The sequence below is a fragment of the Bifidobacterium sp. genome, from assembly GCF_051876855.1.
Classification (GTDB): domain Bacteria; phylum Actinomycetota; class Actinomycetes; order Actinomycetales; family Bifidobacteriaceae; genus Bifidobacterium.
On record NZ_JBJEIH010000038.1, the window covers coordinates 53,593 to 102,979 of the forward strand.

The window sequence follows — 49,387 nt, forward strand, 5'->3', positions numbered from 1 at the left end:
CTTTCATGCAATGCCCGGTCATGGGCGTGCTGGCCATCATTTTATGGACCCGATTGCGCCCGCCGATGTCGCCGATGTGTCCGGCCGGTTGCGGAGAAAGCGCTCAATGGCGGAATACCGCCGAAAATCGCAAGCCAACTTACGGTGACGTTTGTGAAGGGCTACAAAAAGATCGCCGATTCTTTGTCGTCCATGCCCCCGTCGGCCGCAAGCCTCGCGGCATAGGTTGGAACGTATGGTCAATAATGTCAGCAAACTTCTGGTGGCGAACCGCGGCGAAATTGCGCTGCGCGTCGTGCGCACCGCCCGCGAGATGGGCATCCGCACGGTCGCCGTGTACGCCGAACAGGATCGCGACGAACAGTATGTGGATATGGCGGACGAAGCCTACCTGCTGCCCGGCGACACCTACCGCGACACGTATCTCAACGAGGACCTGCTGATCGGCATTCTGCACAGGAGCGGTGCCGACGCGGTACACCCCGGTTACGGGTTCCTTTCCGAGGTGCCGTCATTCGCGACCAAGGTCCGCGAGGCCGGTGCCGTCTGGGTGGGCCCAGACCCCAAGGCCCTGGTCGATCTGGGTGACAAAATCACCGCCCGCCGGGTCGCGGCCCGCGCGAAGGTCCCGCCCGTCCCCGGTATTTCCGAGCCGGTCAAGGATATGCGCGAGCTGCTTGATTTCGCACAGACGCACGGCTATCCGATCATGATGAAGCGCACGGACGGCGGTGGCGGCCGCGGCATCACCATCGTGCACAATGACGACGAGCTGCGCAGCTTCTACTTAAGCCATGACGCGCTCCAGGGCGGGGATCTGGACGAGTATTTCGTCGAACGGTTCATCGACAAGGCACGGCATGTGGAAACCCAGTGCGGACGTGACAGCCACGGCGATTTCGTCGTATATTCGACGCGCGACTGCTCGGTGCAGCGGCGCAACCAGAAACTCATCGAGGAGGCCCCGGCCCCCTTCATGCCGCCGAAAGCGATTGAAGCGTTGGAACGCTACTCGCGCGGCCTGTTCGAGGCGGTGGATTACGTGGGTCTCGGCACCTGCGAATTCATGCTCACCGAACAGGGCAAGGTGTACTTCCTGGAAGTCAACCCGCGTCTGCAAGTCGAGCATACGGTCAGCGAGCAGGTGTGCGGGCTTGATTTGGTGCGTGAACAATTGACGATTGCCGCCGGCGGGCACCTGACTCGACCGGAGAGCATCCGCGGCCACAGCTTCGAGCTGCGCATCACCTGCGAGGACCCGGCGACGAACCTGACACCGAGCTCCGGTACGCTCACCGGGTTGCAATGGCCGGCCGGACCGGGGATCCGCGTGGATTCCGGGGTTAAGGCGGGAGACACGATCTCGCCGAAGTTCGATTCCCTGATGGGCAAGCTCGTCGTCACCGCGCAGGACCGCGCGACTGCGGTCGCCCGCGTGCGTCGCGCCCTTGGCGAGCTGCGTATCGAAGGCGTACCGTCGCCGGCGAGCCTGTTCGAGCAGATTTTCAACGATCCTGAATTCACCGCCGAACAGCATCCGTTCAGTGTGTCCACCAAATGGCTGGAACGTAAGTATCTCAACCGCGAACCCGCAGCCGCAGGCGCCGGACAGCCCGCATCCGTGGCCGGAGGAGCCGGAGAGAAGACCGCTGCCAGCGATTCCTTCGTCATCGAAGTCAATGACAAGCGCGTCAAACTCACTGTCCCCCAGACGATTGTCGACGGGTTGACGGGTGCCGCCCGCGCACGGTCCGCGCGGCGCGCCACCCAGCCGTTGCGCGGTCAGGGATTGCATGATATCGGCAAGCCGAAGGTGGATGACGGGGCGAAAAGCGGCATCATCTCCTCGCCGATGCAGGCGATTGTCACTCGCGTCAACGTAGCGGAAGGCCAGAGTGTCTCCAAGGGCGACCTGTTGGTCGTGCTCGAATCCATGAAGATGGAGAACTACGTGTACGCGCCGGTCAACGGTACGGTCAAGAAGATCTGCGTCGGCCCGGCGGATGGCGTCGAAGGCGGGCAGACGCTTGTCGAGCTTGATATCCACGCCGCCGAAGGGGTGTCGGCGGCATCCGGGACATCGACAGACAAGGACGCGGAAGGAGACCGGCAATGAGCAGCACACTAACCGCAGCGCAGACAACCACGGCACCGGCGGACTCCACTACACTTGCGGACTCCACAGCACATGACACGACCCAGCCGATCCGCCCCGCCGTGGGACGGGCCGCCGAACTCGCGCGCGCCGCCGAGGAGCACGCCCGCGAGCGCCAGCATGCCAAAGGCAAAGGCACGGCCCGCGAACGCCTCGATCTGCTGTTCGACGCCGACAGCTTCCAGGAGATCGGCCGTTTCGTCGGCGGCGACATCAACAAGGGAGTGGCCGGCTCGGCCGTCATCACTGGTTTCGGCAAAGTGTACGGGCGCACGGTCGCCGTGTATGCGCAGGACTTCTCGGTGCGAGGCGGCACGCTCGGCGTGGCTGAAGGCGAGAAAATCTGCCACCTCATGGATATGGCGATCAGCCTCAAAGTGCCGATTGTCGCGCTGATTGACTCCGGCGGCGCGCGTATCCAGGAGGGTGTCGCGGCGCTCAGCCAATACGGGCGGATCTTCAAGAAGACCTGCGAAGCGAGCGGTTTTGTCCCGCAGATTTCCATCATCCTCGGCCCGTGCGCGGGCGGTGCCGTCTACTGCCCGGCGTTGACCGACCTGATCATCATGACGCGTGAGAACTCTGACATGTTCGTCACCGGGCCGAACGTCGTCAAGGCATCCACCGGCGAGACGATCAGCATGGCGGATCTGGGCGGCGGCTATGTGCACAACGTGGTCTCCGGCGTCGCGCATTATCTCGGCGAAGACGAGGCCGACGCGATTGACTACGCGCGCACGGTGCTCGCATACCTGCCGTCGAACTGCCAGTGTGAGCCGCCGGTATTCGCCTACGCGTCCACACACGCCGACCAGGCGGCAGCCTCGCGAGTCGCCTCCATCGTGCCGGACAACGACCGTCAGCCCTACGACATGCTCGATGTCATCCACGGTATCGTCGATTATGGCGAATTCGTTCAGGTGCAGGAACTGTACGCGAAATCCGCGGTCGTCGGCTTCGCCTGCATCGAAGGCCACCCGGTCGGCGTGGTTGCCAACCAGCCGAACGTGCTCGCCGGCATCCTCGACGTGGAATCCTCCGAGAAAGTCGCGCGCTTCGTGCGCCTGTGCGACGCGTTCAACCTGCCGGTCATCACCCTCGTGGACACCCCCGGATACAAGCCGGGCAGCGACCAGGAGCATGCGGGCATCATCCGCCGCGGCGCGAAAGTGATTTACGCGTATGCGAACGCGCAGGTGCCGATGGTGACGGTGATCCTGCGCAAAGCCTTCGGCGGCGCTTACATCGTCATGGGCTCCAAGGCGATTGGCGCGGACGTCAACCTCGCCTGGCCGTCCAGCCAGATCGCGGTGCTCGGCGCTCAAGGCGCGGTCAACATCATTCATCGCAAGGATCTGCAGAAAGCCAAGGAACGCGGGCAGGACGTGGAGGCGCTGCGTGCGAAGTACGTGGCCGACTATGAGGCTACGACCGTCAACGCGAACCTTGCGATGGAAACCGGGCAGATCGACGCGATGATCGACCCCGAGCAGACCAGGGACGCAATCGCCGGAGCCCTGCGCACGCTCGCCGGCAAGCGCCGCCACCGGCCGGTCGACAAGCATCATGGCAACCAGCCGATGTAAGCGCTTCCGGCAACGCTTCCGACAGCACTTCCGACAATGTCAACCACACCAATCAACAACACACGAATCGAATGGAAACCAGCAAAGGAACAATGATGACCAGTACCACACCTTTCTTGTCAAGGCTTGCTAACGAGCCCCACGCCGTGGTGTTCGGCGGGCAATCCACCCCGTGGACCGCGGCGCTCGCCGATGCGATGGACGACCCGACTCTGGCCGCGGACCTGCGCGCCCAGGTGCTCGCCGCCGACCGCCTGCTGACCCCGGTGGCCGCCGACCTGCTCGCCGTGACCGGACACCCGACCGACATCTTCGGATTCAAGCCGTCCGGTGCTTCGCTCGGAGCCGCAGCGGATGCGTCCGTAAGCGTCGAAGGCATTGCGCTCACCCAGCTCGCAGCGATTATCGACGCCGTGCATCTGGGGTACAACCCCGCTTCGAAGCCGGTGGCGTTGCTCGGCCATTCGCAGGGCATCATCGGCGTGCATATGGCCCGCGAACTGCAGCGTGCCGGCTCGCTCGAAGCCGCGCAGGAGCCGATCGACGAAATCCTCGCCGTGGCCCGGTTGATCGGCGTCGCCGGCACCCGTCAGGCGCGGCTGCTCGGCCTGCACGCCAAACTCGAAGGCGCAACCCCGATGTTGTCGGTCAAGGGCGCCAACCGTGAGCAGACCGAAACCCTGATCGCGCGTATCCCCGCCACCCGCGGGCCGATCTCCATCGCCGTCGAAAACGCCCCCGACCATCAGGTTCTGTCTGGCTATCCGGAGGATTTGGCGCTCTTCGCGCTCGCCGCGGGCAAGGAACACCGCAAGCAGGCGCGTCTGCGCGAGCAGAAGGTGCGCGGCGGCTCGGTGTTCGATCCGACGCTCGAATACCTTGACGTGACGCTGCCGTTCCATTCCCCGCTTATGGCCGATGCTGTTGACCAGACGGTCGCGTGGGCACAGGCGTGCGGCTTCGATGGGCTGCGCGCCCGCGAACTCGCCGAGGAAGTGCTTATCAACCATGTGGATTGGACCGGCCGCGTGCACAAGCTGCTTGAGTCCACGGATCCGTCCGCATTGTGGATTGTTGATATGGGCCCGGGCACCACGGCCGGCAAGCTGGTCGCCGCGCTCGCCCAAGGCAGCGGTGCCGGTGTGGTTGAGGCGGCAAGCACCGCCGACCGTGCCGCGCTGTCCACGCTGACGGGCGACCCCGAACGCCTGCAGAATTGGAAGGCGTACCGTCCGCGCGTCATCCACACGCCCGCCGGTGACCGGATCGCCACGAAATTCAGCGACCTGACCGGCAAGCCGCCGATCCTGCTGGCCGGCATGACCCCGACCACTGTGGACCCGCAGATCGTCGCGGCGGCCGCGAACGCCGGATACTGGGCCGAACTCGCCGGCGGCGGCCAGGTGACCGCCGAGGTGCTCGACCGGCATCTGGCCGAGCTTGAGGACGAACTCGAGGAAGGCCGCACGGTCGAATTCAATGCGATGTTCATGGACCGCTACCTGTGGAATCTCCAGTTCGGCACGCAGCGTCTGGTGCCGAAGAAGCGCGCGTCCGGTGCCCCGATCGACGGCGTGGTCGTCTCCGCCGGCATCCCGGAGTTCGACGAAGCCAGGCAGCTCATCGCCTCCCTGCGCGCCGACGGCCTGCCGTACGTGGCGTTCAAGCCGGGCACGGTCGACCAGATCCGCCAGGTGGTGCGTATCGCCAAGGCGGTCGCCCCGGTCACCATCATCGCCGAAGTCGAAGGCGGGTCCGCCGGCGGCCACCATTCCTGGGAATCGCTCGACGACCTGCTGCTCAACACCTATGCCGACGTGCGCGGCTGCGAGAACCTCGTGCTGGTCGCCGGCGGCGGAATCGGCACGCCGCAACGCGCTGCGGACTACATCTCCGGCCAATGGTCCCGCGCTTACGGGGAGCCCGATATGCCGGTGGACGGCGTGCTTGTCGGCACCGCCGTCATGACCGCCAAGGAGGCGCACACCAGCCCGCAAGTCAAGCGCATGCTCGTCGAAACCCCTGGCATCACGCTCGAACAGGGCGGCGACGACCCGTTCGCCCCGCGCGGCGAACGCTGGGTGCCGTCCGGCAAGGTGGTCGGCGGGGTGAGCTCCGGCTTGAGCCATCTGCACGCCGATATCTACGAATTGGAGAATTCCTCCGCCCGTTGCGGCCGTCTGCTGGTCGAGATGATGAAGCACCCCGAGCAGATCGAGCCTCGCCGCGCCGAAATCATCGACGCGCTCGACAAGACCGCGAAACCGTATTTCGGTGACGTTGCCTCGATGACCTACCGCCAGTGGGCGCAGCGTTTCGCCGACCTGTCCTTCCCGTGGGCCGACCCGACCTATGCGGACCGCTACCTGCACCTGTTGCAGCGCATCGAGGCCCGCGTGCGTGACCAGGAATCCGGCGAATTCACGCCGTTGTTCTCGGTACGCGCCGACGTGGAATCCGACCCGCAGCAGGCGCTGAACCGGCTGGGGGAGCGCTACCCGCAGATTGACACGCTTGAGGTCGAGCCGACCGACGCCGCATGGTTCATCACCTTGGTCAACGAATACCCCAAGCCGATGCCGTTCGTCCCGGTGATCGACAACGACCTGCTGCGTTGGTGGGGACGCGACCAGCTGTGGCAGTCGGAGGATCCGCGCTACAGCGCAGACGCCGTGCGTATCATCCCCGGTCCGATTTCGGTGGCCGGCATCACGACCATCGACGAACCGGTGGCCGATATTCTCGGCCGCTTCGAACACGCCGCGCTGGAACGCACCCAAGCCCAGGCCGCGCAGGCGGACGAACCGGCTGCGGACGCGCTCGGCACGCTCGCCGGGGCCACCGACGTGCAGGCCTATGTGCGCAGCTGCCCGAATATCTCCTGGATCGGCCATGTGACCAGCAATCCCGCGTACGGCACGGCTGCGGACGACGCGAACTACCGCATCGAACAGGTCGGTACGGATGGCGACAAGACCCTGCTCGACCTCGACATCCACCTCGACACCTTCTGGGACAAGGATCCCGACGGCGGGCTCGGCAAGCATGCGGTGCGAGACATCGTGATTCCGCTCATCGTGGGCGGCGCAGATTGCGGCCGTCTGCCGGTCGTTGACCGCGATCGCCTGCCCGAGCACGTGTACGCGATGCTCGCCGCGGTCGCCGGCATCGGCAATACCGCAATCACCGGCGATCGGCTCGTCGCGATGCCTGAAATCACGCCATCGGATGACACTGAGCGCTACCCCTTCGGTCTGGCGCATGCGCAGTACACGCTGTCCGCGAATCTCGGCGTCGACCATGAGGCTGCGACCGCCGGAATCCTGCCGGGGGATCTCAACGCCTCGCGTATCGCCCCCGACGCGCTGGTCGGACCGGCGTGGCCGGCGATTTACGCGGCACTCGGCTCGGTGAGTGTCGACGGCTATCCGGTCATCGAGGGCCTGCTCAACGCAGTCCATCTCGACCATCTCATCGAACTGCAAGTGCCCGAACACGAGCTGCTGCGCCACACAGGCGAGCAGGTCAGCCTGACCAGCTGGGCGGACCCGTACGCCGAATCCGCCTCCGGCCGCGTGGTTACCATCCATGTGACACATACCGCCGCCGACGGCACGGTGCTTGCACATGAGACCGAGCGCTTCGCGATCCGCGGCCGCGCCTACAGCGATGATCTGCCCGTCGAAGCCCACGATTACGGCGAATATCTCACCTATCGGGACAATCCGTCCCACAGCCCGAACGAGGATGACGCCAAAGAACAGGCCGGCGAACTCACCGAGTCGACTCCGCGTCGTCTGCTGCGCCGCGTCACCGTCCGCGCCCCGCACGAGATGACCGCTTTCGCCCGTACTTCCGGCGATTTCAACCCGATTCACACCTCCGTGCGCGGCGCCGCGATCAGCGGCCTCGACGCCCCGCTCGTGCATGGCATGTGGCTGTCCGCCACTGCCCAGCATGTGGTGCAGGCGGCAGACGACAAGGGCATGCACTACGAGATTGCCGGCTGGACCTACAACATGTACGGCATGGTCCAACTGGACGACCAAGTGGAGATCACCGTCGAACGCGTCGGCCATATCCGCCATGGCGGCCTGCTGCTCGAGGTCACCTGCCGCATCGACGGCCAGCTCGTCTCGCGCGGCACTGCCGCAACCCGCCCGCCGGTGTCCGCCTTCGTCTACCCGGGCCAGGGCATCCAGAAGCAGGGCATGGTTCTGGACGAACGCGCGAAATCCCCGGCCGCCCGCAAGGTGTGGGAGCGCGCCGACGCCTTGACCCGCAGCAAGCTCGGATTCTCAATCCTCGCCGTCGTGCGTGACAACCCGAAGGAGCTCACCGCCAACGGCGTCACTTACCGGCACCCCGACGGGCTGCTTAACCTCACCCAGTTCACGCAGGTCGCGCTCGCCACGGTCGCGTTCGCCCAGACCGCACGCCTGCGCGAAGCCGGCTGCGACCTGTGGCCGTCCTACTTTGCCGGCCATTCGCTCGGCGAGTACAACGCGCTGAGCTCCTTTGCCGGCATCATTCCGCTGGAGACCGTGCTCGAGCTCGTGTTCCACCGCGGCTCCACCATGCACCATCTCATCGAGCGCGACGAACAGGGGCGCTCCAACTACCGGATGGGCGCGCTGCGGCCGAATCAGTTCGGCGTTGGCGATGACGGCGTCGAAGAGTACGTCGAGAGCATCGCCAAGCAGTCCGGCGAGTTCCTGCAGATTGTCAACTACAACCTCGCCGGCCAGCAGTACGCGATTGCCGGTACCATAGCCGGACTCAAGGCTTTGAAGGCGGATGCCGCCCGCCGTGTGGCGGAATATGGCGGCAAGCCGGCTTTCATGCTCGTGCCCGGCATTGACGTGCCATTCCATTCGAGGCTGCTGCGCAAGGGCGTGCCCGAATTCCGCGACAAGCTGGACGCGCTGCTTCCGCAGTACATCGACTACCAGCGTCTGGTCGGCCGGTACATCCCGAATCTTGTGGCCGTGCCGTTCGAGATGACGCGTGATTTCGCGCGCAAGATTCTCGACGTCGTGCCGTCCGAGCGCATCAAGGCCGCGCTCGACGACCCGAAGGTGTGGGATTCTTACGCCGCCGACGAGCAGAAGCTCGGCAGGCTGCTGCTCACCGAGCTGCTGTCCTGGCAGTTCGCAAGTCCGGTGCGTTGGATTGAGACGCAGGACCTCATGTTCCGCGCTACTGCGCATGACGGGCTCGGCGTTGAGGAATACGTCGAGGTCGGTCTGGGCAATGCCCCGACGCTCGCGAACCTCGGCACGAAGACCCTGCGCCTGCCGCAGTACACCGGCCGCCATGTGACCGTGTACAACGTGGGACGCGACGAGGGCCGCATCTACATGACCGATACCGATCCGCTGGTCGAGACCGATACTGAGGAAGATAGCGCCGCTTCGGTGGCTGCTCCGGCGGCCCAGGCTGCGGCTCCTGCCGCTCCGGTAGCGCAAACCGCTGCCGCCGTTCCCGCTGCCGTTGCGCCCGCCCCGGCTCCTGCGGCCCCTGCCGCCGCATCCGGCGAACGCCCGGCTGATCTGCCATTCCACGCCTCCGACGCAATCGCCGCGCTGCTTGCCTACGCTGGCAAGATCCGCCCCGACCAGATCGGTGACAACGACACGACTGACACGCTCACCAACGGCGTCTCCTCGCGCCGCAACCAGCTGCTTATGGATATCAGCTCCGAACTCGGCGTGGCAAGCGTCGATGGCGCCGCCGAAGCGCCGGTCTCCGCGCTGAGCAAGCTGGTTGACAAGGTCGCCCCAAATTACAAGCCCTTCGGCCAGGTCTTCGGCGATATCGTGCGCGACCGCATCCGCCATCTGTTCGGTGCGGCCGGCATCAAGCAGGCCCAGGTCGAACAGCGGGTGACCAATACGTGGCAGCTCGGCGAAGGCTGGGCGTCCCATGTGCTCGTCGCGCTCGTGCTCGGCACGCGTGATGGGGCGTCCTCGCGCGGCGGGGATCTGGCGACGCTCGGTACCGACGCCGCCCAGAACCAAGCCGCTGCCAACGCGCTTATCGATGCCGCCGTCCAGCAGGTGGCCGCAACCCGCAATATCACGGTCGCGCTGCCGTCCGCTTCCGGTGCCGCCTCGGGTGCGGTGGTCGATTCCGCCGCGCTTGACGCCTTCGCCCAGCAGGTAACCGGTTCCACCGGCGTGCTCGCCTCCGCCGCCCGCTACGTGCTCGACCGGCTCGGCCTGAATACCCCGGCCGCCCAGCCTGACGGCGACGACGATGAGGCGGTTGTCCAAACCGTCGCCGCGGAACTCGGCGCCGATTGGCCCAAGCAGGTCGAACCGCGCTTCGACGCCCGCAAGGCCATCGAATTCGACGACCGCTGGGCTTCAGCCCGTGAGGACCTCGCCCGCCTGTATTACAACGACGACCGGTCGGTCGCGGAGCTGGACTTCACCGGCGCCGGCGACGCGGTCTGCAAGCAGGCCAAGTGGTTCGCCTCCAAGGCCGAGCAGGAGGATCGCCGCGACCTCGCCGCGATCTTCGACACCATTGCCACTCAGGCGCTCGCCGATCCGAAGGCCGACCCTGCAGCATCCCGCTTCGCCGGCGATATCGCCGTCGTCACGGGCGTCGCCCCGCGCTCCATTGCCGCCCAAGTCGTGTGCGGCCTGCTGGCCGGAGGCGCGACCGTCGTCGCCACCTCGCACAGCTTCAAGCCGTCCGTCAAGCAGTGGGCGAAGCAGGCGTACCGCACGCATGCGGCCGCGGGAGCCCGTCTGTGGCTTGTCCCCGCGAACCTGTCCAGCTACCGTGATGTCGATGCGTTGGTCGATTGGGTCGGCCATGAGCAGAAGAAGACTTCCGGCGCTACGACCACGGTGATCAAGCCCGCATACGAGCCCACGCTGTTCTTCCCGTTCGCCGCCCCGCCGGTCCATGGCACCATGTCCGACTCCGGCGAACTGTTCGAATCGCAGGCGCGCCTGATGCTGTGGGGCGTGGAGCGTGCAATCACCGGATTTGCGGCAATCGGCTCGGACACCGACGTGCAGCACCGGCTCCACGTGATTCTGCCCGGCTCTCCGAACCGCGGTATTTTCGGCGGCGACGGCGCTTACGGCGAAGTCAAGAGCGCCTTCGACGCGATTGTCAATCGTGCGCACGCCGAACGCGTATGGTCCGGCCGTGTCACCTTCGCCCATCCGAAGATCGGTTGGGTGCGGGGAACCGGCCTGATGGGCGGCAACGACCCGCTCGTCGAGGTGGTCGAACGCCACGGGCTGAAGACCTACTCGACCGCGCAAATCGCCGTCAAACTGCTCGACCTGTCCACGAAGGAAGCCCGCGAACAGGCCAAGACCGCGCCGCTGGACGTGGACCTGACCGGCGGCCTGGGCAGTGAGCCGATCGATATCAGCGCCCTGCGCCGCGAAGCCATGGAAGACGCCAAACGCGCCGAATCCGAAGGCTCTGACATCGCAGCCACGACGAAGGCCGCCCCCGAAGCCACCATCAAGGCTCTGCCGACGCCGCGCGTGCCCCGCCAGCCCGACATCGACTTGAAGGACTGGACCAACGTCACCGCGCGTCCTGAAGATGAAATCGTCATCGTCTCGATCGGCGAACTCGGCCCGTGGGGCTCCGGACGTACCCGCGCCCAAGCGGAGCTCGGCATCCACGCCGACGGCAGCGTCGACCTGTCCGCAGGCGCCGTGCTCGAGCTCGCGTGGAATATGGGCCTGCTCACGTGGCAAGACAGCCCGAAAGCCGGCTGGTACGACACTGACGGCAACCTGGTTCCCGAGGAAGATATCGCTGAGCGGTACCATGACGAAGTCGTGGCGCGAAGCGGCATCAGGCCTTTCGAGGACGGCATGGGCTCCAACTATCTGCGTGACGGCGAAACCGGCGGCAACGACGAGGAGGAGGCTGAGATCTTCCTCGATCACGATGTCGAATTCTCCGTGCCCACCGAGGACATGGCCCGCGAATACGTCAAGCTTGACGAAGCGCACACCAGCATCCGCGAGGACACCGAAGCCGGAGAATGGGTGGTCACCCGCCATGCCGGCTCGATGATCCGCGTGCCTCGCCGCGCGGCGATGACCCGCACGGTCGGCGGCCAGTTCCCGAAGGGCTTCGACCCGCTCAAGTGGGGCATCCCCGCTTCGATGGTCGGCGCGGTCGACCCGATTGCCCTGTGGAACATCGTCACCGCGGTGGACGCCTACCTGTCCGCGGGCTTCACGCCGACGGAGATCCTGCAGGCCGTGCACCCCTCCATGGTCGCGGACACACAAGGCACTGGCTTCGGCGGCATGCAATCGATGCGCAAGCTGTACCTTGATCGTTTCCTCAACCATGAGATTCCGACCGACATCCTTCAGGAGGCGCTGCCCAACGTGGTCGCCGCCCATGTGATGCAGTCGTACATCGGCGGATACGGCAATATCATCCAGCCGGTCTCCGCTTGTGCGACCGCCGCGGTCTCCGTCGAAGAGGGCGCCGACAAGATCGCCCTCGGCAAGGCAGATTTCGTGGTCGCCGGCGCAATCGACGACATCGGCGTCGAATCCGTCATCGGTTTCGGCAACATGAACGCCACCGCAAACGCCCAGGAAATGTACGCCAAGGGCATCGACGCGCGCTTCTTCTCCCGTGCGAACGACCGTCGTCGCGGCGGCTTCGTCGAATCGCAGGGCGGCGGCACGATTCTGCTGACGCGCGGCGATATCGCGTTGAAGCTCGGCCTGCCGGTCGCTGGCGTCGTCGGATTCATCCACTCCTATGCGGATGGCGCGCACACCTCAATCCCGGCTCCGGGTCTTGGCGCACTTGCCGCCGGCATGGGTGGCCGCGATTCCAAGCTCGTGCATGATTTGGCGCGGCTTGGCGTCACCCCGGACGATATCGCCGTGGTCTCCAAGCACGACACGTCCACGAACGCGAACGACCCGAACGAATCCGAGCTGCACAACACAATCGCGCACGCCATCGGCCGCACCGAAGGCAACCCGCTGCTCGTCATCTCCCAGAAGAGCCTGACGGGTCACGCAAAGGGCGGGGCCTGCGTGTTCCAGATCAACGGCCTGACCCAGCTGTTCCGCACGGGTGTCGTCCCGGCGAACGCTGCGCTCGACTGCGTCGATCCGAAGCTCAAGCGTGACGATTTCATGGTCTGGCCGACCAGCCCGATCAAGGTCGGTCCGGTCAAGGCGGGATTGGCGACATCCCTCGGCTTCGGCCATGTCGGCGGTTTCGTTGCGATTGTCAGCCCCGGCGCCTTCGAGGCCGCGGTCGCGCACACCGCAGGCGATGAGGCGCTCCAAGCGTGGCGCAAGCGCGCGAACAGCCGTCTGGCCGCCGGCCACCGTCGTCTGGAAGAAGGCATGATGGGCCATGCCGCGCTCTACGAGCCCATCGACGAGCGTCACTTCCACAAGGACGGTCACGGCTATGACGCGCATGAAGTCGAGAAGGCCATGCTGCTCGATCCGAACGCCCGACTCGGGGCCGACGGATACTACGAGGCCTGACCTGTGCACGACGCCGGATTGTCTGGACTGTCTGGATTGTCTAGATGGTTCGGATTGTCCTGACAGTCCGGCCTGCCCGGCGCGTTGATTCCTGCTGCGTCCGCCGACACTGAGCGATTCCTCAGCGTCGGCGGACGCAGCACGCGTTTTATCCCCATGAAACGGTCAGCCGTGGCTGAGATGATGGCAACACGATGATGACGACAGCGCACGGCAGTTTCGCGTGTGCGGGACGCAGTAGGAAAGGGAACACATGAGCGACCAGAGCGATGATGCAGACAAAACTTTCGCGAACCGGCCGGAACATGTCGCACCGACCGGCCAGCAGCCGCCGATGACGCAGCCGCCAGTGACGCAGCCGCAGCAGACCGCGCGGCAGGAATATCGGCAGGGGAATCAACAATCCGCATATTCACAAGAGGAATATCAGTCCGCTGCCCAGTCCTCCCACCAGCCCGATGGGCAGCCGGCCGATTGTCCGTCCGAGCCATACCAGCCGTATCAGCAGGTCCCGCAGGCACAGCAGTATCAGCAGTATCAGCCGTATCAGCAGGTTCCGCCAGCGCAGGCCAATGCGCAGCCTCAGCAATTCCCGCAATTCCCGCAGCCGGTGGCCCCGGCGGCGACATACCCGAATCCCGCGTATCCGGCCCAGATGCAGGTGCCGCCTTACCCGTACCAGCCTTACCCGGATCAGCCGTACCCGTATCGGGTGACCCCACCTCAGCCATATCAGCCGTACCCGCCTCAGCCATATCAGCCGTACCCTTACCCGCCGCAAGCCGTGCCGCCCTACCAGCAGGTGTCGCCGTATCAGCAGCAGGTGCCGCCCTACCCCTCCTACCCGCCGCAGCCGATGCCACAGGCCCAACAGCCCACATGGATTCCCCAACGCGTCCTCACCTACGCCCAGCAAGTGCGTCGTGCGGTCGGCCGCGAGGCGCGGCTTGTGCTGTTCTATTGCGTCGTGATGACGGCGGTCGCGCTGGTCGCCCAGATGACCATCGCCACGGTGATGATCCTTCAGGGCGCTCCCGAATCGGAGGTGTTCAGTGACTCATTCAGCAATCGGATATCTGGCGCCGTCAGCCTGATCGCCCTCGTCGGATGCGCAATCTACCTGGCACTTATGCGTTCGCACGACCAGTTATGGCACGGCTTGCCGCACGAGCTGCGCATGGAACTGACCGGACGCGGTGAGCGCGCGCACCGCAAGATGACGCCTGTTGTCTTTCTGCTCGCCATCATGCTGATTCTCGGCGCTTCCAACGTCTACACCTTCATCCTCGAACCGGCGCTTGACTGGCTGTCCGGCCTGTTCGGCTTCCAGCCCAGCACGGCGATGGACAGCATCGACGCCTCGATGGGCACGCTCGCCATGGTCCTGTACGCCGGATTTTTCGGCCCGATTATGGAGGAGCTGCTGTTCCGCGGCTTGGTGATGCCCGCGCTCGCCAAGTACGGCAAGGTGTTCTCGATCGTTACCAGCGCGGTCCTGTTCGGCTTCTTCCACACGGATCTGTTGCAAGGCGCGTATGCGATTCTCGTCGGACTGGTCTTGGGCTATATCGCCGCCGAATACGGACTGGTGTGGTCGATTGCGCTGCATATCACGAATAATTTCGTCTTCTCCGACCTGTTCTCCCGCCTGTTGACCGTGATGCCGGAAAACGCGCAGAACATCGTCGGTTACGGGCTCTACATCGCCGTCGGCGTGGGTTCCCTGCTGTACCTTGTCTTGCGGTTCAGAAACATCCGCGAATACATGAAGGCCAACCGCAGCCCGCAGGGTACGGTTGCGGCGTGCTGGAGTTCCCCGTGGTTCCTGGTGTTCCTCGGGTTGTCGTTCCTCTTCGCCTTCGCGACCGGATTTACTTCGGTGTGATGATGCGTGATGCAGACGAACCGGCGGCATCGATGGCGGCGATGGCGGTAAGGGGTGAGCGGGAATCCGCGGACCGTATTGCCGGTCTCGGTCATGATGTCGTGGCGCTGGACGCCTTCGCCGAACAGCTTGCGGAGCCCGGCGAGGGCATGCGCCGGCTATTCTCGACGCGCGAACTGCGGCAAAGCGCCTTGCGCGGTCGGCTCAAGGCGGACGGCGACGCTGTGCATCTCGCCGCACGCTGGGCCGGCAAGGAGGCGGTGATCAAGGCGTGGTGCGAGGCGCTGGGGGAGACCGGCCCGCTTCCGTACACCGTGGACAACGTGCCATGGGCGCGTATCGAAATCCTTGATGATGCCCGTGGGGTGCCGCATGTGGTGCTTGCCGACGATGTCGCACAGGCGTTGTCCGGTGCCCTGTGTGGGTCCGATGTCCTCCGCGGTGTTCATTGTGACATGCCCGGAGCGACCGATGCTGACGCGAAACCGGGGGAGGGGTCGCGCTGGCGTTGGCATATCTCCCTGAGCCATGACGGCCCGGTCGCCTCGGCGGTCGCGATATTGGTCGTGCGCGGCTGAAGCGGTGCCGGCGCTGTGAAGTCTGTGAAATACAGTCACATCCGGAGTGTTGCATTGCCCGTCTCGAACCGGTTTGATATACTGAAAAGCACCCGGACCCGGACGATCTGGTCCACGGGATGAGAGACATAGGAGTTTCAGATGGCTGCCAAGCATATCGATACCGTATTCGCCGAGCGCCTCGCCTTGCGTCGTGCCGAACTCGAAGAGCTGTTCCATTCGCTGTACGGCGATTCGCCGGAACTCGCGCATTTCGAACGTGTTATGGCCAAAGCGCACGCCGACCGGCCCGCCGACCTCAAGCGTCTCGACACCGCCCGCGAGCAGGACCCGCAGTGGTACCGCCGCGGCGACATGTTCGGCATGACCATGTACACCGACCTGTTCGCCGGAAAACTGACCGACCTCGCCAAGCATATCGACTATCTCAAAGAGCAGCATCTGACCTACCTGCACCTTATGCCGCTGCTGACCATGCCGCATCCGGACAACGACGGCGGCTACGCCATCGAGGATTTCGACAATGTCGACCCTTCCATCGGCACCAATCAGGACCTCGCCGACCTCACCGCGAAACTGCGTAAGGCCGGCATCAGCCTGTGCCTTGATTTCGTCATGAACCACACTGCGTCCACCCACCGCTGGGCGAAAGCCGCGCAGGCGGGCGACCCCGAATACCAGGACTACTACTTCTGCTATGACGACCGCACCATTCCCGACCAGTATGATGCCGTCGTCCCGCAGGTCTTCCCGACCGCCGCACCCGGCAACTTCACATGGAACGAGCAGATGGGCAAATGGGTCATGACCCAGTTCTACCCGTTCCAATGGGACCTCAACTACCGCAACCCCAAGGTCTTCGTCGCCATGATGTCCAGCCTGCTGCACTTGGCTAACCTCGGCGTCGAGGTCTTCCGCATCGACGCGGTGCCATACATCTGGAAGCAGCTCGGCACCAACTGCCGCAACCTGCCGCAGGTCCACACCATCGTGCGCATGATGCGCATTATGACCGAAATCGTCTGCCCGGCCGTCGTATTCAAAGGCGAAGTGGTCATGGCCCCCAAAGAGCTCGCCGCCTACTTCGGTACTCCCGAAAAGCCCGAATGCCACATGCTGTACAACGTGTCCGTCATGGTCAACCTGTGGAGCGCGCTCGCCAACGGCGACACCCGGCTGCTCAAAACCCAAATCGACAAGCTCGACGCGCTGCCCGACAACTGCTGGTTCGTCAACTATCTGCGCTGCCATGACGACATCGGCTGGGGTCTGGACGAGGACGTCGAACACCAACTGGGCATCGACCCGCTCAAGCATAAGGAATTCCTCTACCACTTCTACGAGGGTATGGTGCCCGGCAGCTGGTCGATGGGCGAACTGTACAACTACGATCCGGCGTCCGGCGACGCGCGCAGCTGCGGCACCACGGCGAGCCTGTGCGGCATCGAACGGGCGATCATCACGCATGACCGGCCGTTGTACGAGCGCTCGATCCAGCGTGACCTGCTCATGCACCACGCGATGGGCTTCCTGCGCGGATTCCCGATGCTCAACTGCGGTGACGAGATCGGTCAGCTCAACGGCTGGGATTATAAGGAAGACCCGGATCGTGTCGCCGACAGCCGCAATCTGCACCGCAGCAAGTTCAACTGGAAGAACGCCGCGAAGCGCGATGTCCCCGGAACCTTGCCGAACCGGCTGTGGGAAGGCATGGCGGATGTGCGTGCAATGCGCTCGGACCCCTGCTTCGCCCCCGACGCTTGGGTGACGACGTGGGACGCGCATGATGACGGCGTCCTCGCGATGGTCCGGCAGGCGGGCGGGCGAACGCTGCTCGGCGTGTTCAATTTCGCGAATCGCGATGCGACCGCCACACTCGACAGCATCGAGGGCGTGAGCCTGCCGCGCACGGTGACGCTCAAGCCGTACGAGTGGAAGATCGAGGCCTGCTGACGCGGTTTGTTGCTGCGGCCGGTGGATTGCCTTGCTGTGTTGGCGGGTGATTGCTGCCGCCCGTGGTCGCTGAAGCTGAGGCTGTGGCTGGCGGGCCGTTGGGGTCGTTGTGCGGGCGGAACCTCGCATGATGACCCCATGCTTTCACGCGCTGGCCGGTGTGGTCGCCAATCTGCCTGTTGTGCGATCTGATTGTCGCATGACGGCCCCGTACTTGCTTCCTCGGCCGTGTCCGGCTGCTTATCTGCGTGTTGTGTGAGCTGATTGTTGCACGACGAGGCGGTGCTTTCCGATATTTGCCGGTGGGGCGGTTAATCTGGCTGTGGTGTGATCCGGTTGTCGCATGATGATCCCGTACTCGCTTCTCAGGCCGCGTTCGTCTGCTTATCTGCGTGTTGTGTGAGTCGATCATCGCATAATGATGAAGTTCTTTCCGATGCCAGCTGGCGGAGTGGTCAATCTGCCTGTTGTGTGAGCCGATCCTCGCATAACAGCGATGGAAGATCTGCGGCGCGCGGCGCGTCGTCGCGGTTTCGTGTATAATGACACGAGTTGCGCCGTATGCTTGCAGATGGTGCGATGCGCGGATGTAGCTCAATGGTAGAGCCTCAGTCTTCCAAACTGATTACGCGGGTTCGATTCCCGTCATCCGCTCCACAAGCCCCGGGATTCCGGGGCTTTTTCATTCCCCGCGCACCCGCCCTCCTTCCCAAACTGCCGACGCTTATCAGGTTGCAGGCGTAACTGGTTTGTATGCCTTCCCAATCTGGTTGCGCTGGGCCCGCCGTGAGCGTCGCCAGTTTGTGTGACTTCGCGGTCCGGTGCGCCGGCACCGGCCTTGGCACAGTCGGGAAGGGCGAGTCTCAATATCTCGCGTTTGGATGCCGATGTGGCGAGTTATTCAGGAAAAGTCAAAAAACTCGCGCCCGAGACCTGATTTCATGAGAAATTGAGATTTTGCAAGGTGATCGAGGCGACGGCCAATCTTGAGAATCCAGCAATATCAACGGTTTTGAGGTGCCGGCAGTCTCGTGTGCTGCGCGAGAAATCTGAAAAAATCGGCAAACAGCACGGTTGACGAGAGATGTTGAGACTTTTTTCTAAATATCTCGCCCGCACACACTGATTCGCGCAGATTTTCAGATTTGGTTGTCCTGATTGCCCGACGATAGGCGAGTTGTGCGTGACGATGACCTGCCCGGATTCGTGTGCATCGGTGTATCGCCTACTCCCAACCGGGAACTTACGTGCGCGTGATGATGCCCGCCCGGATTCGTGCGCATCCATCCGGCTTGCGGCATACTAGAGTGGATAGCGAAACAACGCGTGTGGCCATTGCGCCGCATGTCCGGACAAGCGAGGCAATGCATGGCGGAAACAAGCCCACACAACAGCGCAAACGTGAGCGGGGAGAACACTGACGTGGCCGATATGGATGCGACCAAGGTGCCGGACCGCGTCGTTGACCTCTCCGATGCGAGCGATGTCGCTACTCCCTCCACGACGGGCGATGCGGGCGATGCGGTCGTCCCCTCCACGATGGGCAACGCAGGCGATTCTGCCGTCTCCTCCGCGTCTGCCACCGCCCCCTCCACGTCAGCCACCACCGCCGATTCCGGCCGTGCTCCGGACGAATCGAACACCGCGACCGAAATCGTGCGCGGTAAGGTCGAACACGTGGATGTGTCCAGACATCCCGAACCCACCATCCCTGACAGCGATTTGTCGTTGGCAGATATCGAACGCAGCAAGTCGCATCCGGTGCAATGGGCGGTGTTCGCCATCCTGCTACTCTTGGCCATCATCGTGCCGTACGGCATCGGCCGCGATATCGCCGTGCGGGACACCGCCGATCTGGTCGCCGCGGTCAGCAAGCTGTCCATGCAAGGGGTGATGTTCGTCTCTTGGTTGGTCACGGTGCTCGCGTTCACAGGTCTCGGCATGTTGATTGTCGATTCGCGTCGTTGGCTGTGGCGGGTGGTGTTCGTACTTGGCATCATCGCCGAGCAGTTGATTGCGGGTATGTGCCTGTTGCGATTCAATTTCTGGTATTCGACGTATGTCGTGTATGGCTCCGACGCTCCGCTGGCGAACGCCGCGAACCTCGGGATCATGGCGGCGGGCGTCGCGGTGGCGGTCTACGCGCTGGTGTTCGTCGGGCTGCTGGTCGCGATTCGCAAGGATTCCCCGCTCAACGCACTCACGCACAGCTGGGCTTCGCTCACCATGTTCTTTGTGATTGAGGTGGCCGCGTTGTGCATTGTGATGTTCGGTGGCCTGCTCGAGGCGGTTTGACCGAGGCGGTTTGATTGTCGGCTCGTCCTTGACGCCACCATGCCATAGGTTTTCCACACCTTGGTTTACAATTGCATTTTGGCGTGTTTCGCCCGCGGATAGAGAGCGCTCCGGCATTGGGCCGGTGGCACCGCGCAGCTAGAACCCAAGGAGGAAGCCGTGGCACTTACGGCTCAGGACAAGCAGGAAATCATCAGCAAGTACGCGACGCACGAAGGCGACACCGGTTCCCCGGAGGTCCAGGTTGCACTGCTGACCAAGCGCATCACCGATCTGACCGAGCACCTCAAGACCCACAAGCACGATCATCATTCGCGCCGTGGCCTGCTGCTCATGGTCGGCGACCGTCGTCGTCTGCTTGACTATCTCAAGCGCGAGGACATCGATCGTTACCGTTCCCTGATCGACCGTCTCGGCCTGCGTCGATAGAAGACTTACGCCCGTGCCTTGTGCGCGGGCGCTCGTATATCACGCTCGAACTGATAAGCGTCCCGCCCACAGGGGGCGGACCGATGTCGGCGGCGGCAGGCAGCATGGCAGCGCTTGTCGTCGCCTTCGAGGCAGGACAACACCGGGGGCCGGCGGGCATGCACGGGGTGCGATGCCGCAAGCGAAAAGTCAACGAATAAGTGAATAATGGAACTGACGTTCTGACACGAGGAAAACGAAGGATTCGCGGCCAGGTATGCCGCGTGACACGCAAGGCCTGCGTCAGGTCAGTAATGGTTTAGGTAGATAGATAATCAAACAAAGGAGGAACCCTTGGAGGGTCCCGAAATCAAGGCCGTAGAGGCCGTAATCGACAATGGTTCATTTGGCAAGCGCACGTTGCGTTTCGAGACGGGTCGTCTCGCCCAGCAGGCGGATGGGGCTGTGGCCGCCTATCTTGATGATGATTCGATGGTCCTGTCCACCACCACGGCCGGTTCCAGCCCGAAGGAGAACTACGACTTCTTCCCGCTGACCGTCGACGTGGAGGAGAAGATGTACGCCGCGGGCAAGATCCCGGGCTCCTTCTTCCGCCGTGAGGGCCGCCCGAGCTCCGAGGCGATTCTCGCCTGCCGTATCATCGACCGCCCGCTGCGCCCGCTGTTCCCGCACACGCTGCGCAACGAAGTGCAGGTCGTGGAGACCGTGCTCGCCGTCAACCCTGACGACGCCTACGATGTGCTCGCACTGAACGCAGCATCCGCGTCCACCATGATTTCCGGCCTGCCGTTCGAAGGCCCGGTTTCCGGCGTGCGTCTGGCCCTGATCGACGGCCAGTGGGTCGCCTTCCCGCGTTGGAGCGAGCGTGAGCGCGCGGTCTTCGAGATCGTCGTCGCCGGCCGCGTGGTCGAGAACGGTGATGTCGCGATCGCCATGATCGAAGCCGGTGCCGGCAAGAACGCCTGGCACCTCATCTATGACGAGGGCCAGACCAAGCCGGACGAGGAAGTCGTCGCCGGTGGTCTTGAGGCCGCCAAGCCGTTCATCAAGACGATTTGCGAAGCGCAGAACGAGCTCAAGGCCAAGGCTCCGAAGCCGGCCAAGGAGTTCCAGCTGTTCCCGGAGTACACCGAGGATCTCTACAACCGCATCGACGAAATCGCCCACTCCCAGCTTGACGAAGCCCTGTCCATCGCGGAAAAGCTGCCCCGCCAGGAGCGCATCCACGAAATCAAGGAGCAGGTGCGCGAGCAGCTGGCCAACGAGTTCACCGACATGGACGACGCTGAGAAGGAAAAGGAACTCGGCAACGCGTTCAAGGAGCTGCAGCGCCAGATTGTGCGCCGCCGCATCCTGACCCAGGATTACCGCATCGACGGCCGTGGCCTGCGTGACATCCGCACCCTGTCCGCCGAAGTGGACATCGTGCCGCGCGTGCACGGCTCCGCCCTCTTCCAGCGCGGCGAAACCCAGATCCTGGGTGTCACTACGCTCGGCATGCTCAAGATGGAGCAGCAGATCGACGCGCTGAGCGGCCCGCAGTCCAAGCGGTACATGCACAACTACGAGATGCCGCCGTATTCGACCGGTGAAACCGGCCGCGTCGGCTCCCCGAAGCGTCGCGAGATCGGCCATGGCGCCCTCGCCGAAAAGGCTCTCGTGCCGGTGCTGCCGAGCCGCGAGGAGTTCCCGTACGCCATCCGTCAGGTCTCCGAGGCCATCGGTTCCAACGGTTCCACCTCCATGGGCTCCGTGTGCGCTTCCACACTGTCGCTGCTGTCCGCCGGCGTGCCGCTGAAGGCCCCGGTCGCGGGCATCGCGATGGGTCTGGTCTCCGGTGACGTTGACGGCCAGCACATCTACAAGACGCTGACTGACATTCTGGGCGCCGAGGACGCGTTCGGCGATATGGACTTCAAGGTGGCCGGCACCTCCGAGTTCATCACCGCGTTGCAGCTGGACACCAAGCTCGACGGCATTCCGGCCGACGTGCTCGCCGCCGCCCTACAGCAAGCGAAGGAAGCCCGCGCCACGATCCTCGACCTGATCAACGAGTGCATCGACGGCCCGGCTGAGATGAGCCCGTTCGCTCCGCGCATCATCACCACCAAGGTGCCTGTCGACAAGATTGGCGAGGTCATCGGCCCGAAGGGCAAGATGATCAACCAGATCCAGGAGGACACCGGCGCCGAGATCACCATCGAGGACGACGGCACCGTCTACATCTCCTCCGAGGGTGGCGAGGCTGCCGAGAAGGCGAAGGGCATCATCGATTCCATCGCCAACCCGCATGTCCCTGAACCGGGTGAGGTCTACAACGGCAAGGTCGTTAAGACCACCAGCTTCGGCGCGTTCGTGAACCTGACTCCGGGCACCGACGGCTTGCTGCACATCTCCCAGGTGCGTAACCTCGCCAACGGCGAGCGTATCGACGCCGTCGAGGACGTGCTCAAGGAAGGCGACACCGTCGAGGTCGTCGTGCAGGGTGTCGATGACCGCGGCAAGATCTCCCTGGCCATCCCCGGTTTCGAGGACCAGGAATCTTCGGCTCCGCGTTCCGCCGGTCGCGGGCGTGACGAGCGTCGTGGCGGCGGCCGTGGCCGTCGTGACGAGGGCGAGGATCGCGGATATCGCGGTGGCCGTGGCCGTCGTGATGACCGTGACGAGCGTGATGATGAGTATGATGATCGTCCGCGTCGTGGCCGTCGTTCCGAGCGTTCCGACCGTGATGACCGCGACGACCGTTACGATGACGACCGTCGTCCGTCTCGCCGCAGCCGCGACGACCGTTATGATGACGAGCGTCCGTCCCGTCGTTCCCGCGATGATCGTGACGAGCGTGATGATGAGTATGATGATCGTCCGCGTCGTGGCCGTCGTTCTGAGCGTTCCGACCGTGATGACCGCGGTGGCCGTGGCTATCGTGGCGGCCGTCGTGACGACCGCAACCCGCGCTATGCGGCGGATGACCACTACGACGAGTATCGTGCCGACCGCGAGGAGCGTCATGAGCGTCCGCGCCGCCGTGTGCGCCGCGATTTCGATCCGTTCGAGGAGGACTGATCGCGTACCGGTTCGGTTGCGCGTAGCGTGATCGTCCGGTTCCGCTGAGCTGATTGGGCCGTCGGGAGTGTTTCCCGGCGGTCCTTTTGCGTGGAATGCCCTGTGCCTTGAACGTCTTGTGCCTTGAACCTCTTGGCCCCTGCGCATCCTGTGCTCTCAACGTCCTGTGCCGCCGCAGCCGTGACGCTCCCCTTCACAAACTGTCTACACTGACAGGCGGCTTAGCGTCACCAGTATGGGAAGTACCATGTCCTCGATGGGTAGGCACTAAGTCCTCGATGGGCAGACCCCAACAATCCAAGGATATGCCCGTTGGTACAAGGCTTCTGAGATACTTGTTATGCAGGCTGTCCCTGCCGGGCTCAAGAGACCCCGATGTCTTCGAAGGAGAGAACGATGGTGTGGATCATCATTGCCGTCATCGTGCTGCTAATCATTGTGTGGATGATCAGCGCATACAACAATCTGGTCACCCTGCGCAACCGGGTCAAGAACGGCTGGGCGCAGATTGATGTCCAGCTCAAGCAGCGTGCCGATTTGGTGCCGAACCTGGTGGAAACCGTCAAGGGGTACGCCACCCATGAGTCCCAGGTGTTCACGCAGGTCACCGAGGCTCGCGCGAAGGCCGTCGCTGTGGCCGCCGACAAGCAGGCTGGTACGGCGGAACGCATCGCCGCGGAGAACGAGCTGACCCATGCTCTGTTCAACTTGCAGGCCACCGCCGAAGCGTATCCGCAGCTTCAGGCGAACCAGAACTTCCTGGATCTGCAACGCCAGCTGCAAGATCTCGAGCAGAAGATCGCCTATGCGCGTCAGTTCTACAACGATGTCGTGCTCAAGCTCAACAACGCGATCGAGACCTTCCCGAGCAATATCGTGGCAGGCCTGTTCCACTTCGAGCAGGCGGATTACTTCCAGGTGGACGACGCCTCGAGGCAGGCTCCGCAAGTGAAGTTCTGAGCCGAATCCATAGAGGCTCACAGGTAAGTTCTCCAAGTGGTCCGCGGTGCTTACAGTGCTGCGGACCGCGGGGATTGTCGTCGTGGATTTTCGAGGATTGTCGGAAGGGCAAATATGCAGAACCGGGGCAAGACTTGGGTGAAAACCATCGCCATCATGGTCGCGGTGACGTTGGTCGCCGCCGCCGCGTTGGTTTTGACGACTGGCTGGACCAGCTCCCCGGATCTGTCATATCGGAGCGTGGACTATCAAGTCAAGGTGATGGCCAACGGTGACCTGCGCATCACCGAACATATCGATGTCAAGCTCCAGAACCGTGACAAGCCGTGGCGGCAGCTGTATCAGCGCTATACGCTGGACCCCGACAAACTCACCGCGATCACGGACATCAGTGTGCGCAACACCACTGCCGGAGTGAGCTATTCGCAGGCAGACCCCATCATTGCCGGCTCGCAGACCGTCTCCCAGTGGGACAGCCAGTATGCAGGGCATTGGTATATCGGTACTGTCGACTCCAGCGACTCGCTTGAACAGTACGATCCCGCCTCCACAACCAACGGCACCGTGGAGCTCGGCTGGAATATTCCGGCGGTCAATGCCGCCGACAGCATCGGCTTCGATATTTCCATGACGTTCGAAGGCGTCGCCACGGCATACGACGATGTCGCCGCATTCCAGTGGGAGCCCGTGGGCGAATCAAACAGCGTCCCGATCGGCAAACTGACCGGTACCGTCACCTTCCCGGAGGGAATCAGCGAGAAGAACTCGTGGGCGTGGCTGCATTATGAGGGCACGTCAACCACCTCGCGCGGCAAGGGCGGGTCGCTCAATTTCACCGCATACGACGTGAAATCCGGCATGTACTTGGATCTGGTCACCATGTACGACGTGTCAGCTACCAAAGATGTCGCCCGTCATGCCAGCGGCGACTACCGCAGCACACTGATGAGCACGGAACAGCGCAAAGAGCAGGAGTGGAACTCGAAACGCAAGGTGGAAGCCGCGCTGCTGATTGCCAAGATTGCGCTCGCCGTGATCATCGGCATCCTAATCATGCTCTGCCTAATCATGGCGATCATCCGCAGCAAGCGCAAAGCGGCGTTCCCCCAAGACCCCGGATACCGCCGCGATCCGCCGGATATGAGCCCGAACAATGCCGCGCAACTCAACGAGATCCTTGAGCACGTCTCTTCCGATCAGACGCAGTCACGCGCGTTGACCGCCACCATGTTGTCGCTCGCCTCGAAACACGCCATCAGGATTCTGCCCGGCTCGGCGGCTGCGTACGGCTCCATCGACGTGTCCCATCCGGACAGTGCAGCCGTGTCATCTTACATCAACACCCCGCAGGTGGCCGCATCCGTGGCGTCGGGCTCGTCCGACAACGTGACGATCGCCATCGAACCCGGCAGCTATGACCCTGCGTATCGTGCCGCGTTGAACCTGTGCGAGTCGGAGAGCGCCCTGCTTGACTACTTGCAGCTGGTGGGCGAACACCACCAGGCCCGATCTTTCGACATGCAGCAGATGCGCGTCATGATGGATGACTGGAAAGAGGGCGCCAGGAAGCTGCAGGACCTGAAACTCAAGTTCACTCTGGAGTACGGCAAGCTCAACGCGTCCACCTCATACGGCGGCTGGAGCAATCTCGTGGCTTGCCTGAGCGTGGTGTACGCGATTGTGTGCCACAACATGTTCGCTAGCAACCTGTTCCTGCAATTCGTGACCGTCCTGCCGGTCGCATGCTGCGTCGGCGCGTACATCGGCCTCATACATGTCCAGGTGCTCACCGACAAGGGCAAGGCGCTGGCCACCCAGATCGACGCGTTCAAACGCTACATCACCGATTTCAGCGATTTCAAGGATCGCGGCGCTGCCGACCTCGCCTTGTGGGACCGGTATCTTGTGTATGCGGCGGCCTTCGGATTATCGCAGGAAGTCATGCGGCAACTCGCCCAGGCCGCCCCCGAGCTGTCCGATGCGCGATGGCTTGACGAGAACGCCACCGATTCGCTGCTGTACTGGATGTACCGCCCGAGCCTGTGGTCCTTCAATTTCGGGTCGAATGCGGGTGCTGCATTCGCCGGTGCGGCGGCAGGTGTCTCGTTCACGCCATCGTCCTTCGCTGATCTGGGCGACCAGCTGAGTGCCGGATTCGCGCAAGTCTCGGATGCCGCGCAGACTTTGCTCGCCCCGGCAAGCTCGTCGTCGGGCGACGGCTTCTCCGGTGGTGGATTCTCCGGTGGCGGCGGCTTCGGCGGCGGTGGCGGCGGAGCCGGCGGCGGCAGTTTTGGCGGTCGCTGACACCGAGGCGAAGATACCGTGAATTCCGTTGACACTGGCAGCAGACCGGACAATACGCTGGATTGGCTGTCGGCCATGCCGTTGCCGCATTTCCTCGAGCATCATCGGGTGCTGCGTGGGGTAATCGCCGGTATCATCGTGCTGGCCCTCAGCGTGGCAGCCATGCTCTACATCGCCGGCGACCGGTTCCGTTCGGATGTGCTACGTGCCGTGAGCAGTGCGGCGCCGCCGAGCTTGTCGGCCGGTCAGTTGAATCTGCTCGCGTTGTGCGTTGCGCTCGCGGTGGCCGGACTTGTGTCGATGGTCGTCGCCGCGTTAAGCGCACGCGTGGTGAAAAGCATCGGATATTGGCGTCAGGAGCCGGATATCAGCCCGGCAAGCGCCGCTTGGATTCGCGGCATGATGGACGGGCGGGATTGGTCCAGCGTGCTTCCTCGCGCGCTGGCCGCGTCGGTGCTGTCGCTCGCATCTAAAGGCGCGATTGCGCTGCTGCCGGGGAATGTGGGTCGAAACGCCACCGCCGGGGCTGCGGGCGGGAAGCAAACTGCCGGCCATCCAGGCGGATACATCGCCGATGCTTACGGCAATCCCCGCGCTTCTGTCGCGTTCGCTGACGTACCGGGCACGCAGGTTGTCGATGCGATGTCGGGGCAAACGTTCACGCCGGTGCCGCCGCAGCCGTCCGCCCAAACAGGGGTGCCCGGACCTGCAGTTGCCGTCATGCCCTCACCGTATTCTCCGGCCGATGCCGATACATTCCCCGGTAAGACAACGCCTGACCCCATTCATCGCGTAGCAGACGGCTGGCGGGGTTTTGACGGCCCCGATGGCAGCGTCACCACCATCGTGATCCTGCCCGCTGCTCATGATCCGCACCTCGGCCTGTATGACAGTGAAATGGCTGCGCTTGATGTTTTGGAACGCGTGGCGCAGCATAAGGGCGTCACGATGTTCGACACCTCGCAGATGCGCGAGACATACCGCAATTGGGGTGACGGCACGCAGGCACTCACCGGTTTCTCCGACCGGATGCGGCTGGAATTCCGCGGTTTGCACGCCACCCATCGCGTGGGGCGGCTCGCGTTGGTTTGTGGGCTGGTGCTGCTGCCTGTCTCGTTCGTCGCATTAGCCGTGTTGATGACGCAAGGCCTGATTGCATTGCTCCCGGCGGTGACGATGGTGCTTGCCGTAACGATGTTGCTAGGCACGAATCGGTACGGTCTGACGTATACCGGCCGCTACTATGCGACCCAAGTCAACGGTCTTGCCGCCTATCTTGAGGATTTCGGCGAGTTCAAAGATCGTGACATCCCTGATTTGAAGCTGTGGAACCGATATCTGGTGTTCGCCGCCGCCTTCGGTATCGCCAATAAGGCGCTGTGGCGGGGCAGGGACACGATTCCGATTGTCATCGACGAGCAGGAGTTTGAGGACCAGTTCACTTTTGTCGGCATGGCGTTGGACGCGGGGGTTGACCATGCCATCGACCTGTGGAACTGGCTGTTCGGCGGCTGACCAAGGCATCCGAAGTGGAGGGTGTCAGAATCCACGGTGCCGGTGGATCCGCTGGCAGAATCGCCCTGCGCGATTACCATGCAATTGCCACGTACTCACCGCGAAATCCATATCCGCCCGTAGGCTGGAACTGATTGCGTCAAGCGGCGACAGGCGAATCGGTGCCGAGGCCGGTTGACCGAAGACACGTTGTCCGGCAGCCGCCTGCCATGAGGGTATGCGGTGTCCGCGAAGGAGGATTCATGACGTTATTCCGTGATCTGGGACCGTTCCACACCACCGCCATCGGGCATGGCGAAATGCCGCTGACCATCGAGAACAACCGCGGGCATGCGGTCGGCATCGAGACACTGCACGCCTCCCTTGACGCCGGCTGCCGTCATATCGACACCGCGTGGGCATATTACACGCCCGGCGAGGAGGAGCAGACCGGCGAGAAGCTGGTACGTGAGGCGCTGGACACGTGGAACGGCCCGCGTGACGAGGTGCTGGTCGCCACCAAGGTGGGGTTGCGCCGCGCATGGGACGGCGACAAGCCGATCTGGCCGCGTGACGGCAAGCCGGAGCATCTCATCGAATACGGCAAGCAGTCGGCGCAGGCGCTCGGCGTGGACGCGATTGACCTGCTGTATCTGCACCGCCATGACCCGGAGGTCCCGTACGAGGAGTCCTGTGAAGGCATCAAGGCGCTGCTTGACCAAGGGGTGGCCAAGTGGGCGGGCGTGTCGAACGTCACTATCGAACAGCTGGATATCGCCCGCCGCGTGTTGGGCGACAAGCTGGTCGCCGTGCAGAACCAGTATTCTCCGATTCATCTGGAAACGCAGGACACGCTTGATTACTGCGCGAAGCTCGGTCTCGCATTCGTGTGCTGGAGTCCGCTTGGCGGGTATCGTCACCCTTACGACGAGCATCTGTTCGATCCGTTCCGCAAAGTCGCCGCGAAGCATGGTGTCAGTTACCAGCGGGTGGTGCTCGCATGGGAGCTTGCCAAGGGCGATCACATGTTCGTGATTCCGGGCGCGCATCGACCTGAAACCATCCTTGACTCGCTGAAGGCTGACGAACTCGAGCTCAGCCCCGACGAACTCGCCTATCTGGGCTGAGTTGGTCTCCAGCATCTGCTGTCTTCCACAAACTGGTTACGCTGAGAAGCCCCTCAGCGTAACCAGTTTGTGGAACGGAGCGATCCGTGGGGAGGCGGTTCTGGGGAAAGACGCTGCGGGACGTTGCAGGACGTGTCATCGCGGCGGGGTTGTTATGCTATGCGGTGATGAATGAACAGATGACGACTTCGCAGACTCCACAGGCCGGACAGACCGGGCAGGCCGGACAGATTCCGGCGATCACACCAATGACCGCACAGACTTCGCAAATCGAACAGACCCCGCAGATGACTTCACAGACCACACAGACCCCACAGACTGCGTCGATTGCGGACGCAGCCGCAGCTCCGATTGCGGCTACCTTACGCCATACTCGCCGGCGCCCCGAAGTGCTGGCGCCCGCCGGCAACCTGCGCAGCCTGAAAACCGCAGTCGATTTCGGTGCGGACGCCGTCTACTGCGGCGGCAAGGCCTTCGGCATGCGTTCGGCGCCGAAGAATTTCACGCTCGAGGATTTTGAAGAGGGCGCGCGGTACGCGCACGAGCATGGCGCCCGCGTGTATGTGACCTGCAACATCCTGCCGCATAACGACGAGGTCGCGGCCATGCGCGAGTATTTGGGCCAGCTCGCCGAAGTCGGGGTCGACGCGCTGATCGTCACCGATATCGGCATCATGATGGAAGCCCGCCATATCGCCCCGAATCTCGAATTGCATGTGTCCACGCAGGCCGGCGTCACCAATTACGGCGCCGCGAACGCGCTGTACGAACTGGGCGCGAAGCGTGTGGTGCTCGCCCGCGAGCTTGACTTGGACGCGGTTCGTGACATCCGCGCGAACACACCGGACGATCTTGATATCGAATGTTTCGTGCACGGCTCGATGTGCATGGCCTTCTCCGGACGCTGCCTGCTGTCGAATTATCTGACCGGACGCAGCGGCAATCATGGCGATTGCGCGCAGCCCTGCCGCTGGAAATACCATGTGGTCGAGGAAAAACGCCCCGGCAGGTTCTTCCCGGTCGAAGAGAACGGTGAGGGGACTTTCCTGTTCAATTCGCAGGATATGAACATGCTCGGCCATCTTGACGATCTCATCGACGCGGGAGCTACGAGCCTGAAAATCGAGGGGCGGGCGAAAAGCGCGTATTACGTGGCCGCGGTCACGAATGCCTACAAGACGGCAGTGGATGCGTATATGGTCCAACGCGGGTTCGAGGACGGGCAAGGCCATACGCTCAAGCCGTTCGCCGACCGCGTTCGCCGCACGCCGGCAGGACAACCCGCGTTGCTGGGTGATGCCGCGCGCATGCCCGGTGACGCGCCACATGTCCGCCTGCCGCAATGGGTGCTGGACGAGCCGTATAAGGTCTCGCACCGCGAATACAGCACGGGCTTCTACTATCCTGAGCATCCGGTCGGGCAGAATACGGACCGCGGTGGGTATTTCCGCGATTGGATCGTCGTGGGCGAAGTGATTTCGTATGACGCTTCAACACAGCGGGTCACGCTGATGAGCCGCAACAAAATCGAGGCGGGGCAGGAAGTCGAGTTCCTGATGCCAGGTCGCGAACCGCTGCGTATGACCGTGCCGGCGGGCGGGTTCCTTGACGCCGAGGGCCATTGGGTCGAATCGGTGAACAACCCCGCCCACGTGTTCTCCATGCCCTGCCCCGAGCCGGTGACCGCGAATGCCGCGATTCGTTCCCGCGCCCGCAACCGCACGCTGAAAGCCGAATAGTCGAGGCTGGCGGTCCCGGCAGTACCGGCGGATGGCGATTGCGCGGCATGCCGCTAGGATAGGCGGTATGAACGATCCTGCGAACATCGTGGACAGCAACGCCATCCCGCCGGTGGACGAATCCGGCAATCCAATCCCCGTCACCATTCCGGTCATCCTCGCGCCGGGTATCACCGTGACTTACACGACCCGGTTGGGCGGGGTCAGCCAAGGCGATTACACGGCATGCAATCTGGGCGGCAAATCCGGCGACGACCCCAAACATGTGCTCGCCAACCGGGTGGCCTTGCGCACGGCGGTCGGCGCTGACTTGTCGCTGATCAGCCAAGTCCATTCAGGGGATGCGGTGGATGTCGACGGTTCCTTCACCATCAACACGCCTTTCGGATTCGATGTATCCGGCACTGTGCGGTCAGACGACACGGTTGCCGTCGCCGCGAACGCCGAGACAGCCGGCACAGGCGACGACACGGACAGGCAGCCGCAGGTGGTCGCCGCCGATGGTCAGGTGACTTCGCGCACCGGCATCGCGCTCGGCATCTTCGCAGCGGATTGTCTGCCTGTTCTCATGGCCGATCCAGCATCCGGCATCATCGCGGGCGCGCATTGCGGCCGGAGAGGACTGGAACGCGACATCATCGCCCACACCATCGACCTCATGTGCGCGAAAGGCGCCGAACGCTCCCGAATCGTCGCCACGCTCGGCCCATGCATCTGCGGCGACTGCTACGAGGTCGGCGGGGACATCGCCGACGCATTTGACGCGAAATTCCCCGGCACCTACACGCTCACCCGATTTGGCGGCCCCGGCATCGATATTGCCGCAGCCGCCCGCCAATGCTTGGACAAGGCCGGTATCAGCGCCGAACGCATCATCGATTCGCGGCCACGGGTTGCTGCCGCAACGCAATATCTTGCGCAAGACCAGGAACTGCGCGACTTGTGCCGTATCGACAACGAAGGCGATCCACAGCTCGACGAGCGGGTCGGCGCCATCAAACACAGCCTGTGCACCTTGGAGAACCCGCTGTGGTACTCGCATCGCCGCGCCGCGCTCGCCAAGAAAACGCATGAGGGCCGAATGCTCGCCCTGATTTCGCGGCAGGCCTGACCTCGTGGCGGTCGGGTGTTTGCCGCCGGCCGTCTGTTTGCTTGTCCGTCTGTTTGTTTGTGTGGATGTGGCACCGGCTTGCGGTCTATGTCTCAGGCAGCTGCCTCTGGCAGCCTGTTCCGTTCGCACGCATCTGGCCTCAAGGCGCCTGCCCAAGTCGGAATCCGACAACGTGTCGGAATCCGCCGATTCGGTGCAGAAACCCGCACACGTTGCGATATCAGGCCATGGTTGCGTTTACGGTGGGGCGTATGTGCGAAGAGAGTCCAGAATCCCAGCATGACCGGCAGCCCGACCGCGTCCGGCAGTCGCAGGCCTGCGATACCGACCGGCAAGAGGCAGTCCAATCCCAACCGGCCGCCGTACCCGCCGAATCGCCTGTCGAACCTGCCGAACAGGCCGACGAACCCGCCGCCGCTCCCGTCCAGGTCCCCGTGGTCGCGGTGGTGCTGGCCGCGGGCTTCGGCACCCGTTTCGATGCCCGAAACCCCAAGCAATTGGTTGCGGTGGCCAATAAGCCCGTGGTGTGCTGGAGCATCGAGGCCTTCGAATACGACCCGAGAATCACGGATATCGTCGTCGTGGTGAACCCGCAGGTGCGCGACGAGGTCGAGCGTCTGGTGGACGAAGGCGGCTACGCGAAAGTCCGAGCGATTATCGAAGGCGGCGCCGAACGCGTAGACAGCACGGAAAGCGCGTTGCAGATGCTCGCGGATTTCGGCATCCCGCAGGACGCGAAGGTGCTGATCCACGATTCAGTGCGCCCGTTCGTCGAGCGTTCGTCAATCGACGGTTGCATCGACGCTTTGGACGAGTTCGATGCCGCGACGGTCGCCATGGCCTCGACGGACACGATCCTCGTCACCGAGGACTTGGGCGACCGCAAAGTGGTGCATGCGGTGCCCGATCGCAGTGATATGTTCCGCGCGCAGACCCCGCAGGCCTTCAGGTTCAAGACAATCCGCCACGCATACGAGCTCGCCGCGCAGGACCCGGATTTCCATCCGACCGACGATACGCGGGTGGTCGTGGATTATCTGCCGGATACGCGTGTCGCGATTGTCGCCGGCAGCGAAAGCAACATGAAAATCACCACGCAGGACGATCTTGAGATGGTCAAGCGTTTCGCGTTTGAAGCTACCCGCAAACGCGCCATCGACCGCGTGCAGGGCATGGTGCGTCCCGGCGAGGCGTAAGCCGGCGACTTCAGCGTAGACCGGCGTTCGCCGGCGTGATGCGGTTGCGGCTAGACTTGAGGGTATGAAGCAGATCAATGTGGTGATGTCCGGATTCGCGCCGTACGAGGGCATTGATATCAACCCATGTCTCGAGGTGCTGTCCGCGTTGGAGCGCGACGGGCTCGCCGGGCTCGCCGCGCAGGACCGCCTGCTGGCCGATGCGCATGTGGCCATCCACACGGTGCTGCTCCCGGTCAGCTTCGCCAAGGCGTGGCCGATGTTGCTGGAGACCATTGAGCGCACGCATCCGGATATCGTCATCGCGACGGGTCTTAAACGTGCGGCGCGTGGCATGCAGTTGGAGCGTTGCGCCACCAATCTGATGGACGCCGCCAAACCGGATGCTGACAACCGGCGCCCGCGGCGTATGCCGATTGATCCCGAAGGGCCCGCCGCATATTGGACGCGTCTGCCGTTGCGCTCCATCCTCAAGGATTTCGCCGGCCACCATATCCCCGCGACCTTGAGTTCCGACGCGGGCACCTACGTGTGCAACTCGCTGTTCTACAACCTGTTGAACTGGGCTGCGACGAAAGACCATGTCATCGGCGGTTTCCTCAATTTCCCCACGGTCAATGAGCAACCGCACCCCCAGCACGGTCTTCCGCTTGCCCAGCAGATCGCGGCGGCGCGTGACGTGGTCCATGAGACGGTGCGCTACTATCTGGAGCCTTCGTCGGGGGAGATTCTGCTCGCATAAGCGGCTTGTGTGCGCCTGCGCTGGCGGGCTCCGAACGCAACTGTGAACATGAGGTGATGGCGTTCCTGAACGTCCTATTTTTGGGGTAGAGTTCAATCGGTTGTGTGTTGCGGAGCACTCGCTCCGTGGGCGAAAGGAATATTCATGGTTGATCGGTTCCCGATCGTGTTTCACGGTTACGACAAGGAGAAGGTCGACGAGGCCATCAATGCGTCGCAGGAGTCGCTGAATCGTCTGCGTGAGCAGGTCAAGTCAAGCGATGACACGATTCTTCAGTTGCAGGCGCAGCTGCAGGAAGAGAAAAACAACGTCAAGAAGGCATCGAAGGGCAATTCCTTCGCATCGCTCGGCGCAAACGCCCAGCAGATGCTCGCCTCCGCGGAGCAGACCAGCCAGGAGCTGCTCAACCGCGCCAAGCAGGACGCCGCCTCGACGCGTGCCTCCGCCCAGGCACAGGCTGAAACCCTGCTGAACAACGCGAAGCTCGACGCCAAGCACATCACCGACGAGGCGAATGCGAAGGCGAAGGCCACGCTGGACAAGGCAAATTCCGAAGCCGCGACAATCACCGCGAACGCGAAGGAAGAAGTCGCGCAGATGCGCGCCGAAGCAGCCAAGGCCGTCACCGAGCAGCGTGACACCGTCAAGCTTGAGCTGAGCAACGCCCGCGAAGAGCAGAAGAAGCGTATGGCCTCCGATCTGGCCAAGCAGAACCGTGAAATCTCCGACATGAAGGCCGACGCCACGCAGAAGATTGCGGCTCAGCGCAAGGCCGCGAACGAAGAGATCACGCATTTGAAGAGCGAAGCCAACGATCAGATCGAGAAGGCGCTCGCCGAGGCGAATAAGAAGCTCGCTGACGTGCGTGAGCAGGCGTCCCGCACGATGACCGAGGCCCAGCGCAAGGCCGGTGAAATCACCGATGCCGCCAAGGCCAAGGCTCAAGAAATTTCCGATCAGGCCGAGGTGCATCGCACGAAGACCATGAGCCAGGTCGATGCCGAGGCTGAGCAGATTCGCGCCGATATCGCCGCCCAGCAGGACGATGCGACCAAGAAGGTCAACGAGCTGCTTGACAATCTCGAAGAGCGCCGTACCGCTGCAAAGCAGGAAGCGAACGATTTGATCGGCAAGGCGAAGAAGACCCGCGAGGAAGCCGACGCCTACTCCGAGCAGAAGCGCAAGGCTGCCGACGAGCAGGCGGCACAGATCCTGCAGAAGGCCGAGGAAGACGCCGCCAAGCAGATTGAGGAACGTCGCCAGGCCGCCAAGAGCGAGCTTGACGGGCTCCAGCAGCATATCGCCGAGCTGCAGCAGCGTGAAGCCAGCATCACCCAGCGCGTCACCGAGCTGCGTTCGATGTTCGCCAATGCGTTCTCCGGCTTCAACTTCGGTGCGCCGAAGGCTGAAAACGACGATGTCGCGGTCACCGGTGTGGTTGCCGACGGCGAGGGCGCGAAGCCCCAGGCCACCGCGCAAGACCAGCAGTTGCCGGCTTCACAGCAGGCCCAGCTGCCCGCGTCTTCCGCGAACAAGGATGGTAACGCAAACAACTGATTGCCGAACCTGATATGATGTGCCTTGGAAAAGCCCGCTGACGCCGTCATCGCGGCATCGGTCAGACCATGACGTTCAAGGCATTAGATATGGAGGAGCGTCCGGATTCCGGCGCTCCTCCTGCCGTATGTACCGCGCTCGCCATGCGCACGGGCGAAACACAGACAGAAATCATCAAGATGAACAGACAAGGGGTAGGAATGGACCAGATCACGCCGTTGAGCGCTGAAGCATTGGACAATCTGCGTCAGGAATTCGACGCGAGCGAGCATAATCACCTCGCCATGAACGCCGTCACCGCCGCCGGCATCCAGAATGTCGCTCGCAACTATGACCGTGCGCGCCGCCTGCAGCGTCGCTTCTCCACGGTTGTGGACAACGGCACCGTCACTCATCAGGACCATTCCGGCCGCTGCTGGCTGTTCAGTTCGCTGAACGTCGCCCGTTTCATCGCGAAGAAGAACCTGGGGCTGAAGGAATTCGAGTTTTCCCAGAATTACGCGATGTACTATGACAAGCTCGAGCGTGTCAACTACTTCCTCAAGGACGTCGCCGCGTTGGTGCGCGCCGGCGAGCCGTCGGATTCCCGCTTGATGCAGCATCTTCTGCATGACGTGATGGGTGACGGCGGCCAGTGGACGATGGCGATGAACGTGTATAAGAAGTACGGCGCCGTCCCCAAGGACCTGTTCCCGGAGACCGCGTCCTCGAAGAACACCGGCGAGATGAACACGCAGCTGCGTGCGCTGTTGCGCACCGCGGTCGCGCATATGTACGCGAACAAGGCGCAGATTGACGAGATTATTGCGCGCACGACCGACGCCGGGCATCGCATCCTCACCATCCACCTCGGCGAACCGCCGAAGAGCTTCGATTGGGAGTGGACCGACACGGACGGCAACTTCCATCGTGACGGCGAGATCACGCCGGTCGACTTCTGGAAGAAGTATGTGAACGCCGGTCTCGAGGACTATGTATGCCTCGTGGACGATCCGCGCGTCGAACATCCGAAGGGCCGCAAGATCGGTATCGAGCATCTGGGCAATGTCGCCGGGGGAGACCCGACCGAATACCTCAATGTGCCGAACGAGTTCATGAAGGATTGCGTGCGCCGGATCCTGACCGAGCAGGGCATCCCAGTATGGTTCGGCGCGGATTGCCATCCGATGATGGACCGCGAATCGGGCGCCTGGGCGACCGATCTGTTCGAGTACGGCCGTGTCTACAATGTGGACTTCGATATGAACAAGCAGGATCGCGTGCGGTTCGCCGATTCCGCGATGAACCACGCGATGGCGTTCGTCGGCGTTGACGTGGCCGATGACGGCAAGACGACCCGTCGTTGGCGCGTCGAGAACTCGTGGGGCGAGAAGATTGCCGACAAGGGCTACTTCACCATGAGCGACGATTGGTTCACCGAGTACGTGTACGAGGTTGCCGTGCCGCGCACGATGCTTCCGGCCGAATACCAAGCCGCGCTGGACGAGCCCGCCATCATGCTCCCCGCCTGGGATCCGATGGGCGCTCTCGCCGACTGACGACATCTGTATCTCACGTTCCCGCCTGCCGACGCTGAAACACCAGTAGCGTCGGCAGGCGGTTTGCGTTCCAGCATGCAATCACCCGATGGGCTAGCTCCGCGCCTTGCGATAGGGTGAGTAGTCCATGTCCGGAATGTCGAAAGGAGAGAGTGATGGCTGGTCTTCGTGGTCCCGATAGTGCTGAGGATGAGCGCCGATTCGGCGATGCGGCCGTGCTCCCCGAGACTGTGGACATCAACATCCGCCAGCTGGACCCGATTCCCGCCCCGCGCGCCTTCCTGCGCGAGCTGCCGTTGACCGACGATGCGCGCGATCTGGTGCTGCGTTCACGTCAGGAAATCCGCGATATCATGCACGGTCGCGATGACCGTCTGCTCGTGCTCGTCGGCCCCTGCTCGATCCACGATCCCAAAGCGGCCCACGAATACGCGACCAAGCTCGCCGCCGTCAACCGCGAGTTGAGCGACCGCCTGCTCATCGTGATGCGCGTGTATTTCGAAAAGCCGCGCACGACCATCGGCTGGAAGGGCCTGATCAACGACCCAGATCTCGACGGCCGCTTCAACATCCGCAAAGGCATGTGGCTGGCGCGCAAAGTCCTGACCGATGTGCTGGGTCTCGGCCTGCCGGCTGCCACCGAATGGCTTGACCCGATTACCCCGCAGTACCTGTGCGACCTGATCAGCTGGGGCGCGATCGGCGCCCGCAACACCGAAAGCCAGGTACATCGCGAACTGGCGAGCGGCCTGTCCATGCCGGTCGGTTTCAAGAACTCCACGGACGGCTCGATCAAAGCGGCCGCGGATTCCTGCTATACCGCCGGATTCGAGCATCATTTCCTTTCGATTAATCTTGACGGCCGTGTGATTTCGGCTGAAACGAAAGGCAATCCCGACTGCCACGTGGTCTTACGCGGTTCCAGCCACGGCCCCAATTACGACCCCGAGTCGGTCGCTGCCGCGCTTGAGGCGCTCAAGGCCTCGAAGGCGACTGGTGTGAGCGAAGCCGGCGTGGTCATCGATGCCGCCCACGGCAACTGCGGGAAGAACGAAGTCCGCGAAGCCGAAGTGGTCGAGAATATCGCCGCTCGCATCGCGCAAGGCGAACCGGGTATTTTCGGTGTGATGATGGAAAGCTTCCTGAAAGGCGGCCATCAGAAGCCCGCCCCGCTCGACCAGCTCGTCTACGGCCAATCCGTCACGGACGCCTGCGTGCCGTGGGATCGCACCGACCAGCTGCTGCACACGCTCGCTGACGCGGTCACTGCACGCCGTGCCTTGAACCAGTAGCCCTGTTGGTCCGGTAGTTCCGTGACCGGTAGCCCGGCGACTTGGTAGTCCGGTACTTCGACAGTCCGGGCCTGCTATCGGCGACTGTCTTGCTCGCCTTCCGCTCGGTGGCGTTATGCTTGAGTCAGTATGGACGAAAGGGCATGATGAACGACCAGAAAAAGGATCCGAGAACACCGTCGGCATCAGGGCAGCCGTCAGGCATGCCGGACAGCCAGGAGGCGTCGCAGCAAGCGGCGTATCCTTTGCACGTCGGCCAGCAGCCGCTGAATTCGCCGGAGGATCTGCGCGCCATCCACGAAGCAATCAGCGAAGGCAAGAATCCTTTGGAAGCGACGGATGTTCCGCGCTGGGAGGATCAGGTCGGTGTCAGCCGCATTATCAACCGCCGTGTGCTTGAACTCGAGCCGCTGCCTACGCCGGCGCAAGTGCTGTCGTCGCTGCCGTTGTCGCAGCAGGCGGAGAATCTCGTCGCCTATTCGCGCGATGAAATCCGGGCGTGCCTGTATGGGCAGGACGACCGTCTGCTGGTCATTGTCGGTCCCTGCTCGGTCCATGATTCCAAGGCGGCGCTTGATTACGCGCACCGCCTGTCCGCGCTGAAAGACGAGCTGGATGACCAGCTGCTGATTGTCATGCGCGTGTATTTCGAAAAGCCGCGCACGACCATCGGCTGGAAGGGCTTGATTAACGACCCTGACATCGACGGCAGCCATCAGATTCGCAAAGGGCTGCTGCTCGCCCGCCGCGTGCTGCTCAGCGTGCTGGACACCGGGCTCGCCGCCGCGACCGAATTCCTGGAGCCGACATCGCCGCAGTACATTGCCGATGCGATCAGCTGGGGTGCGATTGGCGCCCGTAACACGGAAAGCCAGATTCACCGTCAGCTGGCTAGCGGCCTGTCTATGCCGGTTGGTTTCAAAAACGCCACGGACGGATCTGTCAAGGCGGCGGTCAACGGGTGCTATGCGGCCGCCCAACAGCACACATTCTTCGGCATCGACCATCTGGGACGCGCGAGCGCTGTCGAAACGCTTGGCAATCCCGATTGCCATGTGGTGCTGCGCGGTTCGGGCCATGGGCCGAACTACGATGCGCAATCCGTCGCGCGGGCGATGGCGGACATCCGTGCGATGCTGCCTGCTGATTCCGCGGCGGCGCATGGGTTGATCGTCGATTGCTCGCACGGCAATTCCGGCAAGGACGAGCATCGTCAGGCACAGGTCGTACGCGATATCGCCGCGCGGATTGCCCGGGGCGAGCGCGGCATCACCGGTGTGATGATGGAGAGTTTCCTTGAGGGCGGCAACCAGAAGCCCGCCCCGCTTAATCAGCTGGTCTACGGTCAGTCCATCACCGACCGTTGCCTGTCGTGGCCCGATACCGAACAACTGTTGCGTGAATTGGCGCAAGCCGTCGCGCAACGTCGCTGGAACGAGTGAGCCGGGCGGCAAGTCAACGCACCAACACACCAACACGTCGTGACGGTACAACACAAACGCGTCAACGCACCAACACATCAAACCAACGCAACATACAAGAGCAAAGGAACAACAATGACCACCACCATCGCCATCATCGGGGCATTGGACGAGGAAGTCGCGCTCATCGCCGCGTCGCTGGACCACGTGGAGCACCGCCGTGAAGCGAGTCTCGACGTCGCGCACGGCACCCTGACCACGAACGCCGGCGAGCAGGTCTGTGTCGCCGCGACCGTCGGTGGCATGGGTCTGGTCAACGCGGCCGCGACCACCCAGTACCTCATTGACACCTACCATCCGCAGGCCGTGATTTTCTCCGGCATCGCCGGCAATCTCAACCGCGACCTGCATATCAACGATGTCGTCCTCGGCGGCACCTTGCGCTATCTTGACACCGACATGCGCCTGGTCGGTCAGTGGAAGCCGAAAACCGAGGAATTCCATTCCGATGTCCACCTGTTGGACGTCGCCTCGGCGGCACTTGATGCGGCCGGAATCAAACATGTCGTCGGAACAATCGCTTCCGGCAATTATTTCGTCGATTCACCCGAGAAAGTCAAGGAAGTGCGGGAGACCACCGGCGCCGACGCGGTCGAGATGGAAGGTGCCGCGGTCGCGCATGTCGCGGCCCGCAACGACGTGCCCGCCCTCGTGATTCGCGCGCTGAGCGACAACGCGGACACCGATTACGAAGTGTTCAAGGAATTTGACATCTCCGAGTACGCGGATACCGCCGCCCGCCTTGCCGTCGACATCGTGCGCCGGCTGTAAGCGGCTGTAAGCGGCTTGTAACGTCTGCAGGCGGCTGCGCACATTGTTTCGATGGTCAGCGCCGATAAAGCCGCAAGGGTGCCCGTGCACGACACAGCGCAGCCGCGGATTCGGCGGCGAATATGAACAGCAGGCGAACTTCAGTCAAACTCGGGTATGCCAAAGCGTCCGTGAGGTTACGCTTGACATGGAGTCGCCGCGACTGCGGCACAGGGAGGAACGATGGACGCACGTCAATTGGCCATCGCCGTGATCGTTGTGGTCGCGGTGTCGGCGCTCGCCGTCCTGCTTGGATACCGTTGGGGACGCCGCGCGAGCGCACAGGCCCGGCATAATGCGGGCGAATCTGGAGCTGGCACGAACGGCAATCCGGCAGAGGAACCCGCCAAGGGGCCTGCCACCCGATCGAACGGTGTCGGCGGCTTCACTCGGCAACAGAGCGTGTTCGGCCGCGGAACGGTCCGTCAGGCGGAGGAACAGTTCATCAAGATGATGCCTGACATGCTGGTGATTGCGGATGGTCAGGGGCATATCCGCTATGTCAGTCCCGCGGCAGAAGCGCTCGCCGTCGTCAAAGACGGTCAATTCGTCAGTGACGACATGGCGCAGATTGCGACGATGGTCGCGGCGGACGGGCAGATTCGGGACCGCGAAATCACCTTGGAAAGCCGGCAGCTGCTTGGCGAAGGTGAGCGGCCGGGACGCGGTGTCAAAGCGGGGATGGCAAGCCCGACGCACACGCGCCATCTCATGATTCACGCAGGGCCGATCGATGGGAACCGTGTGGCCGTGTTTATACGCGATATCAGCGAACGCCGCCGGTTTGAAATGATGCGCCGCGATTTCGTGACGAATGTGTCGCACGAACTGAAAACGCCGGCCGGGGCGATATCGCTGCTTGCCGAGACCATCACCGACGCGGCCGACGACCCGGATGCCGTGCGTTATTTCTCGGGCCGGATTTCGAAGGAATCAGAACGTCTGACCAATCTCGTCCAGCGTCTGATCGAGCTGCAACGCGCGGAAAGCACGGCCGGCATTGCTTCCGCCCGGCAGGTCGACGCGCTGGATGTGGTCAAGGACGCCGCCCAGCAGAACGCCGTGCAGGCCGAGCACAAGCATATCGATATCCGTGTGACGCATGCCGGCGGTCCGGCGCTCATCAGGGTGGACCCCCGTGCGCTGACCACGGCGGTCAAGAACCTGATTGAGAATGCGATTCACTATTCCCCCGAGGGAACGACCGTCACCGCTGATATCGCGCGGCATGACGCCGAAGGGACGGTGACTATCCGGGTAATCGACCAGGGGATAGGCATTCCTGAGCAGTCGCTGGATCGTATCTTCGAGCGCTTCTATCGCGTGGATCCTGCCAGGTCGCGCGATACCGGCGGAACCGGGCTCGGACTGGCGATTACGAAGCATTGCGTCGAGGAGTGCGGCGGCACGATTTCAGCGTGGTCGCATGAGGGGAGCGGCTCGACGTTCACGATTGAACTTCCGTTGGCATGTGGCGACGATCATGATGCGTCCGCAAGCAGCCAAGCGGCTGCCGATTCCTCCGTCCGGGCTACCGGGCAGTCGCCGTCTAAGGCGCGGACGGATGGACAGGCCGTAGAGACGGGACAGATGGAACAGCAAGGAGCAGAACAACAGCATGACACGCATTCTGATCGTTGAAGATGAGGAATCCTATCGAGAACCGTTGGTCTATCAGCTGACTCGCGAGGGTTATGATGTCGAGGCCGCCGAAACCGGTGAGGAAGGTTTGGAGCTGTTCACTCGCGGCGGCGCCGACCTGGTTTTGCTCGACCTGATGCTGCCAGGCATCGACGGGATTGCGTTGTGCCGGCGCATCCGTGAGCAGAGCCGCGTGCCGATTATCATGCTCACCGCGAAAAGCGCGGAGATCGACAAAGTCGTCGGGCTGGAAATCGGCGCGGATGACTATGTGACCAAACCGTATTCGTTCCGCGAGTTGTTGGCGCGCATCCGTGCGGTGCTGCGGCGCAATCAGTCAGTGGAACAGGCGTCCGGTGCGCAGGATGACGATGTTGCGCTCGTCTGCGGTGATATCACCATGCATGTGGGCGAGCATCAGGTCACCGTGCGCGGGCAGGATGTGTTCTTCCCGCTCAAGGAATTCGAGCTGCTTGAATATCTGATGCAGAACAAGGGACGTGTCATGACGCGGCACCAGCTGATCGACCGTATTTGGGGGTCGAATTATGTCGGCGACACCAAGACGCTGGACGTACATGTCAAGCGCGTGCGTTCCAAGATTGAGACCGATCCGTCCCACCCACAATACCTGACGACCGTGCGCGGCCTGGGCTACAAAATCGACGACCCCACGAAGTGACCCCGCGCGCGTCCGCCTTTCCCCAACTGGTTACGGTGGTAGCGGTCTCAGCGTAGCTGGTTTGTGTACTCTCTCAAACTGGTTACGCAACAGGCGGCCCCAGCGTAGCCAGTTTGTGCAATTCCTGTTTCTGCCGACGCTGAGTGTGTCGTGAGCGTCGGCAGAAGGTTGTAACACTGTTTCTACCGACGCTCACACCGCCCTCAGCGTCGACAGAAGCTCGTGAGTGAGGAGTCGCTGGAGACGCAATCCTGCGGCGAGCTCCACGATATCGACAAGAGTTCATCTTCCGTTCACCTGATTTGGCCCGCAGACCCCGTAATCTCCCATAGGCTTGAATTGTCATGAATGGAAAGGTGCCATGTTTATGATGCGGGGCACACGCCCCGAGGCACAGGGCGCAATCGCGCCCGTTGCAATGTTCAGAGGGATTAGAAGACATGCGTAAGAATTTGCTTGTACGTTCCATCGCCGCTGTTTCCGGTGTCGCCATGATCGCGGCACTTGGCGCCTGCGGAAACAACGAGCCTGCGTCTGGTACCTCCAGCTCCAGCTCGTCATCCTCCTCTGCCGCCGAGAAGATCTCCGGCGAGTTCCAGGGCGCTGGCGCCTCCTCGCAGCAGTCCGCTGTCGAGGCTTGGATCGCCAGCTATCAGGAGCAGAATCCTGACGCGAAGATTTCGTACAACCCGAGCGGTTCGGGCGCTGGCGTGAGCACCTTCCTCACCGGTGCCACCGCGTGGGCCGGTTCCGATGCCTCGCTGAGCGATGACGAGGTTTCCCAGTCGAAGAGCGTGTGCGCTTCCGGCACCGCATTCGACGTCCCGGTCTACATTTCCCCGATCGCTATCGTGTTCAACCTCAAGGGCATCTCCGGCAAGGACAAGCACCTGAACCTTGATGGCGAGACCATCGCCAAGATCTTCGACGGCAAGATCACCAAGTGGAACGATGACGCAATCAAGCAGCAGAACCCGAAGGTCGACCTGCCTGACACCGCAATCACCGTGGTCCACCGTTCCGATAAGTCCGGCACCACCAAGAACTTCCTGAGCTACGTCAAGGATGTCGCTCCGGATGCCTGGAGCTACGACCTGGGTGAGAACTGGCCGAACGAGGTCGGCCAGGGCGCCAAGGGCACTGATGGCGTGATCAACACCGTCAGCCAGGCCGATGGCACGATTGGCTACGCCGACGCCTCCAAGGCCGGCGATCTGGGCACCGTCGCCGTGAAGGTCGGCGAGAAGTACGTCCCGTATTCGGCTGAGGCAGCCGCCAAGGTCGTGGACGCTTCGCCGCTCGACGATTCCGCCAAGGGTGACAACCGCGTGGTCGTCAAGCTCGACCACACCACCACCACGGACGGCGCCTACCCGGTCGTGCTGGTCTCCTACGACATCGTGTGCCCGGCCTACAAGGACGCCAACACCGCGAAGTTCGTGAAGTCCTGGCTCACCTACGTCGTCAGCAAGGACGGCCAGCAGGTCGCCGCTGACAACGCCGGTTCCGCCCCGATGAGCGACACCCTTCGCGCCAAGGTCACCAAGTCGATCGAAGCGATCGAAACCAAGTGACGCGCACTGAACGGCTCGCCCGGGTCTGATTCCGGGCGGTCCGTGATACGCCCGTCAGACGGTATCATCGATAATGGAATGATGAAACGATTTCAGGCCGCGGCCCAGCTTCAAGCCGGGGCGCGGCCTGAAGCCGGTTCCACCATGTGCCCGATTTACGGGCGTAAGCCCTTAAGGAGAACCTGTGAGTTCCGAGAAATCCACGATCGACCAGCCGGTCGGCGGTAAAGCAGCGGACAAGGTATTCAGATGGGTCGCATTCGCGTGCGGCGCCCTCATCCTTGTCGTGCTTGCCGCGGTCTTTCTCTTCCTCTTCTTCCGCGCTTGGCCGCTCATCGGCGGCGATCAAAACGCCAACAAGGCGACTATCGAGTCGTTCACCGGCGGTAAGGCGCATAACTTCTGGCAATATGTAGGACCCCTTGCGTTCGGCACCATCCTGGTTGCGGCGCTCGCCCTGCTCATCGCCTTCTTCGTATCCGTCGGCATCGCACTGTTCATCTCGCAGTACGCCCCCAAGGGATTGGCGACCGCGCTGAGCACGATTGTCGACCTGCTGGCGGCGATTCCGTCGGTTATCTACGGCCTGTGGGGCGGCATCGTTCTGGTGCCGGCCATCTACCCGTTCTGGAATTGGGTTGCCAAGTATCTCGGCTGGATTCCGCTGTTCAAGGGACCCGCTGCCAACCCTGCCCGTACGGTCGCCACGGTGGCTGTAGTCTTGGCTGTCATGATTCTGCCGATCATCACCTCCATGGCCCGCGATGTCTACCTGCAAACCCCGCGTTTGCAGCAGGAAGCGGCGCTTGCGCTTGGTGCCACCAAGTGGGAGATGATCAAGCTTGCGGTACTGCCGTTCGGAAAGTCCGGCGTCGTGTCCGCATCGATGCTCGGCTTGGGTCGCGCCCTCGGTGAGACGATGGCTGTCCTCATGATCCTGTCGCCTGGCATGCATTACTCGTTCAAGATTCTTCAGGCGTCGCAGAACCAGACCATCGCAGCGAATATCGCCGCCCAGTATCCTGAGGCGAACTCGCTGGGCGTGTCCACGCTGATCGGCACCGGCCTCGTGCTGTTCCTGATCACCTTCGTGGTCAACTTCATCGCCCGCAAGATCACGCAGAAAGTGAGCGCATGATGTCCGCTTCGGAAGAATATGCGAAAGCTGCCGGCGAGTCGCCGATGAAAGGCGCGCCGGTTATCGACTTCGACAAGTTCAAACCCACGCGTTCCATGGTCGCCCGCCGCAAGCGTCGCGACGTCGGGATGGCGGTCCTGATTTCGGTTGCGTTCATCGTCGCGCTGATCCCGCTGTTCTCCGTGCTGTGGACGACCATCGCCAACGGCTTGCAGCGGCTGAATCTCAATTTCCTGTCCTATAACATGTCCGGTGTGATCGGTGGACGTCCGACCGCGTCCGGTGGATATGGCGGCATCCAGCACGCCATTATCGGCACGCTGGAAATCACGCTCGGTGCGCTGGTCATTTCGGTGCCGATCGGCATCATGTGCTCGGTGTTCCTCATCGAATACTCTCGTGGCGGCAAGTTCGCCAAGTCCATCGGCCTGCTGGTCGACGTGATGAGTGGAGTGCCTTCGATCGTTGCTGGCCTGTTCGCGTTCTCCATGTTCACGATTCTCGTCGGCCCGGGTACATTCAACGGTTTCGAAGGCTCCGTCGCGTTGTCTCTGCTGATGATCCCGACGGTCGTCAAATCCAGTGAGGAGATGCTCAAGATCGTGCCGAACGATTTGCGCGAAGCCTCGTACGCGCTGGGTGTGACCAAACAGCGGACTATTACGAAGATTGTGCTGCGTACCGCTTTGCCGGGCATTGTGTCGGGAGTGATTCTCGCGATTGCGCGCGTGGTTGGTGAAACAGCCCCGTTGCTGATGACTGCCGGCTACATCTCCACGACGAACGTGAACCTGTTCAGCGGTCAGATGACCACACTGCCGGTGTACGTCTACCAGGAGTACAGCAAGCTCAAGGTCGCGTGCCCCGCGTCCGCTGACGCGTCCTGCGTGACCGACATCCCGATGCAACGCGCATGGGCCGCGGCTCTGGTGCTCATCGTGATCGTGCTCATCCTCAATCTCATCGGTCGTCTGGTCGCCCGCATCTTCGCGGTGAAGACCGAGCGCTGACGGAATGCAATCGTTTTCGGAAATCCGGAACAAACTGAAGGAAAACAATGGGACAACGTATTGATGTCAAGAATCTGAACATCTACTACGGCGATTTCCTCGCTGTGGAAGATGTGAACATCAACATCGAGCCGAACAAGGTCACCGCGTTCATCGGTCCGTCCGGGTGCGGCAAGTCGACTGTGCTGCGCACGCTCGACCGTATGCATGAGATCATCCCCGGCGCTCACGTCAAGGGCGAGGTGCTGCTGGAAGGCCGCAACCTGTATGACAAGGATGTCGATCCGGTGGCTGTCCGCCGTGATGTCGGCATGGTGTTCCAGCGCCCGAACCCGTTCCCGACCATGTCGATTCGCGAGAACGTGCTTGCCGGTGTGAAGCTTAACAACAAGCACCTGAGCAAGTCGGACGCCGATGATCTGGTCGAGTGGGCGTTGCGCGGCGCGAATCTGTGGAACGAAGTGAAGGACCGCCTCGACAATCCGGGTGTGGGCCTGTCCGGTGGCCAGCAGCAGCGCCTGTGCATTGCTCGAGCTGTGGCCGTGCATCCGCAGGTGTTGCTGATGGATGAGCCGTGCTCCGCGCTTGACCCGATTTCCACGCTGGCCGTGGAGGATTTGATCAACGAGCTGAAGAACGAGTATACGATTGTGATCGTGACCCACAACATGCAGCAGGCGGCGCGTATCGCCGACTTCACCGCATTCTTCAACCTGAAGGCTGTTGGCCAGCCTGGTCATCTCGAGTATTTCGCGGATACGACCACGATGTTCAACAACCCCCAAAACGAAGAAGCCGAACGGTACGTATCTGGACGTTTCGGCTGATATATCAGCCGAAACGTAGCGACGGCCCGGTGGCTGTCGCAAGCCGGCTTCTGCCGGCCGGAAAATGTGGCCCCGCGCGTAAAGCGTGGGGCCACATCCGCTGTTGGCCTTCATCCTGCGCCTGATTGGCGCTGGTCGTCCGCTGTGCTGTACCGATTCATGGGAGTGTATCGCCTATCCTGCCAATCCGTCATAATCTTCAGTGCCCGACGTCCCTTCGCCGGGAGTTTATACGTGTTCTTCTGTTTCCACACTGTTCTCCCGCATCGGCGTGGGACTTCTCGCTTGATTTGCGATTGGGAGCGTAAACTCCCATTGGCGTAATTATTCTCGTGTTGGTATTTCAACGTTCTTCTTGTCACATCTGTGCCGAATTTCGTCTTGGCAATCAAACTCCCGGGAGTTTAGTCGCTGTTCCGCGGATTTGCCATAAACTCCCACTGCCCTCATTGGGGGCGTGTTGGTATTCCAACGTTTTCTCTGTCACTTCTCCTGTGAATCCGCATGTCCCGGATGATCTCCCGGGAGTTTTGCCCATGCCCTGTGAATCATCCATAAAATCCCGCTCCGGTGCCGCGTGCGTCTGCGTATATCTGTTGTTCTGCCCGTGTCTGTCCCGTGCGGCTGGCATGCCCGCGCCGTCGTGGGACTTCTTGTCCGATTCGCTGATTCACCCGTAAACTCCCGTTGCCGTGATTCCGGTCGTGTTGGTATTTCAACGTTCTTCTTGTCACATCTGTGCCGAATTTCGTCTTGGCAATCAAACTCCCGGGAGTTTAGTCGCTGTTCCGCGGATTTGCCATAAACTCCCACTGCCCTCATTGGGGGCGTGTTGGTATTCCAACGTTTTCTTTGTCTCATGAGTCGTAAAACGCGTCCTCGCTCCTAAACTCCCGGGAGTTCAGCCACCATTGTGCGAATCTGCAAGAACTCCCGGGAGCTCGGCACTAGTTTGGCGAATCCACCCGGGAGTCCCGCTCCAGTGTCTGCCACTGTCTTCGCTTGACTGCCTGCGTCGCTTGAATTTTCTCCTCCCGTGCAGCCATTGTTGCCGCGCAACAGCAACATTCGCATCTACTGCGGATTCTGCCCCCGCGCTTGATCGCTTCTCCTTCACAACGGCTTCGCAATGGGTCGGAATCCTGAGGTGACACCGCGCTGGCTGAGCACCCGCGCTACATTGAGCGCAAAGTGCGCCCGGGCGTCAACAGTGTTGATGGTATCCGCGTCAATGGTGAAAATGTGCCACCCGTTCTGTTGCAAACGATTGCGTTTTTCGTGGTCGTTGCGCCATTGCCTTCGATCGGTGCGGTGGTGGTCTCCGTCATATTCGATGCCGACTTTTGCTTCAGACCATGCAAGATCTAGCGTGTACGGCACTCCTGAATTGAAGGTCAGAAGATTGACTACAAGATTACAATCGGGTCGGGGCAGCCCATGTTGGATCAGCGCAAGTCGTACTCGTGTCTCCTGCATGGACATCGATCCACAAGCAATATATTGCGCGGCTCGGATGCATGCCTTTTTCCCGTGGTAGCGTTCCGTGCGACTGACGAATCTACGGATGGTCTCGACTACCGTGGATTGAACTGGAATCTGATGTTGCGCAGTCTGCGATTGTAACTGCGCTTGTGTGGCGCGCAGTCGCTGCGTCAACTCCTTGCTGAGGGGAGTATTGTTCTTTGCCAGGGTTGTGGCTACT

General features: G+C 62.5%; 27 protein-coding genes, 1 tRNA gene and 3 pseudogenes. 30 read left to right on the forward strand and 1 reads right to left on the reverse strand.

What is annotated here, in order from left to right; genetic code table 11:
• Positions 1 to 235 precede the first annotated feature (235 nt).
• The 30 genes and pseudogenes from ACI38B_RS03295 (at position 236) to pstB (ending at position 47,685) form a co-directional block, all read left to right on the forward strand.
• The gene (locus ACI38B_RS03295) at positions 236 to 2,116 is read left to right on the forward strand and encodes a biotin carboxylase N-terminal domain-containing protein (RefSeq protein WP_439729505.1); all 1,881 of its coding nucleotides are present in this window, start codon (positions 236 to 238) and stop codon (positions 2,114 to 2,116) included.
• On the forward strand, positions 2,113 to 3,741 hold the full coding sequence (locus ACI38B_RS03300; RefSeq protein ID WP_439729506.1) for an acyl-CoA carboxylase subunit beta: 1,629 nt from the start codon (positions 2,113 to 2,115) through the stop codon (positions 3,739 to 3,741). The genes ACI38B_RS03295 and ACI38B_RS03300 overlap by 4 nt, the downstream gene beginning before the upstream one ends.
• A gap of 95 nt (positions 3,742 to 3,836) precedes the next feature.
• Positions 3,837 to 6,507: pseudogene (locus ACI38B_RS03305) on the forward strand (fatty acid synthase subunit beta domain-containing protein); the annotation flags it as partial.
• A 95-nt stretch (positions 6,508 to 6,602) separates the two neighbouring features.
• A pseudogene (locus ACI38B_RS03310) lies at positions 6,603 to 13,259 on the forward strand (acyltransferase domain-containing protein); the annotation flags it as partial.
• 253 nt (positions 13,260 to 13,512) lie between these two features.
• A complete protein-coding gene (locus ACI38B_RS03315) occupies positions 13,513 to 15,144 on the forward strand; it encodes a lysostaphin resistance A-like protein (RefSeq protein ID WP_439729507.1) in 1,632 nt (543 codons plus the stop codon).
• A 41-nt stretch (positions 15,145 to 15,185) separates the two neighbouring features.
• Entirely contained in the window at positions 15,186 to 15,722 is a 537-nt protein-coding gene (locus ACI38B_RS03320; RefSeq protein WP_439729531.1) for a holo-ACP synthase, read from the forward strand.
• 141 nt (positions 15,723 to 15,863) lie between these two features.
• Complete coding sequence (locus ACI38B_RS03325; RefSeq protein WP_439729508.1) at positions 15,864 to 17,675, forward strand: amylosucrase; 1,812 nt, start codon at positions 15,864 to 15,866, stop codon at positions 17,673 to 17,675.
• A 583-nt stretch (positions 17,676 to 18,258) separates the two neighbouring features.
• Positions 18,259 to 18,332, forward strand: a tRNA-Gly gene (locus ACI38B_RS03330).
• 882 nt (positions 18,333 to 19,214) lie between these two features.
• Positions 19,215 to 19,970, forward strand: coding sequence for a hypothetical protein (locus ACI38B_RS03335; RefSeq protein WP_439729532.1), 756 nt, complete (start codon positions 19,215 to 19,217; stop codon positions 19,968 to 19,970).
• A 159-nt stretch (positions 19,971 to 20,129) separates the two neighbouring features.
• On the forward strand, positions 20,130 to 20,399 hold the full coding sequence (gene rpsO, locus ACI38B_RS03340) for a 30S ribosomal protein S15 (protein WP_015451031.1): 270 nt from the start codon (positions 20,130 to 20,132) through the stop codon (positions 20,397 to 20,399).
• A gap of 333 nt (positions 20,400 to 20,732) precedes the next feature.
• Positions 20,733 to 23,462, forward strand: coding sequence for a polyribonucleotide nucleotidyltransferase (locus ACI38B_RS03345; RefSeq protein ID WP_439729509.1), 2,730 nt, complete (start codon positions 20,733 to 20,735; stop codon positions 23,460 to 23,462).
• Between the two features lie 396 nt (positions 23,463 to 23,858).
• Positions 23,859 to 24,422: a LemA family protein gene (locus tag ACI38B_RS03350; RefSeq protein ID WP_439729510.1), complete on the forward strand. Its 564-nt coding sequence runs from the start codon at positions 23,859 to 23,861 to the stop codon at positions 24,420 to 24,422.
• Between the two features lie 114 nt (positions 24,423 to 24,536).
• On the forward strand, positions 24,537 to 26,726 hold the full coding sequence (locus ACI38B_RS03355; protein WP_439729511.1) for a DUF2207 family protein: 2,190 nt from the start codon (positions 24,537 to 24,539) through the stop codon (positions 26,724 to 26,726).
• Between the two features lie 18 nt (positions 26,727 to 26,744).
• Complete coding sequence (locus ACI38B_RS03360) at positions 26,745 to 28,241, forward strand: DUF2207 family protein (protein WP_439729512.1); 1,497 nt, start codon at positions 26,745 to 26,747, stop codon at positions 28,239 to 28,241.
• A gap of 242 nt (positions 28,242 to 28,483) precedes the next feature.
• On the forward strand, positions 28,484 to 29,347 hold the full coding sequence (locus tag ACI38B_RS03365) for an aldo/keto reductase (protein WP_439729513.1): 864 nt from the start codon (positions 28,484 to 28,486) through the stop codon (positions 29,345 to 29,347).
• Between the two features lie 179 nt (positions 29,348 to 29,526).
• The gene (locus tag ACI38B_RS03370) at positions 29,527 to 31,086 is read left to right on the forward strand and encodes a peptidase U32 family protein (RefSeq protein WP_439729514.1); all 1,560 of its coding nucleotides are present in this window, start codon (positions 29,527 to 29,529) and stop codon (positions 31,084 to 31,086) included.
• Between the two features lie 67 nt (positions 31,087 to 31,153).
• A complete protein-coding gene (locus ACI38B_RS03375; RefSeq protein WP_439729515.1) occupies positions 31,154 to 32,197 on the forward strand; it encodes a polyphenol oxidase family protein in 1,044 nt (347 codons plus the stop codon).
• A 251-nt stretch (positions 32,198 to 32,448) separates the two neighbouring features.
• The gene (locus ACI38B_RS03380) at positions 32,449 to 33,393 is read left to right on the forward strand and encodes an IspD/TarI family cytidylyltransferase (protein WP_439729516.1); all 945 of its coding nucleotides are present in this window, start codon (positions 32,449 to 32,451) and stop codon (positions 33,391 to 33,393) included.
• Positions 33,394 to 33,457: 64 nt separating this feature from the next.
• Positions 33,458 to 34,135 (forward strand): pyroglutamyl-peptidase I family protein, encoded by a 678-nt coding sequence (locus ACI38B_RS03385; RefSeq protein WP_439729517.1) that lies wholly within the window; start codon positions 33,458 to 33,460, stop codon positions 34,133 to 34,135.
• Between the two features lie 144 nt (positions 34,136 to 34,279).
• Positions 34,280 to 35,692, forward strand: a complete 1,413-nt coding sequence (locus ACI38B_RS03390) for a cell division protein (protein WP_439729518.1) — start codon at positions 34,280 to 34,282, stop codon at positions 35,690 to 35,692.
• A 200-nt stretch (positions 35,693 to 35,892) separates the two neighbouring features.
• On the forward strand, positions 35,893 to 37,230 hold the full coding sequence (locus ACI38B_RS03395; protein ID WP_439729533.1) for a C1 family peptidase: 1,338 nt from the start codon (positions 35,893 to 35,895) through the stop codon (positions 37,228 to 37,230).
• A gap of 155 nt (positions 37,231 to 37,385) precedes the next feature.
• Positions 37,386 to 38,522, forward strand: coding sequence for a 3-deoxy-7-phosphoheptulonate synthase (locus tag ACI38B_RS03400; RefSeq protein WP_439729519.1), 1,137 nt, complete (start codon positions 37,386 to 37,388; stop codon positions 38,520 to 38,522).
• A gap of 203 nt (positions 38,523 to 38,725) precedes the next feature.
• Positions 38,726 to 39,964, forward strand: a complete 1,239-nt coding sequence (locus ACI38B_RS03405) for a 3-deoxy-7-phosphoheptulonate synthase (RefSeq protein ID WP_439729534.1) — start codon at positions 38,726 to 38,728, stop codon at positions 39,962 to 39,964.
• 114 nt (positions 39,965 to 40,078) lie between these two features.
• Positions 40,079 to 40,774: a 5'-methylthioadenosine/S-adenosylhomocysteine nucleosidase gene (mtnN, locus tag ACI38B_RS03410; protein WP_439729520.1), complete on the forward strand. Its 696-nt coding sequence runs from the start codon at positions 40,079 to 40,081 to the stop codon at positions 40,772 to 40,774.
• 222 nt (positions 40,775 to 40,996) lie between these two features.
• Positions 40,997 to 42,454: a sensor histidine kinase gene (locus ACI38B_RS03415; RefSeq protein WP_439729521.1), complete on the forward strand. Its 1,458-nt coding sequence runs from the start codon at positions 40,997 to 40,999 to the stop codon at positions 42,452 to 42,454.
• On the forward strand, positions 42,432 to 43,136 hold the full coding sequence (locus ACI38B_RS03420) for a response regulator transcription factor (RefSeq protein WP_404440252.1): 705 nt from the start codon (positions 42,432 to 42,434) through the stop codon (positions 43,134 to 43,136). The genes ACI38B_RS03415 and ACI38B_RS03420 overlap by 23 nt, the downstream gene beginning before the upstream one ends.
• 440 nt (positions 43,137 to 43,576) lie before the next feature.
• Positions 43,577 to 44,710, forward strand: coding sequence for a phosphate ABC transporter substrate-binding protein PstS (gene pstS, locus ACI38B_RS03425; protein ID WP_439729522.1), 1,134 nt, complete (start codon positions 43,577 to 43,579; stop codon positions 44,708 to 44,710).
• A 184-nt stretch (positions 44,711 to 44,894) separates the two neighbouring features.
• On the forward strand, positions 44,895 to 45,848 hold the full coding sequence (gene pstC / locus ACI38B_RS03430) for a phosphate ABC transporter permease subunit PstC (RefSeq protein ID WP_439729523.1): 954 nt from the start codon (positions 44,895 to 44,897) through the stop codon (positions 45,846 to 45,848).
• The gene (gene pstA / locus ACI38B_RS03435; RefSeq protein WP_439729524.1) at positions 45,845 to 46,858 is read left to right on the forward strand and encodes a phosphate ABC transporter permease PstA; all 1,014 of its coding nucleotides are present in this window, start codon (positions 45,845 to 45,847) and stop codon (positions 46,856 to 46,858) included. The genes pstC and pstA overlap by 4 nt, the downstream gene beginning before the upstream one ends.
• A gap of 47 nt (positions 46,859 to 46,905) precedes the next feature.
• Positions 46,906 to 47,685 (forward strand): phosphate ABC transporter ATP-binding protein PstB, encoded by a 780-nt coding sequence (gene pstB, locus ACI38B_RS03440; protein ID WP_439729525.1) that lies wholly within the window; start codon positions 46,906 to 46,908, stop codon positions 47,683 to 47,685.
• Positions 47,686 to 48,798: 1,113 nt separating this feature from the next.
• On the opposite strand, the pseudogene ACI38B_RS03445 reads toward pstB, so the two are convergent.
• A pseudogene (locus ACI38B_RS03445) lies at positions 48,799 to 49,387 on the reverse strand (hypothetical protein); the annotation flags it as partial.

Excerpts from the sequence above, each read along its gene's own strand:
- ACI38B_RS03295 (WP_439729505.1), top strand. The coding sequence starts at position 236 with ATGGTCAATAATGTCAGCAAACTTCTGGTGGCGAACCGCGGCGAAATT.
- ACI38B_RS03300 (WP_439729506.1), top strand. The coding sequence starts at position 2,113 with ATGAGCAGCACACTAACCGCAGCGCAGACAACCACGGCACCGGCGGAC.
- ACI38B_RS03315 (WP_439729507.1), top strand. The coding sequence starts at position 13,513 with ATGAGCGACCAGAGCGATGATGCAGACAAAACTTTCGCGAACCGGCCG.
- ACI38B_RS03320 (WP_439729531.1), top strand. The coding sequence starts at position 15,186 with ATGGCGGTAAGGGGTGAGCGGGAATCCGCGGACCGTATTGCCGGTCTC.
- ACI38B_RS03325 (WP_439729508.1), top strand. The coding sequence starts at position 15,864 with ATGGCTGCCAAGCATATCGATACCGTATTCGCCGAGCGCCTCGCCTTG.
- ACI38B_RS03335 (WP_439729532.1), top strand. The coding sequence starts at position 19,215 with ATGGGCAACGCAGGCGATTCTGCCGTCTCCTCCGCGTCTGCCACCGCC.
- ACI38B_RS03350 (WP_439729510.1), top strand. The coding sequence starts at position 23,859 with ATGGTGTGGATCATCATTGCCGTCATCGTGCTGCTAATCATTGTGTGG.
- ACI38B_RS03355 (WP_439729511.1), top strand. The coding sequence starts at position 24,537 with ATGCAGAACCGGGGCAAGACTTGGGTGAAAACCATCGCCATCATGGTC.
- ACI38B_RS03365 (WP_439729513.1), top strand. The coding sequence starts at position 28,484 with ATGACGTTATTCCGTGATCTGGGACCGTTCCACACCACCGCCATCGGG.
- ACI38B_RS03370 (WP_439729514.1), top strand. The coding sequence starts at position 29,527 with ATGACGACTTCGCAGACTCCACAGGCCGGACAGACCGGGCAGGCCGGA.
- ACI38B_RS03375 (WP_439729515.1), top strand. The coding sequence starts at position 31,154 with ATGAACGATCCTGCGAACATCGTGGACAGCAACGCCATCCCGCCGGTG.
- ACI38B_RS03380 (WP_439729516.1), top strand. The coding sequence starts at position 32,449 with ATGTGCGAAGAGAGTCCAGAATCCCAGCATGACCGGCAGCCCGACCGC.
- ACI38B_RS03385 (WP_439729517.1), top strand. The coding sequence starts at position 33,458 with ATGAAGCAGATCAATGTGGTGATGTCCGGATTCGCGCCGTACGAGGGC.
- ACI38B_RS03390 (WP_439729518.1), top strand. The coding sequence starts at position 34,280 with ATGGTTGATCGGTTCCCGATCGTGTTTCACGGTTACGACAAGGAGAAG.
- ACI38B_RS03395 (WP_439729533.1), top strand. The coding sequence starts at position 35,893 with ATGGACCAGATCACGCCGTTGAGCGCTGAAGCATTGGACAATCTGCGT.
- ACI38B_RS03400 (WP_439729519.1), top strand. The coding sequence starts at position 37,386 with ATGGCTGGTCTTCGTGGTCCCGATAGTGCTGAGGATGAGCGCCGATTC.
- ACI38B_RS03405 (WP_439729534.1), top strand. The coding sequence starts at position 38,726 with ATGCCGGACAGCCAGGAGGCGTCGCAGCAAGCGGCGTATCCTTTGCAC.
- mtnN (WP_439729520.1), top strand. The coding sequence starts at position 40,079 with ATGACCACCACCATCGCCATCATCGGGGCATTGGACGAGGAAGTCGCG.
- ACI38B_RS03415 (WP_439729521.1), top strand. The coding sequence starts at position 40,997 with ATGGACGCACGTCAATTGGCCATCGCCGTGATCGTTGTGGTCGCGGTG.
- ACI38B_RS03420 (WP_404440252.1), top strand. The coding sequence starts at position 42,432 with ATGACACGCATTCTGATCGTTGAAGATGAGGAATCCTATCGAGAACCG.
- pstS (WP_439729522.1), top strand. The coding sequence starts at position 43,577 with ATGCGTAAGAATTTGCTTGTACGTTCCATCGCCGCTGTTTCCGGTGTC.
- pstA (WP_439729524.1), top strand. The coding sequence starts at position 45,845 with ATGATGTCCGCTTCGGAAGAATATGCGAAAGCTGCCGGCGAGTCGCCG.
- pstB (WP_439729525.1), top strand. The coding sequence starts at position 46,906 with ATGGGACAACGTATTGATGTCAAGAATCTGAACATCTACTACGGCGAT.